Genomic DNA, 50,180 nt, shown 5'->3' with positions numbered 1-50,180 from the left:
TATGTTTCGAACACTAGTGGCCACAGGCGTGCGGTAGCATCCCTTTTTAAGGCACATGCGCTAGCTGGGCCTAAAGCCTCCTTTTGTGTTCTTTTCAGGGTTATTTTTTCCAATTTTTAATTTTTCAGGTTGTTTATTTGATGTAACTCATTGATATACATTTGTTTTATTCATTATTGACGAGGGGTTTACCGTGATTTAATGGTGATTTAATGATGATTTATTGTGTATCAATGTGGATTTATCGTGTATCAATGATGATTTAAGATGTATTAAAAGTGATTCATTTTAGGTTGCCAAGTCCGTCTGTTGCTAAACTGGCGTAAATTAGTCTACAGTCGGCGGTAGTCCAAAAGTAAAATCCTATATGGGGGCATATTTCCCCCATGAGCATCCCCAAATTCCCCCATATAGGTTGGGGACAGGGGAGACGGGAGGGACTTTGTTAAGCTGCTAGCTGTGTCAACCAGTGACCGATTTTTGTTCCCCAAAGTGCTTGGTCAGGTTGTGGCCGTAGGTTTTGCCAAGTTGCCTTTGTCTACTGTTTGGGATTGTCGACCCAGTTTTGCTGTGTCCTATTTCCCCTGTCTTATATAGTGCACATGTGTTTTGTTTGTCGCTGATTGTTACAAAAGTATGGTGCGGAAAATGGCCGACAACTAGTCGGTATTTGCGTATGTGGCTGAAAATAGCGCTGGGTCAGCCGATAACTAAAGCCAAATACCTGCTCTTAAAGTTCAAATATATTAACTACTGCCCAATATTGTATGATCGGCCGGAACAAAAGCTAAAAAAAGGGATAAAAGCCGAGTGAGTTCCGTTAAGCCATCCATATTGCAAATACGGATGTTGGCAGAATTGCATTATTAGAGGCTTTCAATTTCTTCGTAGGTAAGGCCTGTCAATTTTGAGATGTCCAAAATGGAAAGTCCCATTAATTTTGCCTGTTTTACAACTTCAATTTTAGTCCTTTTCTCTGCAAATTCAATTCTACCTTGTTCGTCTCTTTCTTTTATTGATGCCCTTTCGTAGTCTTCCAATTCTTGCGTTGTCCAGTTTTGCCTGTCTGCCTCTGTGTAGGCTTCCTTCAAACCTTCGTCTTTTACATTTCCGGGGATGACTGTCAAGTTTTCGGCATTTTTGATAAAATAAGTCCACTGGTCTATACTCGTTTCTAACTGGTCAATCGTTTTAGTAAACTTAGGCAACTCAATAAAATTAAATTCAACATCTTGTATAACTTGCTCCTTAGTCTCAACATCTAAAACCTTGTGCCTACTATGGTAATTCGTACTTTTTCCTATTTCAAACTCAAGTATCCCTATAAAGTATACTGGTTTCAATTTGTCATAATGAACCCCTTTTTCAATTTGGGAAACATAGCTTTGTGAAGTGTAATAGAGTATCCTTTTATGAAAAAAGTCAAACTCGGCAACTTGCATTTCCACAATAAAAATGTTCCCTTTCTCATCTTTTGCTTTTACGTCAACAATAGTAGCTTTCCCACCACTCAATTTGCCTAACTGGTAAGGGTTTGTAATTTCAACATCAATTACTTGTTCATTTTTGGGCAAGTCAATAACTGCATTAAGGAATGAAATCAAGGATTTTTTCTTGTTATCATTCCCGAAAATTTTTCTAAATGCTATATCATTGGTTATGTCTACAAATTTCATGGTACAAATTTAGCAGAAATTGTCCAAATTTCAATTTTGGGAACGGTGATTGCGCATTTCTGCCAACTCATAAATATGCGCAACTCACATTGCGTCAGCCAATTCAAAAATAGCTGTATTGTCGTATGTTTTAAATATTTGTACATTATTTTTTAAGATATGCCACTTACCACCAACCCTCAGGGCAAACGCATCTAAATTTATTTTAGGCCTAATCGCCTATTTAATTCAAAAATGCCACTTTTTAATCCTTTTGCCTCATAGCCGGCGGGCTTCGTCCAGGCAATGCCACTCTATTTTATCCTTTGAAAAAAATATGCTACGCATTTTTTTCAATTTTGGCTGTGCCAAAACCGGATAAAATAAGGTGGCTTATGCCAGGACTGGTGTGAAACTCGAAGATTCGAGCAAAAAGTATTTTGATGCGTTTGCCCTGCACCAACCCTCCCTAGCCCACTTCCAACTATCCGTAGCGCTTTCCCCAACCATTTGGGGCAACGCACCCCATTATTGGGAGTACTACGAACAGTTGGAGCGTCCTCCCAACTGTTCGTAGTACTGTCCGCAACTGTTGGGAGGATTCCCAAAGGTTCGTAGCCCTTACCCCAACTCCTCGTAGCGTTCCCCCCAACCAGCGGGAGTACTCCCAAACGTTGGGAGCGGGCGGTAGCATCACTTTTTTTAAGCAACGTGCGGTAGCGGGGAAACTGAAGCACAATAAAGAACAAATGTTGAGGATATATTCATCTAGCACCAATAACGCAAACCTAATGTTGTGCGTTTGTTGTGCGTTTGTTTTTATTTCTTCTTTTTTAGGAAAATTTCAATGACACCATTTTTTCCTTTTTTTTCTCCATATTTATTAATTGCATTTTGGTCTTTGATGACATTTATTGATTCGACATCGTCTTGTTTTATATCTTTTATTGACTCTTCTGTAACTTCTTTCCCTTCTAAAATAAATATTGGCTTCGCTTCCTTTGTCTTGGCTTTGTTGTAAGCATAACAGTCAGCAATTATATCTATTCCTTCAATTAGTTGTTCAGAATAATATTTTTCGTCAACAGGATATTGTGGTTTTCTGTCTTTGTTGATTTTTACATAGTAATATATTTGTTTATTGTCAATAATTCCCCAGTAGTCTGAACAGCCACGTGAAGTCCAAGAATTTAAACTGTCATATTTTTTTAGAATATCTTTAGCTTTTAAACATTTCATATCAATATAGTCTCCATTAGGAAGATAGCCCTTAAATTTTTTTGTTAAATGAATTTTGGCTATTGTATTATTCCCTGCTTCATACTTTTGAAAAACAACCCCAGGATATAATGCACTTTCATATCCAATTCGATTTTCAAATCTGCTATCTTGTACGAAGCCATCAGAACACAAATTCATTTCTTCTACTTTGGTTTGCTTTAGGCACGAGTCTTTTTGTTTAATGATGTCAATTGTCAACTCACATAATTTAAAATCTGAAAGTCTAATTGTGTCAGAGTTTTGAGAATGAGATTTTGCTGTTATTATAAAAGCTAAAATTGTAAAAAATCTTTTCATCTTTTGTTTTTCTAAAATGATACACAACTTATAAATACACGCAACTCCCATTACACCAATCATTCAAAAATAAGTGTATCGCCGCATATTTTTTAAGATCTGCCACTTACCACCAACCCTCCCTAGCTCACTTCCAACTATCCGTAGCTCTTTCCCCAACCATTTGGGGAAGTTGCTCCCGAAGCTTCGGCAGCACTCCCAACGACTTGTAGCAACCGCCCCAACAGTCCTTAGTGCTTCCCTGAATGTCGGTGGGGGTTTAAGATAGGTTATAGCAAAGCGCCTAAAAAGGTATAGCTGTTACGAGGTAAGAAATGTGTTTTACCATATAAAAAAACCGCCATAATGAATAAGGCGGTTTTTTTTTATATGGTATAGATTGTAGTAAACAGAAAGTTATGCTTTTAAAGCACCCGTGCAAATAAGCATCAGCATAAGCAATGGCAAAATGTCGTTGTTGGAACGTAGGCTGCCCAAGGCTTTCTGAAGGAGGTTTGAAACAGCTTGCGGGCTAATTTGCATGATTTCTGCAATCTCGTCCCTGTTTAGGTTCTCGAAAAATTTCAGGTAGATGATTTCTTTTTGCCGCTTGGGCAGGCCATCTACCAATAGTTTTATTTTTTGGGCTACTGCCCTTGTTTCCTCAAACTCCATTATTTTCTTTTCTATGGAAAATTCAAAATGGAACTCGTTGGTGTCGTCATTAAAAGCAGTAAATGCCGCTTTCCTAGATATTTTTACTTTTCGGATAACCAACCTCCTGAGGGAAGAAAACAGGTATGGCTTTATGCTCACTGAAGTGCTTAAATAATCTCGCCGCTGCCATATACCTATAAACAAATCTTGTATGCAGTCTTCTATCAAATTGGTGTCTGTGCAAAACCTCATGCCATAGTTGTACAGCATGTCCATATACCCATTCATGATTAGCTCCAGGGCTTTTTTATCGCCCAGCAGCATATCCTGCCAAATGAATACCTGATCCCTTTGTTCTTCTACTATTTTCCTCAGTATGGCCAATCGTCCTTCGTTTTATCTTTCAAAATTATGGCAAATAATACCAAACCAACCCCTCCGCCCCTGAACCCCAACCCCTAAAACTACAAAGTACCCAACTTATAACTTGCCTTATTTTAATTGGAGCGAAGGGCTTAACCGCAAAGTGCGCAGAGCTATTTACGCGAAGAAGGCGCAAAGGATGCAAACAAAAGGTAAAACGCTTCGCTCAAAGGCGCAAAGTTTAGGCGAAACCGCCTACTTTGGGGTGGGTGGCAGCATGTTGTTTTACTGCACCGTTATACTTGCATTATAAACCACTTGCTTGCTGCTTGCTGAACTAATGGCTACATTGTAAACCCCATTAGCCAGTTTTTCAGTGATGCTTAATCCATGTGTTGCATTGCCACCTGCGTGGCTTACTGTTTCGCTATGCACTTTCTGCCCAAGGCTGTTGTAGATGCTCACAGTGTATTTGCCTGCAGCTACGTTTTCCAGCTTTACGTTCAGTACTTTGCCAATGAGTGGGTTTGGATACAAGGTGTAAGGCGTAAGGTGTAAGGCATAAGGCGTAAGGGTTACTGCGTTGCTGTAGGCAGTGCTACCGTCAATGCTTGTGGCTTTGATGCGGTAGTAAGTAGTGCCATTTATACTATTATCAACATAGCTGTAGCTTGCCGTTGCTGTGTTCTTGGCTGATTCCGTGCCGATATTTGTATATGTTCTGCCATCGGTTGATTTTTCTACTGTGTAATCAGCTACTTTGTTTTCGCCTACTGTGTTCCAGCTTATTGTTGCTGCGCCATCTTTCAATGTTGCAGTAGCCGTGATGCTGTTTACTGCCAATACTGTTGACTTAAACACAATGCTGAACCTATTTGCATAGCTGGCGGCAACTGTATTATCAACCGCAAAATTTATCGTGTTCACTGCACTGTTTAATGGGGTGTAGGTTTTTGTATAAGCATCGTAAACATAAGGTGGAAGGCCGTTACTGCTATAGCTTGTTGTTTCTATGCGCAACTGGTAGTGGGCTTTTGCCACTTGGCCTAGTTGTATAGTAATAATATCATCCTTTGTGGCTGGCTGCCTGCTGTCTATACTCAAGCCACGGCTGTTGCCTTCCTGCAAAGCTAGGTTGTCGCTGCTGTTCGCCAATTTAGGGGCATCCTCGTTGCCATAGTTATTGCTGTACGATTTATCGAACACTACATTGGCCTCGTCCATTTTATGGTAGCTACCCGTGCCTGCGGTTTCTTCCCTTAGCAGGGCAATTGGCAACTTGCTGGTATTTCCAAACACTGCAGTGTGGGTTGAACTTGAGGCCTTTGCACTTTCGGTGAACGTAAGTGTTGGGCTAGTACCAGCACCTTTCAGGTTCTGGATAAAGAAAGCCTGCCCTGCCTGTATATAAGGCTTTATTGCTGCATTGCAAGCAATATAAGTACCAGTTGTGCCAATTGTTGGATCTAGGTAATAGTAGTAGCTGGAAAGGTTGCCTTTTGTCAATAAACCCCAGTCAACAGGGCTTACATAAGGGTTGGCAACCAAGCTGTATGCCGTGTCATTAGCCCCGTTTAGGCCATAGCTACTGTTGTAAACGCTGTTTGTAACGCCAGATGTTGTGTAGGCCACGTTGCCTGTTATCAATGTGCCGCTTGCACGAAGGCGGGTGTCGTTGTACATCAAGAAGCCTAATGGCGTGTTGTCCGTAGGCGTGGTGTACAAGTTGAAGCTCCTGTCGCCCCTTACCATTAGCCTGTACCCTTGGTAAGGGTTCAGTGACAAGTAGGTGTTGGGTATGTTTGCCCATACCCCTGCGGTGTAAGTGTAGGCTGTCCTTGCAGCGCTAAGGCTACTGTCGAAGCCGGAGCCAAGGTTTATCCTGTTGACCATGTTCGTGGTGTTGGGGTCCTTGCTGCCGCCAGTAATGAACATGCCAGAGCCGCTGGTGTAGCTGCCATTTTCCTGCCATGTGTTGAAGATGGTGTTGCCTGCGCCGTAAACGCCTGGGGCAATATCCCTGTAGCTGCGGTAGCCTTTGGGTATATACCTTTCAACGGTTACCGTGCCGCTGATGCTGCCCGTGTTGCCGCTTGCGTTTACCGGGGCAAGCGTTCCACTGCTGGCAATGCCGTTGGACTTGAACACCACATTCCCATTGGTGGTCAACGTGCCGCTTTGAAGGGTCAACACGCCTGTGATGTTCAGTTTATTGCCATTGGCAATAGAAAGGCCATTGCTATTGTTCAATGTGAAGCTAGCCACTGTGCCTGTGCCAGTATATGTTTGTGGCGATGTGCTGCCTAGTACCAAAGTACCTGCGCCACTGATGATACCATTGTTGGTTATGTTTAATGTTGGCGATAATGTAACGCCAGTATTAAGGGTAAATATTGCCCCACTGTTGATGGTCAGGTTCTTCACGCTTTGGCTGGCTGCAAGTATCGGCGATTTGCTTGCCGAAGCTATCACCACGTCAAGGTTGGATGAAGGCACGCCGTTGCTCCAGTTGCCAGCCGTGGCCCACGCTGTGCTTACGGCTCCCGTCCATGTGGTAGCCGTTACCACTATGTTGCCAGTGTTGCCTATCACATAATAGTTGCTGCCGCTTGTTGGGATAGATAGCCCAGTGGCTGTAGCATTGTATGGGTTGCTGCCTGTTGGTGTTCCGAGGTCAGTAGTTGTATAAGAGGTTTTATAAGTACCCAATTCGGATGAAGAAACCGTGTAAGCACTTGGGAAATCGGCCGTATTAAACTGATACTTAATGGTAGCGGTTGTTACTGCACTGCCCAATACGCTCCATTGTAGCTTTATTACTTGCGTGGTATCGCCGGGTTGATTGGCGAAAGTGTTTATTACAGTTGTAGTCAAATTAGATGTGCCAGTTGTATTCGTAATCGTTAACGGGGCATAGCTTGTAGCAGTGCCTATTGGGAACAGCGTTGCAGTATTGCCTACACTGTTTCTTGTAAACACCCCCGTACTGTTGCCATATACATAGCTACTGGCAGAACCACCTGTTATAGACCCTGTGGCACTTACGGTAAGGTTAAAAGTGCTTAATGTAATGATGCCATTTGTAAGTACTAATGTTCCCGTAACAGTTGTGCTTGCCTTTAGGGTAGCACCTGCTGCATTGTTAATCCCTAGCTTAGCATTGTAGGTGCCATTGGATATTGTTTGTGCAGTTGTGCCGTCATAAGTTACATCAAATGTCCAGGTTTTACTGGTTGGTATTGGGGTAACCGAAGTAGAAGCAGTGAGCAAAGCCCCTGTTCCCGCAGGTGTAAACGTACCTGCCAGTTTCAAAGCCCCTACATCTAATGTATTGCCTGAATTAATAGTAAGGGATGTAGCAATGGTAAGCGAATTAGTAGCAACGGCTGGCACCAAAGTAGCAGTGCTGCTACCACCAATCTGCAACTGGTCGATTGTTTCTGTTGGCACATTGGTAATGCTTACTGGCGAAGCGGGGTTGACATGCAAAACGTCAACAGTAGATGGCGAGTTCCTAACGGGTGTCCAGTTGGCAGCCACGGTATAATCGGTAGATACACTACCATTCCATACATAATTAGGATTCACCACTTTACCTATATTGCCTATTACATAATAGTTGCTGCCGCTAGTAGGCACTGCAAGCCCAGATGCAGTTAAAGTATAAGGGTTGCTACCTGCTGGCGTGCCATAATTGGTGGCTGCATAAGCTGTTTGGTAAACACCCAGTTCAGCAGCAGCAGGTGTATAAGTACTTGGGAAATCTGAGCCATTAAACTGGAACACAATCGTAGAAGTTGTAGCCACACTGCTTAAAACCAGCCATTGCAAGTTGAAAACGCCTGTATTGTCATACGGTGCATGTGTAAAAGTAGATTGTATGTTAGCAGATATATTAGAGCCAGCACCTGTATTTTTAATGCTTAATGGGGCGTAACTGCTGGCAGTGCCTATCGGGAAAAGCAAGGCCGTGCTGCCTACCGCATTCCTGATAAACTTACCTGTGCTGCTTGCATTTACATAACTGCTGCTGCTGCCGCCAGTTAGTATTGACGTAGAACCCAACGTAAGGTTATTGGTACTTAGCGCAAGCACACCGCTTGTAAGCGTAAAGCTGACGCCATTGCCAATAGAAACAGAACCGCCTAAAGTACAACCTGCTGCATTATTGATGGTCAAGCCACCATTGTAGCTGCCAGCAGTTACTGTTTGACTACCGCTGCCTTCATAACTAACTACGGATGTCCATGTTTTCCCCGTAGGTGTTGGCGTGGTAGATGTATTGCCAATTAATATTGTACCTGTACCTGAGTTTACAAATGACCCAGCCAATTGAACAGTACCCAAGTCCAAAGTGTTGCCTGTATTCACAACCAAAGTGCTGCCAATAGTAAGCGTGTTGCCTGTTGTGGCTGGAGCAAGCGTTACCGTGCTTGAACCATTGATGGAAAGCCCAGAAATAGATTCCACTGGAACATTCGTTATTGTTGTAGGCGATGATGGGTTTATTTGCAAAATATCGCCTGTGGCGGTGCTATTCCTTGTTGGCGACCAATTGCTGGCGGTAGTATAGCTGCCATTAGTGCCACCAGCCCAAGTATAGGTGATTGAAGAAGCCACTACCGCCCCGCTATTGCCTACCACATAATAGTTAGTGCCGCTGGCAGGCATAGAAAGACCAGTAGCTGCTAGGCTATATGGGTTGCTACCTGTTGGCGTACCCAATTGCGAAGTAGTATAAAAGGTTTGGTAATTGCCTACCTCTGCTGCGGCAGGCGTATAGCTGCCCCCAGGGAAATCGGCAGCGTTGAACTGGAAAGTGATATTAGAAGTAGTGGCTGCACTACCTAGTACAGACCATTGCAGGTTGAAAACGCCTGCGGCATTGTAAGGGGCATTGGTTAAAGTAGATTGCACGCCAGTGGTCATATTGGCGCCGCCGCCTGTATTCTTGATGGTTAAAGGCGCATAACTAGTTGCTGTGCCTATTGGGAATAGGACTGATGTATTACCCACTGCATTCCTGATAAACCGCCCAGCGCTGCTTGCATTTACATAACTGCTACTGCTGCCGCCTGTAAGCGTGGATGTAGAACCCAAAGTCAAATTATTTGTCCCCAAAGCAAGTACACCACTAGTAAGCGTAAGGCTAACACCGCTTCCAATAGATACGGAGCCACCCAAAGTACAGCCTGCATTATTGATTATCAAGCCCCCATTATAACTGCCATTGCTTACTGTTTGGCTACTACTGCCATCATAACTAATAACGGATGCCCATGTTTTGCTGGCAGGTACTGGCGTGGCAGAGGTATTGCCAATAAGCAAAGTACCCGTGCCTGAATTAACAAAAGAACCTGTAAGTGCTATAGTACCCAAGTCCAATGCATTGCCTGTGCTTACAACTAAAGTGCTGCCTATGGTAAGTGTATTGCCAGTAGTGGCTGGTGTAAGCGTTGTGGTGCTTGACCCACCAATGGACAAACTTGTGATGGTTTCAGATGGCACATTCGTAATGGTAGTTGGGGATGATGGGTTTATTTGCAAAACATCCCCAGTGGCTGGTGTATTCCTTGCAGGTGTCCAGTTGCTGGCGGTTGTGTAGCTGCCAGATGTGCCACCACTCCATGTATAGGTAATGGAAGAAGCCACTACAGCACCGCTATTGCCTACTACATAATAGTTAGTGCCGCTGCTAGGTACAGAAAGCGTTGCGGTTAATGTATAAGGGTTGCTTCCCGAAGGCGTGCCTAATTGAGTAGCAAAGTAGTAAGTTTGGTAATTGCCCAATTCAGCGGCGGCAGGCGTATAGGTGCCACCGGGATAATCTGATCCATTTGCTTGGAAAGTAATAGTGGAAGTAGCTGTGGAGCTTGCCAATACCGACCATTGCAAGTTGAATACACCTGCACTATTATACGGTGCGTTTGTAAGCGTAGATTGCACACCAACCGTCATGTTGATAGAAGATGCACTATTTTTTATAGATAAAGGCGCATAGCTTGTTGCTGTGCCCACAGGGAAAGTAACAAAGCTAGATGTGCTTACATTATTCTTAATATACCGCCCTGTGCTACTTGCATTTACATAACTGCTGCTGCTGCCGCCAGATAGCGTGGATGTAGAACCCAGGGTTAAATTATAAGCCCCCAAAGCAAGTACACCATTTGTAAGTGTAAGGCTGGCACTACTTCCTATGGAAACAGAACCGCCAAGGCTACAACCTGCTGCATTATTGATGGTCAACCCTAGATTATAACTGCCATTACTTACTGTTTGGCTACTGCTGCCGTCATAACTAACAATAGATGTCCATGTTTTCCCAGTAGGTATGGGCGTGGATGAAGTATTGCCAACAAGCAAAGTACCCGTTCCAGAATTAGTGAAATTACCTGCAAGGGCAATCGTACCCAAGTCCAACGTATTGCTAATAGCTAGGCTACTTCCGATGGTAAGTATATTGCCTGCAGTAGCAGGCGAAAGTGTTACGGTGCTAGACCCACCAATGGACAGTGTTGTAATAGATTCTGTTGGAACATTAGTAACAGTAGTTGGTGAAGATGGGTTTATTTGTAAAATATCCCCTGTGGCGGGGGTATTCCTTGTTGGCGACCAGTTTGCAGGCGTGGCATAGCTGCCAGATGTGCCGCCAATCCAGGTATAGGTGATAGACGAAGCCACTACTGCCCCGCTATTGCCTACTACATACAAGTTAGTGCCGCTACTGGGTACATTAAGTGTTGTTGCACTAAATATGTAAGGGTTGCTCCCCGTTGGTGTGCCTACTTGTGATGCAATGTAAAAACTTTGGTAATTGCCTACCTCTGCCGCTGCCGGGGTATATGTACTTGGAAAATCTGACCCGTTGGCTTGGAATGTGATAGCAGCACTAGTGGCAGCACTGCCCAAAACAGACCATTGAAGGTTGAAAACACCTGCACTATTATACGGTGCGTTTGTAAGGGTAGATTGTACACCAACCGTCATGGCTACATTAGAAGTACCATTTTTTATAGTTAAAGGCGCATAACTTGTTGCTGTACCCACAGGGAAAGTAACAAAGCTAGATGTGCTTACATTGTTCTTGATATACCGCCCCGTGCTGCTTGCATTTACATAACTGCTGCTGCTGCCGCCAGATAGCGTGGATGTGGAACCCAATGTTAAATTATAAGCCCCCAAAGTAAGTACACCGTTCGTAAGGGTAAGGCTAACGCCACTTCCAATAGATACAGAACCGCCTAGGCTACAGCCTGCTGAATTACTGATAGTCAAGCCGCCATTATAGCTCCCCCCGCTTACTGTTTGGCTACTGCTGCCGTCGTAACTAACGATAGATGTCCAAGTTTTGCTGGCAGGTACCGGCGTGGATGTGGTATTGCCAATCAAAACTGTACCAGTACCTGAATTTACAAATGAACCTGCCAATTGTATAGTACCCAAATCCAATGTATTGGTGGGATTAACAGCAAGCGAAGTGCCAATAGTAAGCGTATTGCCAGTGGTAGCTGGCACAAGCGTTACTGTGCTGGATCCACCAATAGACAGCGTTGTAATAGATTCTGTTGGCACATTGCTAATGGTAGTTGGTGAGGATTGGTTTATTTGCAAAACATCACCTGTTGCTGGTACATTCCTTGTTGGCGACCAGTTTGCAGGGGTGGCATAGCTGCCAGATGTGCCACCAATCCAAGTATAGGTAATGGAAGAAGCCACTACTGCACCACTATTGCCTACCACATAATAGTTGGTACCGCTGGTAGTTACATTAAGCCCTGTAGCACTTAAGGTATAAGGGTTACTGCCAGCAGGGGTGCCTAGCTGTGTTGCTGTGTAGTACGTGTTTGTCTGGTAATAATTGCCCAATTCAGCAGCGGCTTGCGTATAACTGCTTGGGAAATCTGCCCCGTTAAACTGGAATGTGATATTAGAAGTAGTGGCCGTGCCGCCCAATACAGACCATTGCAAGTTAAAAACCCCTGCACTATTAAACGGTGCATTGGTAATTGCGGACTGAACCCCTGCGGAAATGTTAGAATTGCCGCCTGTATTTTTTATAGACAATGGTGCATAGCTGGTGGATGTACCTATTGGGAAAAGCACAGCAGTAGTGCTAAGCGAATTTTTGATGAAACGCCCCGTACTGCTTGCATCTGCATAGCTGCTGCTGGAACCTCCCGATACAGACCCCGATGCACTTATGGTTAGGTTATTAGTCCCAAGTGTAATAACCCCGCTTGTAAGCGTAAGCACACCAGTAACGGTTGCACTGGATTTTAACGTGGATGCAGTACCTGCCGTATTGTTAATGACAAGTTTCGTGTTGTATGTGCCATTCACTATTGTTTGGGCAGCAGTACCATTATAGGTAATATCAAATGTCCATGTTTTGCCTGTTGGCAAAGGTGTAGTAGAAGTACATTGCGTTAAAAGCGCCCCGCTGCCAAACGGGGTAAAGCTTGTTCCTTGAACAATTTTAATAGCCCCTACATCTAGCGTGCTTCCAGAACCGATTGTCATGGAAGTATTTAACGTTAAGGCATTGGAAGATGCCGTAGGCACTAAAGTAACCTTGTTGTTCCCGCCAATCTGCAACTGGTCAATTGTTTCGGATGGAACACCAGTAATAGTAATGGCAGATGATGGGTTGATTACCAAAATATCGGTTGCAGCAGGAGTACCCCTTGATACAGACCAATTGCCGGCAGTGGTATATAAACCACCAGAAGGATTGCTAACCGTACCGCTAGATCCAATCCATGTGTAGGTATTAGCTGCAAATGCACTATTAAAACTGTAGGTTAATAAGAAAAAAAACACCAACTTAGCTAAAAAAGACAATTTAATGGAAGCTTTTTTATTAGGACAGGTAGCCTGTTCCATCGTTGGCAAGGGCATCATTTTCATAAAGCGTGTATTAAGAAATCGTTACAATAAAAATTAAAACAGGTGGTTAGCGGCCATCCGAAGCATATAAAAAATTAGGCAAGCTTGTATCCATATCCAATAATATTATCCAGTCATTTTATTTAGGGGTTGTTGTTACTATTATCTGTCCATTTTGATTGATGTATTTTGCCCCTATTACCGTGCATATCACATTCAGGCGTTCAAAAAGTGTTTCATCGGTAAAACTGGTGGTGATGGGGTATTTATTTAGCACCGTGGTGTCGTACACAATATCAATCCCATAAAATTTGCTAAGTTTAAAAAGCACTTTAGAAACCGTTTCGTCCTTAAACTCCATCGCCTGTGCTTCCCTGTCCGCCGCATTGACGGGCTGTGGGTTTGCAACTACGCTTACCTGCAAATTCTCTACTTGCTTGTCAAAAACCACTTGCTGGTTGGGCACAAGCACTACCCCATTTATTTCAGGCCCTTTTACATCGGTGGTTACCTTCATTTTGCTTATCCAAACCTTTCCAGTATGCACTTCCACGGTTACGTCTTTCGCCCCTTCATCTGCTTTTATCCTAAAACTTGTGCCTAGCACTTTGGTAACCAAGCCATTAGAATACACCACAAAAGGCTTCAAGGGGTTTTTTGTTACTTCAAAAAATGCTTCGCCGCTTAGGTAAACTTCCCTTTTGGCTAGGCTGCCCATGGCTGGGGCATAGCTTATTTTTGCGCCTTTCTCCAAGGTTACCTTGCTGCCATCGTCAAGCCTAAACACCAAAGGAACAGCAGATACATTGATAGTTTCAGAGAGTGAGTTAGCTGATTTTTTTACTAATGAAGAATAGGTATATAAATCCTGTGTATTTGTGTCTTTTGTTACCATCCAAACAGCTGCCACGCCAATAAGCAAGGCTGCTGCTATGCCAAAAACATATTTTATGTAAGTTCCAATGGTTTTTTTATTGTAAGCTTGCTGGCGAGGAGAGGCAACCACGTTCAATACAGGCACAGCTATTGCGGTAAGCACATTGGATACCATCCGTTGCTTTTGCTTTTCGCTCAATTGAGTTTCCTCCAAACGTAATTGCAGCAGCACTTCCCTTGCCTGATTGATTATCAATTTTCTTTCAGGGTATTTTTTCAACCAGCCTTCCCAAAAAGTTATACTTTGATAGTCAGGCGCAAGCACCCATTGCCGGAAATCATCATCCCAGATGAAATCTTCAAGCGTATAAGTAATATATTTATCGTTGTTGATCATGTTTTCTATTATTAGAGAGGATAATAAAAAAAGCATATACCCTTTTTTTAGAAAAAAAATTTGTGCTTTTTTTTGAGTTTACTGGAATGTGGTTTTTAGACCCCTTCTCAGTCACCTTCATTTTTACCAACGAGTGGCTGTCTTATTCCAAAAGTTTTATGTCCATCCACCTGGCTACTAATTCGTTGTTACCCTGGTATTATTCTCATTTCGAGCCTACCAGTAGACCTTTTTGCTTTGTCGTGTTTAACTCCAATAGTTAAGCATGGTAAAGCACTTGACCTTCAAACCCATTTCTTTTAGCCGTGTTTAACGCTAACAGTTAAATACAGTAAAACAATTTTGTTTCGGCTCACACCACCATATATAAGCCTAGAATACGCGTCGGACGCGGGTTCTGGGCTTTTTTAATGCCCAAGAATTAATGCTGGCAGGTCGCTGGGTAGGCCCGCACGTTTTTTAAACAAGCTGCCAAATGCTAACATTTTGCCTTGCTGAATAATTCAATACCGCCCTACAAAACCTTTTGGGCAGGGGAAATTGAAGACTTAAGCGAATATTTCAACTGGGCTATTTTTTGTTTTTCGCTGGTTTATTTTTTTGCTAATTTCCTTTTTTGCCTATAACTCATTCATATTCAATTGTTTATGTTTTTTTAGCCTCATTTTTTATTATAATTTAAGTGAATTTTATGATACCTTATTGATAATAGAATGATAGTTTATTGATAGTAAAATGATAGTTTATTGATAAGAAACTGATAAGATTTTGATAGTGAATTATCATTTTCCAAAACCAACTACCATCCGATTAAGAGCTAAAGCTAAGGTGGCTAGTTCCTGTTTTAATGCAAAGTTGGGATGGATATGTATAAAGAACAACATGACAATCCTATATGGGGGAAATTTTCCCCCATGAGTATCCCAAATTTCCCCCATATAGGATTTTGGCACTGTGTGGGATTGGGAAATACCATTTATCTGTTTAGGGCAAAATAGCTTTCTTTTCGCAAGAAAATTTGCTTTTTTGCAAGACTATGTGGCCTTATGCAAGCGAAGCACCTTACAAAAACTATGTGTGCTATTTGCCTATGCGGTAAAAAAATGCCTGATAGTAAAATATTTCAGGGCTTCACTTATAGTACTCCTGCTAACCATTTACTCAATGCCAACCAAAACACAAAAAGCCTATCCTTTTTTAGAAGGAATAGGCTCTACAATAAAGTACTTTATCAATCAATAAAATATACTAATCGCCACTAGGTTTTACCAGGCCAAGTTTAGCTTCAAGGCTTAGCGTGGCATGTGGCACCGCTTTTAGCCTTGCTTTGTCTATCAACTTGCCTGTAACCCTGCACACACCATAAGTTTTATTTTCAATACGCATGATGGCTTTTTCCAAGTGGTCTATATAACTTATCTGACGGCTGGCCATTTGGCTAAGCTGTTCGCGCTCCATGCTCATGCTGCCGTCTTCCATGGTCATGTAGCGGGCATCGTCGTTGTCGCCGCCCATTTCGTCTTTGCGGGTAATCAAGCCTTGCAGGTAAGCCAATTCTTTCTTGGCTGTATCCATTTTCTTGTTGATGATGTCCCTGAACTCGTTCAGGTCGGCATCGCTATATTTCACCAGCGGCGAATTTGTCTTGGGAGCGTCTACTCTTTTTTCCATGGGCACATAATCTGGGTTATATGGTACACTTGTTTTCGTAATAATTTTCGGCAGCTTCACTTCTTTCAAAGGGTCGGCCTTTCTTTCTGGTTTTGCGGCAACAGGCTTTGCTTTAATCGGTATGTTCGATTTCTCTTGCGGTTCAGCAATTGGCTTATTCGCCGCATTGTACCCTGTTGAACTCTTCACTACTTTACTAGTCGCCATTCTTTAAATATCATTTTTTTGTTACTGAAATAGTCAGCAATGTATCATTTACTTCAATTTCAGTGCCTGCTTTTATTGTGGGCATCCAGTCTATGCTGTCTGCCAAAATTTCGCGGCAAATATATTCTTTAAATTGCTCAATACTTGCTTTTAATACTAAGTTATCCACCAATTGTACGAAAATACGGTCTGTAAGCTCAAATCCGCCCTCTTTTCGTATGTTTTGTATCCTGTTTACCAGCTCCCTAGCATTGCCTTCGCTCTGCAATTCGTCTGATATTACAATGTCCAAAGCCACGGTGAGGCTGCCTTTGCTGGCAACGCTCCATCCTGGTATGTCCTCTGCGGTTATTTCCACATCAGTTGGAAGTAGGTTGATTGCTTCCCCATATAGCAATAAAGCAAGGCTACCCTCTTTTTCAAGGGTATTGATTTCGTGCTGTGACAAATTGGCAATCAATGAGCTCACTGCTTTCATCTTGGCCCCCATCCTAGTGCCCAATGCTTTAAAGTTAGCCTTTACTTTTTTCTTTATTACGCCTTCGGTTTCCGTAATGTATTGGAACTCCTTTATGTTTACCTCGGCTTTAATCAGGTCTTCTATTTTCTCCAGTTGCACTTTCATCTTGGGGTTAAGCACGGGCACCATTACTTTTTGCAATGGCTGGCGAACCTTGATGTTTACCTTTTTGCGGATTGACAATATAAGCGAGGATGTGTCTTGTGCTAGTTGCATCCTTTCCTCCAAATCGGTATCAATAGCGGCAGCATTGCTGGTGGGGAATAAAACATGGTGCACGCTTTCCACGTCAAAGCGGTGGGTAATGGCGTTCAGGTTTTTGAACACCGCATCGCTAAAAAATGGGGAAATAGGTGCTATCAACCGTGTCAATGTTTCCAAGCATTCATACAGGGTTTGGTAGGCGGCTATTTTATCGCCCTCATACTCGCCTTTCCAAAAACGGCGGCGGCAAAGGCGCACATACCAGTTGCTCAAATGCTCGTCCACAAATTCCTCCATCAAGCGGCCAGCTTGCGTAGGCTCGTAGTCGTCCATGGCTGCGGTTACTTCTTTTATCAAAGTATTCAGCGATGATAATATCCAGCGGTCTATTTCTGGCCTTTGCTCCAGTGGTATATAGGCTTCCTTAAAAGCAAAACCATCTACATTAGCATATAAAACAAAAAACTGGTAGGTATTGTATAATGTTCCAAAAAACTTGCGCTGCACTTCCTGTATGCCTGCGAGGTCAAATTTAAGGTTGTCCCAAGGGCTTGCATTGGTAATCAAATACCAGCGGGTAGCATCTGCACCATATTTTTCTATGGTATCAAATGGGTTCACCACATTGCCCAAGCGTTTGCTCATTTTATTGCCGTTCTTGTCCAGCACCAAACCATTGCTAACCACAGTTTTATAAGCCCTTCCATCTACCTTATCGGTAGGCAATCCTGCTTTTTTCAGTTCTTCCTCTACGCTTTCTTTTATTAATGAACCAATAGCATGTAAAGTATAGAACCAACCCCTTGTTTGATCTACACCTTCAGCTATAAAATCGGCAGGGTAGCTTTGCGAGAACAATTCCTTGTTTTCAAAAGGGAAATGCTGCTGCGCATAAGGCATGGCACCACTATCGAACCAAACGTCTATTAGGTCGGAGACACGTTTCATAGGTTCGCCTGTAGAAGAAACCAAGGTAATTTCATCTACAAAAGGTTTATGTAAATCGAGGTTTGCAGTAGATAGATTTTGATTGATGGCATCACCCAAGATTGCTTTAGCTTTTTCAGCTTCGGACATTAATTCCCCAATGCTGCCAATACATTTTTGCTCGCTGCCATCTTCTGTTTTCCAGATAGGCAATGGAGTGCCCCAAAAGCGGCTGCGGCTAAGGTTCCAGTCCACCATGTTTTCAAGCCAGTTGCCAAACCGGCCTTCGCCTGTGCTTTTGGGCTTCCAGTTAATGGTTTTGTTAAGGTCTATCATCCTTTGCTTTACCACAGGGTCTGTGGTTTTGATAAACCAGGCATCCAATGGGTAATACAATATAGGCTTATCCGTGCGCCAGCAATGCGGGTAGCTGTGTTCGTATTTTTCTATTTTAAAAGCCCTGTTTTCCTGTTTCAGCTTCACGCAGATGTCCACGTTCACATCCACATAGCTAGGGTCATCTTTGTAGTTTTTTACATACCTACCACTAAACTCGCCAAGGCCTTCTACAAACTTGCCTTGCTTATCCACCATGGTCAGTATGCCGATGCCGTATTTTTTGCCTACTTTATAGTCATCTGCACCAAATGCAGGGGCAGTGTGTACAATGCCTGTACCATCTTCCGTTGTAACAAAACTATCGCACAACACACGAAATGGGTCTCCACCAGCTATTTCAGAGGTGTTGACTTCGTAGGGCATGAGTTGTTCGTAACGGATGCCTTCAAGGCCTTTGCCTCTAAATTCAGCTAATATCTGCCAGGGTATTAATTTGTCTCCGTCTTCGTATGCTTCAAAATCCCCATTTTCACCTTCTGCCTTTACATATTTTGCCAATAAGTTTTTTGCAAGGATGATGTTTATAGGCAGGTGTGTATATGGATTAAAAGTTTTAACCAATACATAATCAATATTTGGCCCAACAGTCAGCCCTAGATTGGATGGCAAAGTCCAAGGGGTGGTAGTCCAAGCCATAAAGAATACTTCGTCGCTTGCAGCAGAATCAAATAAAAATTGTGATTGTTCGCTTTTTACCGCCTTAAACATCGCCACCGCACTTGTATCCTTTACATCCTTGTAAGTACCAGGTTGGTTCAGTTCATGGCTACTCAAGCCTGTGCCAGCCGCAGGGCTGTAGGGCTGTATGCTCACGCTTTCGTAAAGCAACCCTTTTTTGTATAGCTCACTTAGTATCCACCAAAGGCTTTCTATATAGTTGTTCTCAAAAGTGATATAGGGATTATTCAAGTCAACCCAATAGCCCATTTTGCGGGTAATATCGTCCCACTTGTCTTTGTAGCGCAGCACGGCTTCCCGGCATTTTTGGTTGTATTCTTCTACGCTTATTTTTTTGCCAATGTCTTCTTTTGTTATGCCTAGTTCTTTTTCCACGCCTAGTTCTACTGGTAGGCCATGGGTATCCCAACCGCCTTTGCGTTTTACTTGGAAGCCCTGCATGGTCTTGTAGCGGCACACCAAGTCTTTCAACGTCCTTGAAATAACATGGTGTATGCCCGGCATACCGTTGGCACTGGGCGGTCCTTCGTAAAACACGAATGGCGTAGCCCCTTCCCTGATGGAAACGCTTTTTTCAAATGAACCTTTTTCATCCCAAGTAGCCAGTATCTCTTTCTCTATTGCTGGCAGGTTTAGCCCCGAAAATTCTTTGTATTTATCGCCCATAGCTTATGTTCTTATTGCAAGTTGCTGGCTACTAATATTGTTAACCTTAAACCAGCGACTTGTAGCTTGTATTTTTTAAAATGGTTGCAAAGGTAAGTTAAGTTACGGGTTTTATGTGCTAATTTGCCATTATGCATCAAAGCTAGAAATCTTTAATAAGGAATGTAGATTTTCAGCCTGATATTAGCCACATCCTTAATTTTATACAAAAATGATAGGCATAGTTACTTGCGGCGGCAAAAGCATAAGGATGGGAGCAGATAAGGGGCTATTGCTGCACCAATCGAAAACATGGGCGGCAAACGCTGCGGACATATTATCGAGTGCCGATATGCAGGTTTTTATATCCATAAGGGCAGAGCAGTTTGATTTGTATAACAAAATTTTTGAGACTGGCACAATTATACTAGATGAAACCCTCGGCATCGGGGGCCCTATGAAGGGTATTTTTTCTGCCCACCTCCAATTCCCACAGGAAGATTTGTTTGTGCTGGCCTGCGATATGTTGTTGATGCAACCTATAATGATAGCCTACCTGATTGGCAAAAGCAAAACAGAAACCGGGGATGCTTTTGTTTTTACCAACAATGGTAGCATGGAACCGTTATGCGGCGTTTATACTGCTGGCGGCCTGGCAAAAATAGATGGCTTATACCGCCAGCAGCAATTGGAAAGGTTTAGCATGAAATATATACTTTCAAAAATGGATACCAAATGTTTTGATTTGCCGGAAGCATGGGCGCAGCATTTTAAAAACTACAATGCCGAAAGCGATTTAAACAGCTTGTAAGCCAAGTATGGATTGGTTAATTTGCTTGAAATTAATTTTTGGCGACTCACACAAAGGGCAGCAATAACTATCGGGCAGCCCCTCAAATGCAGAGCCTAGGGCAATGCCATTTTCATTTTCTCCTAGTGTTTCATCATATACAGTCAGACAACTGCAGCACTGGTAAACATATTTCTCAACAATATTTTCAACGCTCTTTTGCTGCAACTGGTAAGTGGCAGAAGCATCCTTTTGACGTTGGTTTTCAAGCTCATAAAATTGCTTGCTTATTGAAACCAAATAGGTGCTTATATGCTCCTTATGTATGCCTGCCCTAAAAGTGATGTACTCTTTGGAATTTGGGTTGAACCCATCCGTATATAAAATATCATATTTATCCAAGGCTTTAACCAAATTGCGTATAACTGAAAATCGCCGCTGGATAATGACAGAACCAAACATACTGCTTTCTGGCTGTGTGTTTACCCCAAAACAAAGCCCAAAAGTGCGTACGTCCTGCTTGTCCAGTTCACGGGTAACCATCCTTTTGATGTATAGCCCGTCTTCATTAGTGTCCTCTACCTGCCAGGCCAGTTCGTTGGCGGCATGGCGAACGTTGATGCGGTGCTTGTTCAGCACAAAGTCCCATTCCTTCCTGTCTGGCTTTTCAATGTTTTTAATAATGATGCTTTTCCAGGTGGTGGTATATAGCTGACCGGTTTTGGTTTTGAGGCAAGTAAGGGCAATGTCTTTTAAAAAATCCACAGGAAACAATTCATCCCTGCGGTAAATGCCCAGCCAGGTTTTATTGCCATAATGCGTAAACCCTTCGTAATAAGGCAAGTTAAAAGCGGGTAGGTGCAAGGCCTCTTCCACAGGTTTGCTGATATACTTTAGTTTTTGTGTTATGGTATTAAACACCCATTGGCCATCTGCCTTGCTATTGCCAAAAAAAAGTTCCTTTTGTTGGAAAATAATATTTTCTATCTCTTTGGAAAGGCGGGGTATTTCGTTGGTATATACCAGTAGTGGCCATTGGAACAATACATCCGTTTGGGGGAAACGGATATACAAATGCCAAAAATGGTTGTTGGCCGAAGCAATCCAATTGATATTGCTGGTAAAAAAAGGGGTAAAGGTTTGGTTATTGTCTGTTATAGCCAGTTTAAGGCGGGGGGCATAGTCAAACAAATCAAAAATATCTTTGTAGGTGCCTTCCCGTAGCCAAGAGTCATTCAGGAAAATATCTGCCCCGGCATAAGAGCTTACCATATTGGGGTATTCATCCTTGTTCAATTCATAAACCACTTTGTTTTTATCCAAAGAAGCCAGCAATTTGTCGTGCTGCTTGTGCGTTGCGTCTATCAATAATTGCTGGCGAAGGCCAAAGCGCACATGGTCTATGCCACCTTCCTTCACGGCATCCATCAGGTGCAGCAAATACCCGGGCGATACGATGCCGCCTGTAAAATTGATTTTAAATTGGAATGCGTACCGCATAATGTTTGTTATTTAACCGCAAAGCACACAAAGTTTTAACTCAAAGGGTGCAAACTTTTTTTATGTTTAGAGTGAGACACTCTCTAAGCCTCCCCCGATTAAAATCGGGAGCTACAAAATCTGTCATGCCTACGGCATTTACCATGTCATTATACTACCCCAAACTCCTTCATTGCCAAAGGGAAGTTTTTGTTTTCATGGGCAGATTTACTCAGTTTTATCAATGCAAAACGTTGAAGTTCGTTTAGCTGCCTCCAATTTTCTATTGAGAAGGGAATAGAAAATTCACTGCATTTTTCTACTACCGAGGGGGGCATTGTATCTGTTTCATCCCATTCCAAAGTCGTTTCTAGGCGGAGTTCTTTTGCTTCCATGCCAGTGTTGCTGAAAATAAGTTCCTGCAAGTAGGCTTTGTAGCTTTTCAATTTATCTACTGTATTACAGTCGTACTCTGCTATTGTGTTCCTTTCGGTTACGGAGATATTGCACCAATCTTTCAACTTGAATTTTATTCCTGCGGCATCTAGTTTAAACCTTGCACACATGGGGATGCAGCGGATATTATCTTTTATAAAATCGGCCTCAAAGTAAAAATAAGTTGCCCCTGCACCCAAGGATGGGTGGGCAATAAAAGTTTCTTTATTTAAAGCTTGATTCATTGTTTAGGCTTTTTGAAACGAAATAGATTCTTAGCTTTTTTGCAGAGAAGATACATAAGAGCAACCACCCCGGCCTTCGGCCACCCCTCGAGAGGGGAATTGAGAAACGCTGTTTTATCTCCTTTCGTTTATTCTTTTTAAAAGCTACGCTACAACAGAGCTATTTGGTGAAACGGCCATCATTTTATCCAGCAATGCCTTTACTTCTGGCTTGCAACTGCCACAGCCTTGCCCGGCACCAGAGGCTTTGCATAGTTCATCAAAATCGGTGCATCCTGCTTTTATCTTGTTTACAATATTGCCCTCGCCAATGTTGCCGCAGCTACATACCAACTTCCCCAATACAGGCTCTGCCTTGCTGCCACTGCGCAATAATGATAATCGTTTATCGCTAAGCTCTATCTTTTTTTCTATCAGTTCCTTGAATTCTAAAAACTCGCTCTTGTCGCCGATTAATATAGCACCTACCAACCTATCGTTGTGTATGATACATTTTTTATAATAACGCTTTGCCTTGTCTATAAAAACTACTTCTTCGTAGGCAGGGTCATTCGGTGCTTCTGCCATGCCCAAGGAACAAAGAGTAGTTCCTGGCATTTTTAGGATATTCATCAACAAGGAACCTTTGTAATACTGGGCAATATCACCGCTGATAAACTTGGCCACTATTGCTGCCTGTTGTTCTGCCGCTGCGGTGATGCCGTATAGCATACCTTTAAATTCTGCAATTTCCCCAATAGCAAAAATAGAACTGTCATTGGTTTCTAGGTATTCGTTTACTATTACCCCCCTTTTGCATTCAATGCCAGAAGCCCTTGCCAACTCTATATTGGGGGTAGTGCCAATAGCACAAACAATGGCTTGGCAATTGATAGTTACCCCACTTTTCAGGCGTATGCCTTCCAAAGCCCCAGTGCCTAAAAAACGCTCTATTTCATCGTTGTAGTAAATTTCTATGCCTACATCCCTGATAGCTTCGTCCAGCAATTGGCTGCCAAGGCCGTCTAGCTGCCTGTCCATTAGTTTGGAGCTGCGTTGTATCAGCACTACTGCTACCCCCATTTCCCGAAGCGAAGCAGCCAATTCAATACCCAGCAAACCGCCACCTACAACTACTACTTTGCCATTTGCCGGGTTTATATGGGCTTTAAAATTATCGGCATCCACTCGGCTGCGCATACTAAATATACCTTTTAGTTTGGGGGTATCCCGGAGCATGGTAGGGCGGCTGCCTGTTGACAAAATAAGTATATCGTAGGTGTGGGTAATGCCTTTGCTGTCTGCAACTATTTTATTGGTTTTGTCTATTGTTTCTATGCTAGTGCCTCTGTGCAAGGTTATATCGAAAGTATATTCCTCCTCGGCCTTCATTTTCACCAGTTGCTCCCAAGCCTGTGTGCCGCTTATATAGTCTGGCAGCATTACCCGGTTGTAAAAAGGTGCGTCTTCCTTGCTAAAAACCACTATTTCATCCTGCGTATTCAATTCACGATAGCTTTTTACAAAGCCATGCGCACCTGCACCTGCCCCAATAATAACTATTTTTTGCTTTGGCTTTTTGTATAATGCTACCTGAACCGCCGAGAATTTAAAATCTGGCTCCTTGCTTTTTGGGTCTACCAGGTTGTTGGTAAGGTTATTGGCACGGTTCAAATCGCTGTTGAGTACTTTGCCCCAATGCATCGGCAGGAAAACAACTCCTTCTTTTATATCGCTTGTGCATTTGGCTTTTACCCTCACGTTGCCACGCAGGTTGGTTATCTCTACCAAATCCCCATCTTTTATATCCCTTTTTGCAGCATCTTCCGGATTTATTTCCAAGAAAGACTGGCTAATGTGCTGGTTTAGCTTATTTACCTTACCTGTTTTGCTCATGGTATGCCATTGGTCACGTATCCTGCCTGTGGTAAGGACTAGGGGTAAACCTTCGGTTAAAGGCTCTGATTGATTGCTATCATCGAAGCTATGGATGATTGCTTTTTTAGAAGGTGTATGAAAAACATGGTCGGTAAACAACCGCTTTGTGCCGCTACCCTTTTCTCCTTTGGGGTAAGGCCATTGCACCGATTGTTTTTCTTCCAAAATATCGTAACTCAAACCACTTATGTCGGCATTTGTACCTTCTGTTAAGGCGCAATGTTCCGCATAAATATCACCAAAGGTTTTAAAACCAAAACCATCATACCCCATCTTGTTTGCAAAGCGAGTGATAATTTCTGCATCTGCCAATGCTTCGCCGGGAGCATCTACCATTTTGCGCAAATAGCTGATACGCCTTTCGGCATTGGTCATGGTACCTTCTTTTTCTGCCCAAGTAGCGGCGGGTAGTACCACATCGGCATATTTCAGTGTTTCGGCTGTGTTGCTAATGTCCTGTACCACAACAAACTTTGCTTTTTTCAAGCCTTCCTCCGCCATGTGTACATCTGGTAGGCTTACCAGTGGATTGGTTGCTACAATCCAAATGGCTTTTAATCGGCCATCGTTCAGTGCCTCGAACATTTCTGTAGCCGTAAGGCCGGGTTTTGGGTCTATTTTTTTGCTGCCCCAGAAGTTCTCTACAAAAGCCCTGTCTTCCGCCTTGGCTAAATCCCTATGGGCGGGCAATAAATTGCTCAAGCCGCCCACTTCCCTGCCACCCATTGCGTTGGGTTGGCCTGTAAGTGAAAAAGGGCCGCTGCCGGGTTTACCTATCTGGCCTGTAATCAGGTTTAAGTTGATGAGGCTAAGGTTTTTGTTTACCCCAATTACGCTTTGGTTAAGTCCCATTGTCCATAAGGTCATGAACCCTTTTGCTGCGCCGACATATTGGGCAGCCAGCCTTATGTGAGCGGAGCTAATGCCACAAATAATGGCCGCCTCTTCCACTGTTTTTTGCATTACAGTAGCTTTGTATTTTTCAAAACCTTCTGTATGATTGGCAATAAAATCTGAATCTGTATTGCCATCCTCAATCAATACCCTGCCAATGGCATGGTGCAAGGTAACATCTGTACCGGGGTTTAATTGCAAATGCACATCTGCCATAGCGCAGGTTTGTGTTTTCCGTGGGTCGCTAACAATGATTTTCATGTTCGGGTTTGCTGCCCTAGCTGCTTCTACCCTTCGCCAAAGGATAGGGTGGCACCAAGCAGGGTTGGCACCTGCAACAAATAGGCAATCTGCCAGTTCCAGATCGTCATAGCTATTGGGTACACAATCTTCCCCCAAGCTCATTTTATAGCCCACCACCGCACTACTCATGCAAAGGCGGCTATTGGTATCTATATTGTTGCTACCAATAAAGCCTTTCATTAGCTTGTTCAGTACATAATATTCTTCTGTAAGGCATTGACCGGAGGCATAAAATGCCACGCTATCCGGGCCATATTTTTCAATGAGGGTTTTAAAAACCGCAACCGTCCTGTCCAAGGCAGTATCCCAGGAAACCCTTTGCCTTATTGCGTTTTTACCGTAGCGCATTTCGGGGTATAGCAACCTGTCGCTAGTGTCCATCACAGTATAATGCAGGTTCATGCCTTTGCTGCATAACATGCCCTTGTTTACCGGATGGTCTTTATCGCCTTCTACCTGAAGTTTGCCCTGTTTGTCTTTGTGTACGACAATGCCACAGCCCACTCCACAATAACAGCAAGTTGATTTGAAAGACTGTGACATAATTATTTCTATTATCTTAATTTCTTTTTCACTAAATAATACCTCTTAGTGCATTATTAGCCTTACAAAGCGAAGAAGTCTTTTATCTGCAACCCTTTTTTCCTTGGCAATGCTGCTGCATTTCTTTTCATTACCCCAAAAAACTTTCTCTATGCTGACAAAAAGTCTTAATTAGTGTGTGTTTTTTATTCCAAAGCCCAATAAAGCCGCCAGATTGTCCATTGAAACAACATTTTTCCGCATCGAAACAACATTTTTGGGCAATGAAACAACATTCTTCCGCAATGAAATAACATTTATACCCAATGAAACAACTTTTTTCCGTATCGAAACAACCCGGATGGGCGTTGAAACAACCTTTTTCGGAGCTGAAATAGAATTTTGGGGTAATGAACCACTTTTGTTTTCCATCGAAACAGGATTACTCCATATCCCTACCATTTTTTCATTACCCAATATCAAAAGCCAACTCAATTGGGCGTTGTTTGTAATGAAGGAGGGCAGAAGGTTTTCTGCCCTTACACCCCTCTTACTTGTAAGAAATGTGTAGCCATTTGTTGTATAACCAATTACTTTTACGCCATTGCTACTTCTTCCTTCCATTCAGGGGAGCTTGTTGCTACCTTGGGTGCAACGGTAAACTTTGTTACCGTTATTATTAACCCTACGGCTATTACTGCATACCCAATGTATTCAAAAGCCTGTACATAGCTGATGGTGGCAGATTTGAACAAAAAGCCAAACAACATACCACCCACATTGCCACCTGCACCCACTATACCACTTACCATGCCTACGTTTTTCTCATTTACAAAAGGGGTGATGCCGTAAGTAGCACCATTGGCCATTTTGAGGAACAAAGCGAAAGAAAGCATGGATACAATGGCCATTTCCAAAGAACCTGCCTTTGCAAATAGGATAATGCCCACCCCTTCCAGCAACAGCATGGCAGCCAAGAAATAACCTTTGCCTGTAAGGCCATATTTGTGACCAATTTTATCGGAGAAAACGCCACCCAAGGCACGGGCGAAAATGTTCATGAAGCCAAATATGCCTGCCCAGAAACCAGCACTAGCTTGGTTTAATTTGAAGGTATCTGTAAAGTGCAAGGCGGCAACCCCATCGAACGTGATTTCCATACCAAAACAAACTCCGTAAGCCAAGGCTAAAGCCCATATACGCCAATCGCTCAAAATGCTCCAATCTGTTTTGGGTTCGTCTTTTTTAGTATGGTTAATTTCATCGTAATTGCCAGCAGGTGTATCTTTCGTGAATTTATAATATAAGAAAGCCATTACCAACAACATCAGGCCAGGGATAACCATTGCATAGCGCCATGCTTCTGCCTTTGTGTAGCCAAAGCCTACGATGGTAGCGAAAATGATGGGCATTACCATGTTGGTAACACCACCACCTAGGTTGCCCCAACCACCTGCCACAGCATTTACGGTGCCTTTTATTTTTGGGCCAAACATTACGGATGTGTGGAACTGCGTAACCACGAAAGATGCACCAATAACCCCTATGGCCAAACGGAACAATAAAAATGTAGTGTAGGTGTGCGCCAAGCCAACCAGCATTACCGGGAAAGCACCAATAAGCAACAGTGCCGTATAGGTTTTCCGAGGGCCCCAATGGTCGCACAATTTACCGATAATCAGGCGGGCAAAAATGGTAGCAGAGACTGCCGCAATAATGGTGTTGCCTACTTGAGGTTTGGTTAATCCCAAATCTGCACGGATGCTGGGCATAAGGGGTGCAAGCCCAAACCAACCAAAAAAGCATACGAAGAAGGTGAGCCAAGTAATGTGGAAAGTCCGCATTTGAACACCTTGGAAACTGAATACTTTAAACTTGGTTAAAGGCTGTTTGTTGTTGATGGATGACATGGTGATTTGTTTTAAATGTGTTGTAAAATGTTTTCTTTGCCACGAAGACACGAAGGCTCTAAGGGGCACAAAGAAGAAAGTAAAGAAGCGAAAACACTACTTGTTTTTTGTGTTTTTGTGTTGTTTTTTTTCTCTTTTTTTGCCCTATGGGCATGACGTTACCAAGGAACACAAAATACTTTCGCTTTTAGACGCAAAATCCTGCGTCTCTACAGCCCAAACTTTACCGTAGGGCGAAAGTATTTTATGAACCCAATGAGAAGCACGAAGTATTTCTTTATCCTTTTCTTTGTGCTAATTTGTGCCTTCGTGTCTTTGTGGCAACGGGCTTAGCCCTTTGCTTTTGCCGCAGCCTTTGTGTACATGAAATCTGGCGTAAATTTCAGTATTACATAAAACCAAGTGGCTGTTTTATTGTACAATGTGGAAATAGCGGCTGTTTGTCCTTTAGCTACGGTCATATTATCGTTTGCCAGCATAAAAGAATAGCCGAATTCTGCATTTGTAAACTTGTTTAACTGATAACCTAACTGCAAATCAACTTCGTTGCCCAATTGCTTGCTGGTGGTTGCTTTCATTTGCTGCTGTGTGGCAAAATTGTGGTAGTCAGCACTTAAAGACAGTAAAGCAGTTGCATATTTTACTTTGAAATAAATATCCGTTAAACCACCTGCGGGAGAATTGGCACCTGCATAAAAATAATCCATATTGCCCCTGAATTTATGTGCGGTACCGTATAGGGGATCAAAGCGTTTGCTATCTGTTGCAGCCGTGGTGGAATCATTGCCAGACAATACCTCAAAACCAGGGGTGATGGTAAAGTTGCCTTTTTGGATGGCCGCTTGTAGCATGTAGTGATACGCATTCAGGCTAAGCCCAGCACGGTCTTTCCCGCTTTGTTGATAGTAGGCAGCCTGAAGTGCAACTTTAGCAAAACTAGATGCTCCGCCTATTGCTTGGTTCACCATCAAACCATAAGTAAAACGGCTATTATAGCCAGAATAATCGTATGTGTCAGCTGCACCAGCAGATGCATATCTTTTGCCATATAAGTAACCGCCAGCATTATCAGCTATAGAATCTAGCTTAGACTTGCCGAAGTTGTCGTTAAATAGCAATGCAGAAAACTTTGTTTGGTTGAATTTTTTGCTGATATATAAGCTAGTAAAAGATTTGTAATCTGCCGTTGCTGCATTTGTACTAGGAGGGTTGGTATAAATAGCCGTGCCACCGCGGGAGCTGTTGTTGGCAGCATTGCCTGCAGCAGCTATCGGCACAAAACCAGTACCAGGTACCGGCATCAGTACACCCGTGGAGCTTTTTGCATAGGTGGGTACATTGCCGGGGGCATAGCCTGTGCCTGTATAGCCTACTGCATCTGTATTTTGGTTGAAGGCATAACCTAAGTCAACCTGCCAACCATGGTGCACTGCTTTTAGCAAAGCCATATCGTGGCGGCGTCCTTGTTGTAGCCAGTCCAAGTTCCCAAGAAGGCGGGAATCATCATAAATCAATTCCTGCCGGCCAACTTTTAAGGATAACATATCCAATAACCTGAATTTGAAAGAGGTATCAGCTTTATTGGCCAATACTACATCGGCCCAAGCCTCGTGTAGCATCAATTTAGCCCCATCATTAGCGGTTATTGTAGAGGCATCCTGGCCCCATACACGTATATCTTGCAAGGTTACGCCAACCGTTAGCCTATCCCACTTATACCCAAAATTCAAACGGGTACGCTGGGAGGTAAAAGCGGCTTTGGGAGCACCTTTTAGTACTAAATTCCCGATTCCATCGCGAAGTTCAGTCCTTGTTCTTAACTGCCCTGTTAAGGAAATTTGGGCTGATACTGCCGTGTTTAATCCTGTAAGGATACCTACGGCTAGGAAAATTTTTGGGATGTTTTTTGTAAGCATGTTACTGTTTTTTTTAGGTTAATAATCAGCGAATTTATATATCTGACTCAATGAAACTGCCATCTCTTGAGGATATTTATTTTTATGATGCGAAGAAACGGAAACTAAATGCGAATATTACAGGAGTAAAAACACATAATTTATAATTCATAACTCATAATTCTCTTTGCCCCTTTGCCTATTGCCTCTTTGTCTTTTCAAACACCTATATATACCAACCCATCTTCCACTTTTACCGGATAGGTTTTTATGCTGCACTCATCACCACTTAAACATTCGCCCGTAACTAATGAAAAAGTTTTTTTATGGAAAGGGCAGGCTACTTTGGGTTCTTCTGCTTGTGTGCCAATCATTCCCCGGCTTAGTGCCATCTGTTGGCGGTGCGGGCATTCATTTTGTGTGGCATACCACTCTTTCCTGCGGGTAAAATAAAAAAGGGCTATTTGTTCATCTTTGTATTTTACACATACCCCTCCATTATCAGGCACATCTTCTACCTTGCAAGCAAGGAACCAACCACTTTCCTCATTTAGCATTGGAAGTGAATCCGTTGTTTCTTTAGTTGTAATTGTTTGTTGATCCATGAGCAGTATTTTAAAGGTTTTATTGATTATCGGTTTGCCACAATGCCACGAAGTCTCGAAGAAGCACTAAGAAAAAAGAATGATAAGCGATTTTTAATTCTTTAAAGAACCTTTGTGCCTCTTTGTGTTTTTGTGCCTTCGTGGCAAGTATTACCATTGGGCTACTTTCTTTTGTTCACGCATGGGCTCAAACTTCATGGTAGGGTCTTTTTCTTCGGGTGCATTTACAAAATGGCTGAAACGTTTGCGTATTTCAGGGTTTTCGATGGCCTCTTTCCATTCGCATTTATAGCTATTTACCAATGTTTGCATTTCCTGTTCCAACTCTTCAGCTATACATAGACTATCGTTTACCACTACATTTTTCAGGTAGCTAATGCCACCTTCCATATTGTTCAGCCAAGTAGCGGTACGGGTTAGTGGGTCGGCTGTTTTGATGTAGAACATCAGGAACCTGTCAAGGTATTTTATAAGTGTTTCACTATCCAAATCTGTATCTAATAATTGGGCATGCTGCGGTTTACTTCCCCCATTGCCACATACAAATAAATTCCAGCCTTTTTCTGTTGCAATTACCCCAAAATCTTTGCTTTGTGCTTCAGCACATTCTCGTATGCAACCCGAAACACCGCCTTTCAATTTGTGCGGGGAACGGAGTCCACGGTAGCGTTCCTCAATTTCTATGGCAAAGCTTACACTATCGTGCAGGCCAAAGCGGCACCAAGTGCTGCCCACGCAGCTTTTAACCGTGCGGAGCGATTTTCCATAGGCGTGTCCACTTTCAAAACCCGCTTCAATCAATTCTTCCCATATTTTGGGTAAATCAGATAAATGTGCGCCAAATAAATCAATACGCTGGCCGCCTGTTATTTTAGTGTATAAGTTGTATTTTTTCGCAATAGAGCCAATTACAATCAATTTATCTGGCGTTATTTCACCGCCCGGTATCCTTGGCACTACGGAGTAAGAGCCACCTTTTTGTATATTGGCCAAGAAACGGTCGTTGCTGTCTTGTGCGGTGGCATTGCCTTTTGCCAAGATATTTTCATTCCAAAGGCTAGCTAAAATAGAGGCAACTGGCGGTTTGCAAATTTCGCAACCATCGCCCTTTCCAAGGGTATCCAACACATCATCGTAGGTTTTTAATTGGTTTATTTTTACTAAATCGTATAGTTCCTGGCGGGAATAAGCAAAATGCTCACAGATAACATTGCGTACATATTTACCTGCTGCTTTCATGGTGTGTACCATCAAATCTTTTACCATTGGCACACAACCACCACAACCAGTACCTGCTTTGGTACATTTTTTTATGGCATCTATTGTTTCGCAACCATCTTCGCTTACTGCATGGCAAATGCCCGCTTTGGTTACGCTTTCGCAACTACAAATAATAGCATCGTCAGGTAAACTTAATACACCGTTTTCTGCCGATTCGCCGCCACGGCTACCCAATATCACATCTTCTGGGTTGGGGGGAAGTACTACTTTGTTTTTTGAGGTTTGTAGTAGCATGTTATAAGCAGAGGCATCGCCTACCAATATACCTCCCAGCAAATATTTGCCATCCCCTGTTATATTTATGCGTTTGTAAATACCTTTCATGGTATCTTCAAATACTACGGTTCTTGTGTCATTTGTTTGAATGAATGGGTCGCCAAAACTGGCCACATCTATGCCAATCAATTTTAGTTTGGTACTCATATCAAAGCCCCAGAAAGCCTTGCTGCCATCCAAGAGGTTATCTGCTACCACTTCCGCCATTTCGTAGCCGGGGGCTACCAAGCCATAAATCATCCCATTGTTCAAAGCACATTCGCCAATGGCGTAAATGGAAGGGTCGGCCGTTTGCATTTTCTCGTTTACTACAATGCCGCCTCGATGGCCCACTTCCAAACCACATAGCTTTGCCAATTCGTCCCTGGGTTTAATGCCTGCGGAAATTACCAGCATATCTACGTCTATCTTAGAGCCATCGGTAAATTGCATCCCTTCTATACATTTATCGCCAAGAATGTCCGAGGTGTTTTTATTGGTAAATATCTTTAAGCCAAGGATTTCTAATTTATTTTTAAGGATACCAGATGCAGCATCATCTATTTGCCTAGGCATAAGGCGTTGGGCAAATTCAATTACAGCTGTATCTGTAATGCCGAGGTCTATCATAGCTTTGGCTGCTTCCAAACCCAACAGCCCACCACCAATAACAGCACCTTTCTTTGCTTTTTTGGCGTAAGCCTGCATCATTTCCAAATCTTCTATCGTCCTATATATAAATACCCCTTCTTTGTCCACGCCAGGAATGGGTGGCACAAAGGCAGATGAGCCTGTGGCAAACACCAATACATCGTAGCTTTCGGTAATACCATGATAAGAATGAACCGTTTGGGCTTCCCTATCAATGCTTTGCACAGGATCTCCCAAATGCAGGTGGATACTGTTTTCTTCGTACCAGCCTACCGGGGACATAGATAAGTCTTCGGCAGATTTGCCCGAGAAAAACTCAGACAAATGCACCCGGTCGTATGCCCTGCGAATTTCTTCGCCAAATACTACTATTTCAAATTGCCCGGGCTGGGCTTTTGCTACAAGCTTTTCACAAAACTTGTACCCTACCATCCCATTACCAATTACTACTATTTTCATTGCAACTGTTTTATTAATTCAAGTAATCAACCATTACTAGCTACAATCAAATTATAAATTATTTAATATAATACTTCAACAGTGTCGATAAAATAAAAAAAGCTGATTATTATGATTTATATCACAAAATAAAGCAGTTTTGTTCATATTTCAATTATATTTGACAAAATAAATCATATAATTTTATTATTAATATAAAAATGACCTAAATGAACCCACTTTTATCATTGGTAGGCGCAGGGCCGGGCGACCCAGAGTTAATTACTTTGAAAGCGATAAATACGCTTAAAAAAGCCGATGTTGTATTATATGATGCACTGGCAAATGAGCAATTGCTGGAATATTGTAAAAAAGGGGCGGTTAAAAAATTTGTAGGCAAGCGGTATGGCTGCCACGCACTTTCGCAAGCAGAAATAAACAATACCATTATTGACTACGCATTTTCGCATGGGCATGTAGTGCGGCTGAAAGGTGGCGACCCATTTGTATTCGGCAGGGCACAAGAAGAAATAAATGCAGCAAGGGAAGCAGGAATTAAAGTTGAGGTTATCCCGGGCATTTCCAGTGCCATAGCAGTGCCTGCATCGCAAATGATACCGCTTACCTGCCGGGGCATTAATGAAAGTTTCTGGGTAACCACGGGCACCACGCAATCGGGCGAAATTTCTGGAGACATACAACTGGCTGCACAATCCACAGCAACTGTTGTTATACTCATGGCCATGAGCAAGCTGGAAGCCATCATGGATATTTTTGGTGCCAATGGCAAAAGCGAAACCCCTGTGGCTATTATACAAGACGGCACTACCCATAAAGAGAAAATGGTAATAGGCAAAGTGAAGGATATTTTTTACAAAGCACAGTATGCTGAAATTGCAAACCCAGCCATTATTATAATTGGCGAAGTGGTAAACCTGCACCCCTCTTTAGTGAAAACTAAAGTTTTTCAATTGCAAGATGCTCAGCCAGGGCAAACGCATCTAAATTTATTAGAGGTAAGATTTGCGCATTGACACCAGTAATTGCACAAGCCACCTCATTTTATGGGATTCGGTCGAAGACGGAATTGAAAAAAATCGGTACGAAATTTTTTTCAAAGCATAAAATGGAGTGGTGGTGCCAAAGCTACCCTCGCCTTTGGAGAGGGGCTGGGGGTGAGGTTGAAGCCCGCCGGCTGTGAGGCAGAAGTCCTTAAACTGGAATATTGTAGAATTAGATAGGCAATTTGGCATAAAATAATTTTGATGCGTTTGCCCTGATGCTCAGCCTCTAAGATAGGCAGATGCAAAAATACCGGAGTATAAAAGTTTGTCGCTTTCAGGGCAAACGCATCAAAATACTTTTTGCTCGCATCTTCGAGTTTCACACCAGTCCTGGCATAAGCCACCTTATTTTATCCAGTTTTGGCACAGCCAAAATTGAAAAAAATGCGTAGCATATTTTTTTCAAAGGATAAAATAGAGTGGCATTGCCTGGACGAAGCCCGCCGGCTATGAGGCAAAAGGACTAAAAAGTGACATTTTTGAATTAAATAGGCGATTAGGCCTAAAATAAATTTAGATGCGTTTGCCCTGTTGTCGCTTTGTTCCGATACGCCCCCTTATTTATAAAAACCTTATCTTTGATGTATAAATGCACCTGATACAAAGCTAGTGTCTTGGCATCCTAATCGTAGTTGTTTTTTTGCTAATATTAAGATAGTTGTAGTCCTAAAATATGGTCTTGCATTTATGGCATTAAAATACGCACAAAATGAACAATAGTGATATGAAAATACGCACAAATCACTCAAAAAATAAGCACAAAATATGCATAAAATGCTCATAAAAATTTAACGTTATTGTTGATAATCAATGGTTTACAAGAGTGACAACGATTTTTGAAAAAGAAGAAAAGAGTAAAAATCCCACAAAAAAGGCAAAACTGAAACTATTTTAATATCACACTAGGAGATTTTGATATTATTAAAAATATGCAAATATTGTCGCATCGCCCTCTCCCCTGTTCCTGTTACCTTTTCCTTTAGGTAACTTGTCCCTCCCTTTCGGGAGGGGTGAGGTTGGGCTGGGTTGATTTTTAATAAAAAAGCGAAAAAACTTTATGCACCCAAAATACCCTTACGGTAGGTCTATAATAACAAACTTCTTTACCTTTCCGCCCGAAATGAGCAAGAATAAAAACGCATGCGAGATGCAAACCTGCCTTGTGTGCAGGCTCTCTTTAAAAGAATGGCTGCCTGCGGTTGAGGCCCAGCGGAAGAATATTGCATTCAAGAAAGGCGAAATGATATTTAAAGAAGGCGATGAGGTAAAAGATATTTATTTCGTTTACAAGGGCAAAGTAAAAGTACAGAAGCAGTGGGGGGAAGACAAAGAACTGATACTAAGGTTTGCTGGCCCTGGCGACATACTTGGCCACCGTGGCATGGGCAAGGAATATATATACCCTATATCGGCTACGGCCTTAGAGCCTACCGTGCTTTGCTCCATGAGCCTCGATTTTTTTAAGTCGTCTTTAAAAGTTAATGCCGAACTTACGTATAAGCTACTCATGTTTTATGCAGACGAGCTGCAGGAGTCGGAAAAAAGGATGCGGAACCTTGCGCACATGCCTGTAAAAGGCAGGGTGGCGTATGCCCTTCATTCGCTATTAGAAAAATTCGGCATTTCAAGCGAAGGCTTTATCGACATCAATATCAGCAGGCAAGACATCGCTTCCTTTGCAGGCACCACTTACGAATCGGCTTTTAGGGTTATGAGCGAATTTGTACAGGAAAATATCATAGCGGTTGAAGACAAAAATATTTTAATAAAAGATGCAAAAAAATTACTAGAGATTGCGGATGACAACAGCAAATCTTGAGTTTAAAAAAGAGTTTTTCTAGTAATAACAAAATAAATTGACCCAGCTTTCAAGAAAACCCTTTTGCCTTCCAGTAAGACTTAGTGATTTCATTTCTTGCAAAAAAAGTTCCTAGAATATTCAAATTCTTAGGCATTAAAAAAAACTTATCGCTTTAAAAAACTACCAGCCAACCCTTCCTGCGAATTAGTGCCTATCATTACATCAAAATCCCCAGGTTCTACTGCAAATTCGCCATTATTGTTATAATAACCTAGCTCGGCATCGGTTAATAGGAACTTTACTTCTTTGCTTTCGTTCGGAGCAATATATATTTTTTGAAAGCCCTTTAGTTCTTTTACAGGCCTTACTATGCCAGCCACTCTTTGGTGTATGTACAATTGGGCTACTTCTTCCCCACCATATTTTCCAGTATTGGTGATGGTTGCGCTTACATGTATGCTTTTGGGGTTTGCTGCATCAATCTTTAGGTTTGAATATTGGAACTTGGTATAGCTTAACCCATAGCCAAATGGATACAAGGGTTTCTCTGATTCATCGGCATAATGGCTCCAAAACACATTTTCTTTGGGGCCGGGGCGACCTGTATTGTAATGGTTGTAATAAATAGGGCATTGGCCAACGCTACGGGGGAAAGTCATAGGCAATTTACCACTAGGGTTGTAGTCGCCAAACAATACCTGTGCAATGGCATTACCAGTTTCAGTACCTGATTGCCAAGTTTCGAGAATCGCTGGGATGTGCGCATCGGCCCAGGTAATAGCTAATGGGCGGCCATTCATCAATACCAGCACTATGTTTTTATTCACTTTGTATATTTCTTCCAGCAGTTGCTGTTGCACACCCGGTAAATCTAGTTTAGCACGGCTCCTACCTTCGCCTGTTTGAAAACCATGTTCGCCCAACACCATGATTACTACCGATGCTTTACTGGCTACTTGCCTTGCTTCTGCAAAACCACTGGTATCTGTTTCATTTATCTTCACTTCGTTTATAAAACTCGTTTCTCCTATTACCAAGTCTGCTCCTTTTGCATATTGGAATTGAGTAGTATATTTTTTAAAGCCTTCTAGGAATGATACTGCAATGTTATCATCCGAACCTATGCGCCAACTACCCAATGGGCTGTTTTTTTCATTTGCCAATGCGCCTATGATGGCAATATTTTGTTGGTTTTTGGCCAATGGCAGCAATTGGTTTTCATTTTTCAACAATACCATCGACTTTTTTGCCATGTCAAGCGCAGCAGCCAAATGGTCGGGGTGATAAATAAGCTCTTTTTCCCTTTTTGCATCACAATACTTATAGGGGTCGTCAAACAAGCCCAACTGGAACTTTACTTTTAAAATCCTTTTTACGGCATCGTCTATCAGTTTTATATCCACTTTGCCGGCTTCTACCAATGCTTTCAAGTGGGTTATATAAGCATACGATTCCATATCCATATCGCTGCCTGCATTAGCGGCTAGCTCAGCCACTTGCTTTAGGTCTTTTGCAAAGCCGTGGTCTATCATTTCACCCCCGGAACCCCAGTCAGAAACTACAAAACCTTTGAAATCCCATTTACCTTTTAATATATCTCTTTGTAAAAACTTATTAGCGGTGGCGGGTATGCCGTTTAGTACATTAAAAGAATTCATCACCGTTTTTACATCATTGTCCACTGCGGCTTTAAAAGGGGGCAATATGATATTGTATAGTGTAGATGTGCCTATATCAACGGTATTATAATCCCTCCCTGCTTCTGCAAACCCGTAGCCCGCAAAATGTTTTGCGGTAGCAATTACGGCACTTGGGCTTTTTAAATCGTTGCCTTGGAACCCCTTAATCCTGGCTACGCCAATTTTTGCCCCCAAATAAGGGTCTTCCCCGGCACCTTCCATTACCCTGCCCCAACGGGCATCCCTTGTTATGTCCACCATGGGCGCAAAAGTCCAGTTGATGCCTACGGCGGAGGCTTCTATGGCGGCTATCCTTGCCGATTTTTCAATGGCAACCAAATCCCAACTAGCAGCTTCGCCCAAGGGGATGGGTGAAATGGTTTTATGTCCATGTATTACATCGAACCCAAAAAGCAAGGGGATACCCAAGCGGGATTTTGTTACCACCATTTCCTGCAACTTGCGTACGTTTTCAGTGCCTTTTACGTTTAGCACCCCCCCAACCAAGCCCTTCATCAGGTGGTCGTACTTTTGTTTTGCGTTACCGTCTTTTGGTACTGGCCCCGTAACATCCCAAAAGCCATTGTATTGGTTCATCTGCCCTATCTTTTCTGCCAACGTCATCTTTTTCAGCAACGCATTTACTTTGCCATCAATAGGATCAACTATTGTAGCAGCTTTTGTTTTTTGTGCCTTTGCTGCAAAAAGAATGACTGTAAAAATGAAAAGTGATAGTATTTTATGGTGGTAGAATGATGATTTTTTCATTGTGATTTTATTAAAAAAGTTCGAAAGCTTATGCTCTTTTTCCAAGTAAAGGCAATGCAATACATATCAGGCGAAAAGGAGTAAGACAACTCAATGTTTTGCCTTATACTTTTCGCCTGTTATAATTTATTCTGTAGAGAAAGATTATTTATATACCCTGATATAATCTACCAGCATGGCATCGCTGGTAAAATTGGGATCTACCGTTCCACCAAAAGTGCCGCCCATGGCAAGGTTTAGGATAAAAAAGAAATCCTTGTTAAACGGGGTAGTGCCATTGTTGGCAAATGAGAAAAACAATTGCTTGTCCACATATAGTTTAAGGGTTGATGGCGACCAATCCAACGAATACACATGGAAATCGGTTGATGAATTGGCTATTGTAGTAGTAGTTCCTACGCCACCACCGCCTGAATGGCCAGGGTAATGGAGGGTGCCGTAAATTTTATTTAGTTCATTGCCCTTTTGTTCCATGATGTCAATTTCGCCACAGCCCGGCCAAGGAACAACATCAATATTAGAACCCAGCATCCAGATAGCAGGCCAGGTGCCTAATGCGGATGGCAGTTTTGCCCTTACTTCTACCCTACCATAAGTGGTTTTAAATTTATTTTTTGTAAGCAACCGGGCAGAAGTATAGGCACTGCCATTGAAGCTTTGTTTGATAGCGGTAATTTTTAAATACCCATTTTGCACGCTTGCATTGCTGCTGCTGTTGGTATAATACTCCAGTTCGCTATTGCCCCAGCCGCCGCCACCTAAATCGTATCCCCATTTGGACGAATCGGGTGCACCATCAGTATTAAACTCATCGGACCAAACAACTTTTTCAGAGCCATTTCTTACCGTTACATTTACCTGTACGGTTTTCTGGATGGCCTGCCCAGTGCTGCTTGTGGCAATTACCGTAACCGTGTAAAGGTTGGCACCAGCAGTGGTATATTGATAATTGGCATTGCCAGAAGCCACAACAGCAGAATCGCCATTGCCAAAATAATATTTATACGAAACAGCATTATCTGCCGAGGCATTAAAGGTTACATTACCCGTACTATCGTTAGTAACATTGGCATACACAACCAGGTTTGCTGGCAAAATGGGAGCGGTGCTAGTAGCATCGTCTTTTTTACAACCACCTATCAAAAGGAGGATAGACACGAGTAAGATCATCAGATTACTATTTAAAATTTTCATTGTAATTTATTTTTTAATTAACTTTTGATACCAAGCAAGCCCGTCTGCACCAATATTGCGCAACTGCATAGTAGAATCTGTAAGCGTAATTATTTCATAAGTATTACCACCCGTCCCAAAACCTACAATTCCAAATCCAGGAGCCGTAAACTGTGTTCTGGTAGAATTGGCAGTGGTAGATGTAGAAGTTGCATCTGTAAACTTCAGTTTTGCCCTTCCGCCAGTATTTATTGCGTAACAATTATCGCCACCAGATACGCCGTAATATCCATTAGCAGCAGCAATAACAAAGGTTTGCCCCTTGTTATCAACCGTTATATATACATTGTTATTGGCATCTTTATCAAAAGTTATTTCATCGTCATATAGGCAAGCAGACCTTGAATTGGGCGTAGCCGAATAATAATTAGGATAAAAAAAATCGGTTTGCCCTACCCCTACATGCCCGGGTGCATTTTTATCAATCACCCAAAGTTTAGATGCGTTGTTGGTTAAAGATTGCAAAATGGCGGGTTTAACCTGATAAATAACCAGTATTTGAACTTGCTGGCTAAGTGTGGAAACAGCGCCACCTGTGCCAATAGCTGTTAACTTAACATTGTAAGTAGATAAGCCAGTACCTGTATATTTATAGCTAATTGTACCTGGCTGGCTAATACCCTGTACTGATTTTGGGGTACTATCTCCAAAATCTATATAATAGGTAATGGCGTTTGTTCCCCCAACAGTTACACTTACATTTCCAGAGCCATTACCCGCAGGGTTTGCCGCATCTACTCCAGCTACTGTTACCGTAAGTGTAAGATTGCTAGGTGTTTTTATTGCGCCAAATGAATACTCTTCTTTTTTACAAGTGCAAAAGCAGCAAACAATAGCTACAAGCAGAACGAAGAGCGATTTTATATTCGTTACCATGATTTTATTATTTTCAAGATTAATTAAGTGAAATGTCATCAAACAGGAAAGTGAAGTTTGCAGACCCATCGCCCATAGTGCCATTATCGAAAATGAGCACTACTTTCTGGTACGATTTGGATACATCTATTTTGCTATAATCGAACGTAAGCTCTTCCCAAGCATTTGCTTTTGTAGTGGCCATTTCCTTTTCGTAACTAATAGCACCAGAAGTTAAATTTTCTACTTTTAAAAGCACCTTAGCACCTACCCGAGGGGAAAAAACCTTCATCTTAAAAGTTTTTTTGGAGGAAAAATCAATTGGGTTATCCAAGGCAATAAAACTGCCACCATAGGTTTGGTCTGCACTTTTAATCATCCTGCCCACTGTGGTGCTAGTATTAATTCCTGAAACCTGCGGATTGGCAATTACCGTAACGTTGCCCCCATTAAAATCGGTGAACTTGTATTTTACTGTTTTCGATTCAAAGTCAAGTGGCAGTGCCAACACCGTTCCGCCACCAGTAGGCAGGGTATTTGTAAGCCGTATATCATCCATTAAAAAAGTAAAATTTGCACTGCCATCCCCATTGGTGCCATTATCGAAAATGAGTACAATATGGCTGTAAGCATTGCTGGTATTGATAGCACTATAATCGAACACTAGGTCTTCCCAAGCATTGGCAACGGTAGTGGTAGTGGTTACTTCGTAAAAAATATTGGCGTTGGCATCATTTTCTACTTTCAATAAAACCTTTGCCCCAACCCTTGGAGAAAACACTTTCATACGGAAAACCTTATTGGCTGAAAAATCAATGGGGCTAGTAAGTGCAATAAAGCTACCGCCATATACCTGGCCTGCATTCTTCACCATTTGCGCAACCTTGGCACTGGTATTTATACCATTTACTTGTGGGTTGGCTATAACAGTTGTTGTGCCGCCACCAAAATCTGTAAAGGCATAATTAAGCGTTGAAGATTCAAATGTAATGGGCAAAACAAGCGGGTTGGTGATGGTAACCAATTTGGTTGCAACGATAGAATCTTTAGCACCGCTATAAGCCACTACTTTAACCGTATAATTGCCTGTAGCTGCATAAGTATGGCTAATGGTATCACCTTCTAAGAAGGGTTGCGGTATTTCGTTAGCGACATCACCATAATAAACTTTAAAAAAGGTTTCGTACAAGGCAGTGGCGGAAAGGTTTACCTTAAAATTATTCACCGCATCTGTGGACACATTCACAACTAAATTTTCTGGTGCCCTAAATGAAACGGTAAGCTGCTGGGTGACCTCGGCAGTTTTGCCAGCAATATTGTGGGCAACAACCCTTACGCCATAAACGCCCTCGTTGTAAATATGCTGAGCAACTCCTCCAACGGAAACTTTTACTGGAGCAGTGGTGACATCACCAAAATACACATCAAAATAAGCAACCCCCTCACCAACTGGCAATATGGTTACCAAGCCGCTATTGTTTTGCGTAATGGTAAAAGATGCCGCTATTTTAGTAGGGAGTGCTGCATTGTTTATAAAGGATGTATCGTTATAATCCTTATTGCAGCCTGAAATAACGGCCAGCAAAAAGGCGATAGAAAATATTTTTTTAACCGTATTCATAAGTTGCATTTTTAAGAATGATTGACTGAATTAATACCCATGGTTTTGAGATAACCCTGAATTATCAATTTCTTGCTGGGGAATGGGGAATACTTCATTGGTACCTACCTTAAAATTGGTAATTTTTGCTGCTGCCTGCCCAGTGCGTACCAAGTCGAAGAACCTGTCCCCTTCCATAGCCAGCTCTAGCCTGCGTTCGTCCCATATTGCTTGCTTCAATGTAGCGCCTGTAGCAGTAACATCATGGTTAACATCTCCAAAAGCACGCCTCCGTACCAAATTTAGATAAGTCAATGCTTTTGTATCATTCGCGGCTGTTGCCCTGTTGTTGGCTTCTGCGGCCATTAGCAATACATCGGCATAGCGGATGGTTCTGAAATTTGTAAGGTAATTTAGAGCCGCTACCCCTGCGCTTGATGATTCTCCTTGCCTAGGCTGGTACTTATTGTTATATAGCCCTGTGTTTTTATAAGGGGCTACTGTATAGGTAATATTAAAAGATGGGTTTGCTTTTTTATAGGCTTCAATATCTAAGATAGTAGCATCTTTTCTTTTATCACCTGTAGTATATTGCTTTGCTAATTCTTGCGTAGGCAGGTTGCAACTATAGCCTTCTGCGTACGGGCTAGAACCAGATATACTTCTTACGCCATGGTATTGAACAGCTATATTGCCTTGGCTACGATTGAAATTGATGGTGCCATAGTCATGCTGATTACTCAGGTTGGTATATTGAATTTCAAAAACCGACTCAGGGCCGTTTTCTCCAGCCTGAAGAAATATGTCTTGAAAATTAGGCAAAAGGCTTAGTGTGCCACTATTGATTACATTTTCTAGTGCCGCTGCAGCAGCATCAAATTTATTTTCATATAAATAAACCTTGCCCAACAAGGCATAAGCTGCATTTTTAGTTACCCTGCCTTTTTCTGCATTTGTTGTGGGCAATACTGCTATGGCATTGGCAAGGTCTAGTTCTATTTGTTTATACACGTCTGCCTTTGCTGTCCTAGAAAGTGTTTTTGAGTCAGTAACGGTTAAACGATGGTCAACAAAAAGTGGCACATCGCCAAAAAGTTTTACCAGTTCAAAATAATAATACGCCCTTAAAAAATAAACCTCCCCATACAAAGCGTCTTTGCCTGTAAAGTTTAGCAAGCCTTTATTTTCTTGCAGGTAATTAACCCTGTTAATGCCCTCGAAGCAACTTTTCCAAGTTTCAGTTAAATAACTATTGTTGGATACAATAGTGTAGTCGTCTATTTGTTGCAAGCCAAGCACATCCGTGGCATTCTCTCCACCCGATACTGCATTGTCAGTGGCAATATCGCCAATCATTACGTCTGCCCAAATCCATTGCAAGGGCGTATAACAACCTACCACTAGCGATTGGTAATCGCTGGCAGATTTAAAGTAATCTGCCGTGGTAGTTATATAATCTTCATGCGGATCGTAGTCCACAAATTTTTTGCAAGCGGTAGCAGCAGATATTATGAATGCTATGCTTACTATTATTTTTATTTTTTTCATATATAAGCTTTTATACATTAAAATTTACAATCAATACCCATAGAATATATCCTAGCTTGTGGGTATGCGCCCCTATCGATATTTGTATCAAATATGCCACCCGCTATTTCAGGATCGAATCCATCGTATTTAGTAAGTGTAAGCAGGTTCTTAACCTGCACATACACCCTTATTTTGCTAAATACATTTTTGTACAAATGGGCCGGTATAACATAGCCTAATTGCAAATCTTTAATTTTTATGAAAGAGCCGTCTTGAAGATATCTATCCGATGCCCTAGTGTTGTTGTTGGGATCTTTAAACGTTACCCTAGGGTTTTTAGGATTGTTAGTCGTGCCCGGGCCTGTCCATCTTGCCAAAACCCCACGATATTTATTGGTTTCGGCCAAGTTGCGTTCATAAGCACGATAAATATCATTGCCATAAGAACCATAGATGAATATATTAAAGTCGAACCCCTTGTATTCAAGCGATAGGTTCCATCCTGCTGTAAACTTAGGGAATGGGTTTCCAATTTGGGTCCTGTCAGAATCGTCTATCACGCCATTGCCATTCACATCGGCATATTTAATGTCTCCAGGTTGTGCATTGGGCTGTGTAGGGCTTTTAGCAATTTCATCTTGGGTTTGAAAAATACCTATTGCCTTGTAGCCGTAAAAATACCCAGGGGCATACCCAGTTTGAAACCTAGTAATGCTTTGGTTAGGAATCCCATAATTGCCACCAGTAATAATGCCATTATTGGTGTAAGTAACTAAATTTTTAGAGGTTGTAAATGTGGCATTCGTACTGAATTTAAAGCTTTTTGATAATAACTCAGTATAGCCAATATTCATATCTATACCTGATGTTTTGGTAGTACCCACATTGGCAGAGGGCGACGCCGCAGTACCTAAATAAAGTGATAGAGTGGGATTAAACAATAGCCCACTAGTCCTTTTCTCATAGTAATCGAAACTAATAGACACTTTATTTTTTATTAACCTAGCATCAAAACCAATATTCAATTGCTTTTGCCTTTCCCACTTTAGCGAGTTATTAGCATAAGTAGATAGTGTAGAGCCATTTACAGGTGCATCGTTAAAAACATAACCAGTATTGTTGCCCTGCCCATACTCATAAATACCTGTATAAATCTGTAAGTATTGAGGATGATCTACATTGTCATTACCAATAACACCATAACTACCCCTTATTTTTAAATAATCAATCAGTTTTAGCTTATAAAAACTTTCTGCTGAGGTTACCCAACCTAAAGAACCTGCATAAAAATATCCAAACTTATTATTGGTGCCAAATTCGTAAGACCCATCTTTTCTCAAAGAAGCTGAAGCTAAGTACCTTTCTTTATAATCGTAATTTACTCTACTAAAATAGGAGAGATTTCTTTTCTCAAACTTATATGCACCAGCACCAATACCACCGTTAGAACTATTACCTGTTGCTGAAGTAAAATCAGCAAATTCCCAAGAATTATTGGGTACATCTTGCCTAGAGGCTGAAGTAGCATTACCCGTTACTTTAGCCATCGAAAACCCTAGTACGGTTTCGAAAATGTGATTACGATTAATTTTAAAGTTATAGTTACTGAATGTTTCAAAGGTATAATTGTAGTAAGTGTTTTTGTATTGCGAAACCCCATTGTGGTTAGACCCCTTAGTGGTGCCATCAGCGTTTAAAGTAGAGCCATTGTGGTTATCGCCATAATAAACCAATGGGCCAAACGATTTGCCAGTAATATCGGTATTGGTATAGCCGTACCTTGAGGTGAGTTTTAGATTGTTTAGTACTTGATATTGCAATTCTACCTTGCCATAAAGCTTATTGGTATTAGAGTAATTGTGGGTATCGTCTAATTGCGTAAGGGGATTGAAAATTTCCCTTAAAATATTATTACTAATACTGTATTTGCCATAAGTGCCAGGAATATTATTATAGATGGGTACTGTAGGATCGAAATTCAAGGCATTTGAAATTACACTATTAATGGCATTTTCTGGCACTGTTGCCCCTTTTATATTAACAAAGCTGGTGTTGGTAACTAGCTTTAATTTACTGCTCAAATCGAAACTAACATTTGTGGTAGCATTGTACCTGTCAAAATAAGATTTATCTGCCCCTCCTACTATGCCGCCTTGGCCAGTGTAAGCGCCAGAAACAAAATAAGTAACATTTTCACCACCGCCTCTTGCTGTTACTGAATGAGATTGCAGTGGTGCATTTTTAAATATTTGGTCTTGCCAATTGGTACCAACCCCCAATTTTGACAAATCGGTAAATACAATGGCATTACCGTCTGCAGCTTGCCCTTCATTGATGATGGCAGCATATTCAGTAGCGTTTAATACACCAATTCTTCTTGCAACCTGCTGTATGCCATAATTGCTACTATAGTTAAACTCTGTCTTTTTATTTTTTCTTCCTGCTTTTGTAGTAACTAATATTACGCCATTGCCTCCCGATACCCCATAAATAGCCGTAGTAGCAGCATCTTTTAATACATTAATAGATTCTATATCGGCAGAGTTAATAGAATTCAAATCATCTAATGTTTGAATAGACCCGTCTACTACTACTAACGGGTCGCTACCCTTGTAGGAAGGGATACCCCGTATAAAAACTGTTGGCTTTGCCCCAGGCGACCCCGCAGTAATAACCGTAACGCCAGATGCCCTGCCTTGCAATGCATCTTCGGCACGTACAGGTTTCAATTTTTCTAAATCCGCACTTTTGATAGTAGAAATAGCCCCTGACACTTTGGTTACTTTTTGTGTGCCATAGCCAATCACCACTACCTCATCCATTTTCTTAACATCTTCTTCCATTGTTATCTCAATACTGCCTGCACGGGATACCTCAAAGGTATAAACTGCCATGCCAATGTAAGTAAACAACAAGGTATTGCCTTTTTGAGCTGTGATAGTGAAATTTCCAGACTCATTGGTAAGGGTTGATTTTTTTGTTTTTTGGTTTAGTATAGTTACCCCTTGCAATGCCCTGCCCGTAACATTGCTTTTTACGATACCCGTTATAGTAAGGTTTTGTGCAATGGCATGTTGGAGCAGGCCACAAAGAAAAATGCCAAGCACCAATAACTTAGTTTTTAATTTCATATTACAATCGTTTAAAAATGAAGAACCCAAAGGAATATTTGGCAAATAAGGAGGGAGCGGCAGTTGACAAAACCGCCCCTTCCTTTGTATGTTTTTAATTACTCAACCACAACTTTAGTTGTTTTAACTGTAGAACCATCCCTAAGTACAAGGAAATAAGTACCCGTAGCAACATTAGAGCAATCAATAGCAATATTGCTATTAGAATCTGTATTGCTGATATTGATTGATTTTACTTTTTTACCATTTATACTTACCAAGTCTATACTTGCTTGCTTGCTATTGATTGTTTGCAAACTAACCGTAAGCCTGTTTTTCACTGGGTTTGGATAGAAAGAAAAGCCAAGGGCATTAGCAGAAAAATCAACAGCTACTGTAGTACTATAAGTTGATTTTCCATCTATGTCTATTTGTTTCAATCGATAGTAGTTAATGCCATTCAATGGTGCATTATCTGTAACTGCATATTGGTTAGCAACCCCTTTTGCACCCACAAACTGTATGGCTGCCCAATTATTACCGTTGATGCTACGCTCTACATCAAAGCCTTTGTTATTGTTTTCAGACAAAGTTTTCCAGCTTATTGCAGCTACAGTTCCTTGTTTTACTGCTTTAAACCCTGCAATATGTACAGGCAATGTTATAGTAGACCAGAAATAAACATTATCAACATATACAGTGCTGCCAGCATTGCCAGTAAATGACATTTGTCCAACATTGTTCAAGGCTATTTTACTAAACATAGACAATGGTATGTCGAAACTGTTCCAGCCAGATAATGTTGGGGTTAGTGTATCGCCTTGCTCAACCGTTGAAGGGCTTGTATTAATTAATTTAATAATCAATGAAGTGCAATCTGGTGTCCATACATCTAGGTGCAAGGTTTTAGCTTTTGATACATCCAAAGCACTTGCAAATTGAACACCCTGATAATTCAAGTTGTAATACTTTTTAGTAGTGTTACCTGCAATGGTTATATCAGATACAACAGTTGATTGACCCCAGTTAGGGAACCAATCGATTGCTGCAACATTGGTATAGGCATCGCTAAACAGAGAAATAACATTGGCTGCTGCCACTGTAGGAACAGGGGCCGCTACCGTAGGGGTAGGATAGGTAACCACCAATGTTGCAGATGTGGTACCGCTGCCATAATTGCCTGCTGCTGCTTGTGTGGCAGTAATAATGGATGTGCCAGCACCAACAATGGTTACTGTTTTGCCACTGATGGTGGCTACCTTGGTATCTCCACTGGTGTAAGTAAATGCACCTGTGCTATTGCTTGTAGGATCAGTCAATGTAAATGGAGCATCGCCCACTAATTTGGCTGGTACAGTAAACCCTGTAATGGTAGGTGTGCTGCCAGATTTCCAGAAGTATAGGTTATCCATATACACGGTGCTGCCCGGTGTACCCGTAAGCGACATTTGCCCAATATTGCTCAATGCAATTTTATTGAACATAGACAATGGTATATCAAAACTATTCCAGCCCGATAATGTTGGGGTAAGCGTATCACCCTGTTCTACTGTTGAAGGGCTGGTATTGATTAATTTAATGATTAATGAAGTGCAATCTGGTGTCCACACATCAATATGCAAACTAGTCATGGATGATGCACTTACGGCACTCGCAAATTGGATACCTTGATAATTGAGGATAGCGTATTTTTTGGTAGTGTCGCCAGCAATTACAGTATCGGAAACTACAGTTGACTGACCCCAATTAGGGAAAAAGTCTGTTCCAGAAACATTTGTATAAGCATTGCTGAACACGGAAACCACATCATTGCTATTCCTCACTGGTGGTACAGGGGCAGCTGTGGTAGGTGCGCCAGTAGCAACTACTGCACTTCCTTTCCAGAAATACAGGTTATCTAAGTAAACAGTAGTAGTGCTGGATGGCAATGCCACTAATTTTATTTGGCCAATTTTAGATAAGTCAATGGTGTTGTATTTAGACAATAAAATATCAAAGCTGTTCCAGCCAGACAAGGTTGGGGTAAGCGTAATGTTTTGCTCTACTGTGTTTGCTCCTGTATTAATTAAAAATACATCAAAGGCAGTGCAATTAGGCGTCCACAAATCCAAATGCAGGTTCGTCATGCCAGATGCGTCAACATTACTGGCAAACTGGATGCCCTGATAATTCATATAATCATATTTCTTGGTGGCATTGCCAGCAATACTAACATCGGAAACAACTGTAGATTGCCCCCAGTTAGGGAAGAAATCTGTACCTGCAACATTGGTATAGGCATCGCTAAATAAAGAAACTACATCGGTTGTTTTTCTTACAGGCGGTATAGGTGCGGCAGTAGAAGGAGTAGCGAAAGTAACCACTAATGTAGCAGATACATTGCCCGTTACATAACTGCCTGCGGCAGCCTGTGTAGCAGTGATAATTGACGTACCGCCACCTACAATAGTTACTGTTTTACCTGAAATAGTAGCTACGCTGGTATTGCTGCTGGTATAGCTAAATGCGCCTGTGCTATTGCTCGTAGGGTCAGTGAGGGTAAAAGGCAAATCGCCAACTTTCTTGGCAGGTACCGTAAAACCTGTAATGGTAGGTGTATTGGAAGATTTCCAGAAATAAATATTATCTAAATAAACAGTAGTGCTAGATGGCGTACCTACTAATTTAAACTGGCCAATATTGTTGAGGGCAATTGTATTGTATTTGGATAATGCAATATCATAACTATTCCAGCCAGAAAGAGTAGGCGTAAGGCTTACCTTTTGCTCTACGGTAGAAGGGCTGGTATTAATAAGATATACATCAAAAGTGGTGCAATCTGGTGTCCACACGTCTATATGTAAGCTAGTCATGGCAGACGCATCAACTGAACTTGCAAATTGGATACCTTGATAATTGAAAGTAGCATATTTCTTTGTGGTGTTTCCAGCAATGCTTACATCTGTAACCACGGTTGTTTGTCCCCAGTTAGGGAAAAAGTCAGTGCCTGCTACATTAGTATAGGCATCGCTAAAAATAGAAACCACATCGCTTGCGCTCCTAGCAGGAGGCGTTGTTGCGGAAACAGGGGGCTGGGCTTGTGCCCGGAAGATGGAAACGGCAAACAAAATGAGTAATAAATACTTTTTTTTCATTTTTACTGTTTAAATGATGAATAAATAAATCCATGTATTTTATCTAGCTAAAAACAGCAAATGGCAAATAATCGTTGTTGTTTTTGAGATATGATAAGTACCTGAAATTTGAGAGTGTGAAGCTATGCTACATTATTGGGCTGG

At 41.9% G+C, this 50,180-nt stretch carries 26 protein-coding genes; 3 read left to right on the top strand and 23 right to left on the bottom strand.

What is annotated here, in order from left to right:
- Nucleotides 1–866: 866 nt before the first annotated feature.
- From ACHFIY_RS06795 to ileS, 7 genes are all read right to left on the bottom strand, one after another.
- Nucleotides 867–1,676: an Rpn family recombination-promoting nuclease/putative transposase gene (locus ACHFIY_RS06795; RefSeq protein ID WP_410845316.1), complete on the bottom strand. Its 810-nt coding sequence runs from the start codon at nt 1,674–1,676 to the stop codon at nt 867–869.
- 798 nt (nt 1,677–2,474) lie between these two features.
- Complete coding sequence (locus tag ACHFIY_RS06790; RefSeq protein WP_410845315.1) at nt 2,475–3,296, bottom strand: hypothetical protein; 822 nt, start codon at nt 3,294–3,296, stop codon at nt 2,475–2,477.
- 333 nt (nt 3,297–3,629) lie between these two features.
- Complete coding sequence (locus ACHFIY_RS06785) at nt 3,630–4,253, bottom strand: RNA polymerase sigma factor (RefSeq protein WP_410845314.1); 624 nt, start codon at nt 4,251–4,253, stop codon at nt 3,630–3,632.
- Nucleotides 4,254–4,517: 264 nt separating this feature from the next.
- Nucleotides 4,518–13,139, bottom strand: a complete 8,622-nt coding sequence (locus ACHFIY_RS06780; RefSeq protein ID WP_410845313.1) for a DUF8693 domain-containing protein — start codon at nt 13,137–13,139, stop codon at nt 4,518–4,520.
- A 118-nt stretch (nt 13,140–13,257) separates the two neighbouring features.
- Nucleotides 13,258–14,427 carry a FecR family protein gene (locus ACHFIY_RS06775; RefSeq protein WP_410845312.1) on the bottom strand — a complete coding sequence of 390 codons (1,170 nt, stop codon included), beginning with the start codon at nt 14,425–14,427 and terminating at the stop codon, nt 13,258–13,260.
- 1,212 nt (nt 14,428–15,639) lie between these two features.
- Nucleotides 15,640–16,269, bottom strand: coding sequence for a TraR/DksA family transcriptional regulator (locus tag ACHFIY_RS06770; RefSeq protein ID WP_410845311.1), 630 nt, complete (start codon nt 16,267–16,269; stop codon nt 15,640–15,642).
- Nucleotides 16,270–16,279: 10 nt separating this feature from the next.
- A complete protein-coding gene (gene ileS, locus ACHFIY_RS06765; RefSeq protein ID WP_410845310.1) occupies nt 16,280–19,663 on the bottom strand; it encodes an isoleucine--tRNA ligase in 3,384 nt (1,127 codons plus the stop codon).
- 211 nt (nt 19,664–19,874) lie between these two features.
- On the opposite strand from ileS, the gene ACHFIY_RS06760 reads away from it, so the two are divergent.
- On the top strand, nt 19,875–20,453 hold the full coding sequence (locus ACHFIY_RS06760; RefSeq protein WP_410845309.1) for a molybdenum cofactor guanylyltransferase: 579 nt from the start codon (nt 19,875–19,877) through the stop codon (nt 20,451–20,453).
- Here ACHFIY_RS06760 and ACHFIY_RS06755 read toward each other — a convergent pair.
- The 8 genes from ACHFIY_RS06755 to nirB all read right to left on the bottom strand — a co-directional run bounded on the left by ACHFIY_RS06755 (nt 20,439) and on the right by nirB (nt 33,283).
- Nucleotides 20,439–21,932 carry a rubredoxin gene (locus ACHFIY_RS06755; RefSeq protein WP_410845308.1) on the bottom strand — a complete coding sequence of 498 codons (1,494 nt, stop codon included), beginning with the start codon at nt 21,930–21,932 and terminating at the stop codon, nt 20,439–20,441. The two genes, ACHFIY_RS06760 and ACHFIY_RS06755, sit on opposite strands and share 15 nt — an antisense overlap.
- A 149-nt stretch (nt 21,933–22,081) precedes the next feature.
- Complete coding sequence (locus ACHFIY_RS06750; protein WP_410845307.1) at nt 22,082–22,591, bottom strand: nitrate reductase associated protein; 510 nt, start codon at nt 22,589–22,591, stop codon at nt 22,082–22,084.
- A gap of 144 nt (nt 22,592–22,735) precedes the next feature.
- Nucleotides 22,736–26,248 (bottom strand): molybdopterin-dependent oxidoreductase, encoded by a 3,513-nt coding sequence (locus ACHFIY_RS06745; RefSeq protein ID WP_410845306.1) that lies wholly within the window; start codon nt 26,246–26,248, stop codon nt 22,736–22,738.
- Between the two features lie 171 nt (nt 26,249–26,419).
- Nucleotides 26,420–26,851 (bottom strand): hypothetical protein, encoded by a 432-nt coding sequence (locus ACHFIY_RS06740; RefSeq protein ID WP_410845305.1) that lies wholly within the window; start codon nt 26,849–26,851, stop codon nt 26,420–26,422.
- Nucleotides 26,824–28,137 carry an MFS transporter gene (locus ACHFIY_RS06735; RefSeq protein ID WP_410845304.1) on the bottom strand — a complete coding sequence of 438 codons (1,314 nt, stop codon included), beginning with the start codon at nt 28,135–28,137 and terminating at the stop codon, nt 26,824–26,826. The genes ACHFIY_RS06740 and ACHFIY_RS06735 overlap by 28 nt, the downstream gene beginning before the upstream one ends.
- A gap of 329 nt (nt 28,138–28,466) precedes the next feature.
- The gene (locus ACHFIY_RS06730; protein ID WP_410845303.1) at nt 28,467–30,053 is read right to left on the bottom strand and encodes an alginate export family protein; all 1,587 of its coding nucleotides are present in this window, start codon (nt 30,051–30,053) and stop codon (nt 28,467–28,469) included.
- Nucleotides 30,054–30,250: 197 nt separating this feature from the next.
- A complete protein-coding gene (nirD, locus tag ACHFIY_RS06725; RefSeq protein ID WP_410845302.1) occupies nt 30,251–30,637 on the bottom strand; it encodes a nitrite reductase small subunit NirD in 387 nt (128 codons plus the stop codon).
- Between the two features lie 150 nt (nt 30,638–30,787).
- Nucleotides 30,788–33,283 (bottom strand): nitrite reductase large subunit NirB, encoded by a 2,496-nt coding sequence (nirB, locus tag ACHFIY_RS06720; RefSeq protein ID WP_410845301.1) that lies wholly within the window; start codon nt 33,281–33,283, stop codon nt 30,788–30,790.
- Nucleotides 33,284–33,492: 209 nt separating this feature from the next.
- On the opposite strand from nirB, the gene cobA reads away from it, so the two are divergent.
- Nucleotides 33,493–34,296, top strand: coding sequence for a uroporphyrinogen-III C-methyltransferase (gene cobA, locus ACHFIY_RS06715; protein ID WP_410845300.1), 804 nt, complete (start codon nt 33,493–33,495; stop codon nt 34,294–34,296).
- An 80-nt stretch (nt 34,297–34,376) separates the two neighbouring features.
- Here cobA and ACHFIY_RS06710 read toward each other — a convergent pair whose 3' ends face one another.
- Nucleotides 34,377–34,670 (bottom strand): hypothetical protein, encoded by a 294-nt coding sequence (locus ACHFIY_RS06710; RefSeq protein WP_410845299.1) that lies wholly within the window; start codon nt 34,668–34,670, stop codon nt 34,377–34,379.
- A 776-nt stretch (nt 34,671–35,446) separates the two neighbouring features.
- Between ACHFIY_RS06710 and ACHFIY_RS06705 the strand changes: the two genes are divergently transcribed.
- A complete protein-coding gene (locus ACHFIY_RS06705) occupies nt 35,447–36,145 on the top strand; it encodes a Crp/Fnr family transcriptional regulator (RefSeq protein WP_410845298.1) in 699 nt (232 codons plus the stop codon).
- 146 nt (nt 36,146–36,291) lie between these two features.
- On the opposite strand, the gene bglX is transcribed toward ACHFIY_RS06705, so the two are convergent.
- From bglX to ACHFIY_RS06670, 7 genes are all read right to left on the bottom strand, one after another.
- Nucleotides 36,292–38,574: a beta-glucosidase BglX gene (bglX, locus tag ACHFIY_RS06700; protein WP_410845297.1), complete on the bottom strand. Its 2,283-nt coding sequence runs from the start codon at nt 38,572–38,574 to the stop codon at nt 36,292–36,294.
- A gap of 144 nt (nt 38,575–38,718) precedes the next feature.
- On the bottom strand, nt 38,719–39,768 hold the full coding sequence (locus ACHFIY_RS06695; protein ID WP_410845296.1) for a family 16 glycosylhydrolase: 1,050 nt from the start codon (nt 39,766–39,768) through the stop codon (nt 38,719–38,721).
- Between the two features lie 6 nt (nt 39,769–39,774).
- A complete protein-coding gene (locus ACHFIY_RS06690; protein ID WP_410845295.1) occupies nt 39,775–40,683 on the bottom strand; it encodes a PKD domain-containing protein in 909 nt (302 codons plus the stop codon).
- Between the two features lie 19 nt (nt 40,684–40,702).
- Nucleotides 40,703–42,283: a hypothetical protein gene (locus ACHFIY_RS06685; RefSeq protein ID WP_410845294.1), complete on the bottom strand. Its 1,581-nt coding sequence runs from the start codon at nt 42,281–42,283 to the stop codon at nt 40,703–40,705.
- 30 nt (nt 42,284–42,313) lie between these two features.
- On the bottom strand, nt 42,314–43,810 hold the full coding sequence (locus ACHFIY_RS06680) for a RagB/SusD family nutrient uptake outer membrane protein (RefSeq protein ID WP_410845293.1): 1,497 nt from the start codon (nt 43,808–43,810) through the stop codon (nt 42,314–42,316).
- Between the two features lie 17 nt (nt 43,811–43,827).
- Nucleotides 43,828–46,923 carry a SusC/RagA family TonB-linked outer membrane protein gene (locus ACHFIY_RS06675; protein ID WP_410845292.1) on the bottom strand — a complete coding sequence of 1,032 codons (3,096 nt, stop codon included), beginning with the start codon at nt 46,921–46,923 and terminating at the stop codon, nt 43,828–43,830.
- 98 nt (nt 46,924–47,021) lie between these two features.
- Complete coding sequence (locus ACHFIY_RS06670) at nt 47,022–50,036, bottom strand: T9SS type A sorting domain-containing protein (protein ID WP_410845291.1); 3,015 nt, start codon at nt 50,034–50,036, stop codon at nt 47,022–47,024.
- Nucleotides 50,037–50,180: the final 144 nt, after the last annotated feature.

This window comes from Parasediminibacterium schistidii (assembly GCF_046546515.1).
Classification (GTDB): domain Bacteria; phylum Bacteroidota; class Bacteroidia; order Chitinophagales; family Chitinophagaceae; genus Parasediminibacterium.
Note: the sequence above shows the minus strand (reverse complement) of the source record. Positions and strands in the feature narration are given on the sequence as shown.

Coding starts and splice junctions, on each gene's coding strand:
- ACHFIY_RS06795 (WP_410845316.1), bottom strand. CDS start 1,676: ATGAAATTTGTAGACATAACCAATGATATAGCATTTAGAAAAATTTTC.
- ACHFIY_RS06790 (WP_410845315.1), bottom strand. CDS start 3,296: ATGATTGGTGTAATGGGAGTTGCGTGTATTTATAAGTTGTGTATCATT.
- ACHFIY_RS06780 (WP_410845313.1), bottom strand. CDS start 13,139: ATGAAAATGATGCCCTTGCCAACGATGGAACAGGCTACCTGTCCTAAT.
- ACHFIY_RS06775 (WP_410845312.1), bottom strand. CDS start 14,427: ATGCTTTTTTTATTATCCTCTCTAATAATAGAAAACATGATCAACAAC.
- ACHFIY_RS06770 (WP_410845311.1), bottom strand. CDS start 16,269: ATGGCGACTAGTAAAGTAGTGAAGAGTTCAACAGGGTACAATGCGGCG.
- ileS (WP_410845310.1), bottom strand. CDS start 19,663: ATGGGCGATAAATACAAAGAATTTTCGGGGCTAAACCTGCCAGCAATA.
- ACHFIY_RS06760 (WP_410845309.1), top strand. CDS start 19,875: ATGATAGGCATAGTTACTTGCGGCGGCAAAAGCATAAGGATGGGAGCA.
- ACHFIY_RS06755 (WP_410845308.1), bottom strand. CDS start 21,932: ATGCGGTACGCATTCCAATTTAAAATCAATTTTACAGGCGGCATCGTA.
- ACHFIY_RS06750 (WP_410845307.1), bottom strand. CDS start 22,591: ATGAATCAAGCTTTAAATAAAGAAACTTTTATTGCCCACCCATCCTTG.
- ACHFIY_RS06745 (WP_410845306.1), bottom strand. CDS start 26,248: ATGTCACAGTCTTTCAAATCAACTTGCTGTTATTGTGGAGTGGGCTGT.
- ACHFIY_RS06740 (WP_410845305.1), bottom strand. CDS start 26,851: ATGGAAGGAAGAAGTAGCAATGGCGTAAAAGTAATTGGTTATACAACA.
- ACHFIY_RS06735 (WP_410845304.1), bottom strand. CDS start 28,137: ATGTCATCCATCAACAACAAACAGCCTTTAACCAAGTTTAAAGTATTC.
- ACHFIY_RS06730 (WP_410845303.1), bottom strand. CDS start 30,053: ATGCTTACAAAAAACATCCCAAAAATTTTCCTAGCCGTAGGTATCCTT.
- nirD (WP_410845302.1), bottom strand. CDS start 30,637: ATGGATCAACAAACAATTACAACTAAAGAAACAACGGATTCACTTCCA.
- nirB (WP_410845301.1), bottom strand. CDS start 33,283: ATGAAAATAGTAGTAATTGGTAATGGGATGGTAGGGTACAAGTTTTGT.
- cobA (WP_410845300.1), top strand. CDS start 33,493: ATGAACCCACTTTTATCATTGGTAGGCGCAGGGCCGGGCGACCCAGAG.
- ACHFIY_RS06705 (WP_410845298.1), top strand. CDS start 35,447: ATGAGCAAGAATAAAAACGCATGCGAGATGCAAACCTGCCTTGTGTGC.
- bglX (WP_410845297.1), bottom strand. CDS start 38,574: ATGAAAAAATCATCATTCTACCACCATAAAATACTATCACTTTTCATT.
- ACHFIY_RS06695 (WP_410845296.1), bottom strand. CDS start 39,768: ATGAAAATTTTAAATAGTAATCTGATGATCTTACTCGTGTCTATCCTC.
- ACHFIY_RS06690 (WP_410845295.1), bottom strand. CDS start 40,683: ATGGTAACGAATATAAAATCGCTCTTCGTTCTGCTTGTAGCTATTGTT.
- ACHFIY_RS06685 (WP_410845294.1), bottom strand. CDS start 42,283: ATGAATACGGTTAAAAAAATATTTTCTATCGCCTTTTTGCTGGCCGTT.
- ACHFIY_RS06680 (WP_410845293.1), bottom strand. CDS start 43,810: ATGAAAAAAATAAAAATAATAGTAAGCATAGCATTCATAATATCTGCT.
- ACHFIY_RS06675 (WP_410845292.1), bottom strand. CDS start 46,923: ATGAAATTAAAAACTAAGTTATTGGTGCTTGGCATTTTTCTTTGTGGC.
- ACHFIY_RS06670 (WP_410845291.1), bottom strand. CDS start 50,036: ATGAAAAAAAAGTATTTATTACTCATTTTGTTTGCCGTTTCCATCTTC.